Source organism: Ercella succinigenes (genome assembly GCF_900002895.1).
On the sequence record NZ_CDHP01000008.1, the window covers coordinates 115,344 to 173,014 of the forward strand.

Sequence of the window (57,671 nt, forward strand, 5' to 3'; positions counted from 1 at the left end):
GGCTGTCCACTAAAGTGAACAGCCTTTCCGGTAACTTGTTATGTATTAAGTGAACTGATTATTTGATATCTCTGCGGTTAAAAGAATCAAGTGCAGTATATATCAAACAGATAAAAAGAACAGTCAGATAAATTAAGGAAAAAGTCAAGGTTGGTACATTTTGACTTGTCATGCCATAAAGGTTATAACCAAGGTTGGCGACCTGATTCTTGAATGGGAAAAATTGATCAATTAAACCAAGGTTGCCAAATGGCAGGAATTTTATCCACTCTGCAGGTGGTAAAAACATAATTATTTGTTTGGCGATGCTGTGTCCAAAGTAGGAAGCCATTGAAATTCCTACAGCTGCGGCAGTGTTACGTGTTATTACTGATAGCATCAGTGCAAAGGCCATAAAAATAACTATATCTATAAATCTTACGAATAGCTCTGCCAGAAGGAAAATTGGAAAAGATATTGAAGAAGCAAGACCATTATTGGCAAAAACATAATTTTGGGCACTGCTAAAACCAAAAAACACTCCATGACCTATCAATGTTGTAAAATAGATGATTAATACTGATAGTAAACCGACTGTGAGTAGTGATAATACTTTTGCTGTAAAAATTTTCCAACGTCTTACAGGCGAAATTATAAGAGATTTAATAGATCCTGTAGCTATTTCTTGAGAAATAGATCCGCCGGCAAGAATCAACATCATCATGATGACCATGAAACTGCCAAAACTTATCATTGAATCAATAGCAGAGCTGCTATAAGAGTTTGAGTCTTCAAAAACAAGCATATTGTTTTCGATTTTATAAAGTAAAACTGCCAACTGATTTTCCATCTCGTCATAGCTGTCGGGAGTAAGCGGTTTTATCCCCTCGTAGCTTGTATAATCGACACCTTCATTTAGGGAACGTTCCATATTCTCGAACTGGGAAAGAACGTTATTTACTTGATAACCGATTGTTGGATCATCGATACCTCCTGAAGAGTCAATAACATACCAAAGATTTAATTTTTTTATTCCTGCTTCTTTATCAGAGGGGCTCAAAGTAGGATCATCTGATAGTAATTTTTTTTCTAGATTTATATAGGCGGTGAAATCTTTTGTCTTAATTATTTCTCTATAATCAGAAATAATATTATTAAGACGTTGGTTTTCTTCCGAAATCGAAGTGCTATCAGCAGATTGATCGGCTGATACCTTTAGATTTGCCAGTTGATACTGTAAGTTGCTGATGCTATAGAGCGTATCGATTAAAAAGTTATCACTTGAAAAAAGCATTATATTTTCGTCGATTGCTGTTTGATACATCTCTATTTGACTCTCGAAGTCTGCCAGATCAAGGCTTAATGTATTATAATGCAGAGGATCGGTTTCTTTATCAATAGCAGCAAGTTCGGCTTTGATTTTCTCAGCTTCGCTGATAGATTCCTCTTTTGCTCTATTCATTTCTTCAAGAACCCACTCTTTGTCAGCTTCATACCAATTATTCTGAGAAATAAATGTTTCCTGAAATCTCATTAAGCCGCCCAATGCGATTATTCCTACGATCATTATTATTAACATTATGAGAATGCTTGGCTTTTTGGAAATTTTAATAATCTCATTTACATACAATGCTTTTATCTTACTCAATTGTCATTCCTCCACCTGTAACCTGAAGGAATGCGTCCTCCAGAGATGATTCCAGCTTGCTTATACCGTATAATTCGATTCCTTTTAGTGCAAGTAACCGAATCACAGCCGGGATTTTGCTTTCTTCAATAACAAAATCAATACTTGAATTAGTGTTTGACTTGATATTTTCCGTATAAACCGGAGTTAGAATCTCAATAGCCTGTGCAATTTGATTTGTCAAAATTCTATAATTAGTTGAAGAACCACTTATTCCAGTTAACTCAGCAACTGTTTTCACATCCAGAATGCGTCCCTTGTGAATTATGGCGGCGCGATCGCATAAAAGCTGCATTTCGCTTAATAAATGACTGGACACAACAACCGCTACATTGTCTTCATAAGCCAAGCGCTTTAATATATCCCGCAGTTCCCGAATTCCTGCCGGATCCAATCCGTTTGTTGGTTCATCCAGAATGAGCAATTGAGGTTTATGAAGCAGAGATTGTGCTAGTCCGATTCTCTGTTTCATTCCTAAGGAATATTTCTTTACTTTTTCGTTCAGTCTGTCTTGCATTCCTACCATTGTGGCTACTTCTTCAATTCTGCCTTTGTTTATATTATTATGAAGTCTGGCATACATTTGCAAATTTATTTTGCCCGATAAATCTTGATATAGTTCAGGATTTTCAACAATTCCTCCAAGAGATGACATTGCTTTTTCATAGTCTTTTTTTAGATTAAAGCCGTTTATTATAATATCGCCGCTGTCTATACTCAAAAACCCCATAATCATCTTTAGTGTCGTTGTTTTGCCTGCTCCGTTAGGGCCAAGAAATCCAAATACTTCGCCCGGTTTAACGTCAAAACTTATATCATCAATAATTTTTTTTCTACCAAATGATTTTTCCAGATTATTAATCTGTAGTACTGATTCCATAATATACCTCTTTTTGTGTTCAGGTTTTACTGACGCTTTTGACCTTTATTTAATATGTTTTAAAGTATATAAATTAAAAAGTTGCGTAGTTTGATTCATATGGCTCATGAAGACTAGCATAAACTACTTTCCAGGTTCCATTACTTTTTTGTAATACCATAGTATCTTGTGTTTGATTAACTATTCTGCTGTCTCCGCTTGCTGAACCTGTATCGGCTTTTCGTTCTACTACTGACTGCGTATTAAAAACAACAGTGACCTCATTGCCGCTAAAACTGAAAGATTCGAATTTGCTGATTTGTTTTTCATACTCTTTGATTCTATACCAACCTTCTGTTTGAGATAGAATGGTAGATTTTATTCTATCTGTGGCAAGTGTTCGTATTCTTTCGTTATCGATGTAGTATGGACTTATTTTTTCCATCATTTGAGAAATGAAATCTTCAGCTTCAGTTTCTGGCATGATCTCACTATTGCTTCTGTAAGGCTCTGGCAATACAGAGTATTTGATTTCTTGTTCCACATAATTTTGGCATATTTCTTTGATTATAGGTTTTTCTCTTGCGTGAATTGCAGAGGTTGTAACTAAATAAATAATTACAGCAATGATAACTACGGATGTAAGAATTGCCCCCCTGTTTAGTTTTTTGAGAAATTTCTTCATACTAACTTTTGCAGGATCTTAATTATTGTCATATCCTGCCGCCTCCTTGTCTTTAGTGCTGATAATTTTTTTTATCTGTTTTTGAAACAGGGAATTTACCCATTGTATATAAGGATATCATAACAGCATTATTATAAATGTATGGTTACAGTAAAATGTTATAATTTCGAGCATTAAAGGATTTTTGTTTGAAATGAAGGAAATACACGTGTTTACTTTCAAAAAAACACAGTCTGGAGAGGTGGTTGTCCTTCTTTTAAGCCTTTTGTTGGATTTGTTCAAAAAAAGACTTGGCACAAAATGAAATTTGTACAAATAAAACTTGCAAAAAGGTATTGACGATAATCATGATATAAATTACAATGTTACCAAGCTTAGAGTGATTGCTGAAGCGAAGAAGCAAAGCTGATGTATCTGAACAACAAGGAGGTTATGGTATGAAGAAATTAGAGATTATCATCAAGCCGGAAAAGCTTGAAGAGGTCAAGTCTATTTTGCACCAGTGTGGTGTTACCGGACTTATGATTACTCATATTATGGGATATGGTAATCAGAGAGGGTTTACTCAAATGTACAGAGGTACTGAGTTCGAAGTAAATCTTTTGCCTAAAATGAAAGTTGAGACAGTAGTATCGGATGATAAGGTTTCCTGTATCATTGATAATGTTCGCGGTGTAGTAGCGAGTGGTGCTCCTGGAGATGGTAAGATTTTTGTTTATGCGGTAGAGGATGCTATCAGACTCAGAACAGGTGAATCTGGAGGCGGAGCTCTGTAAATTAAGTTAAAACTTTAAATGTTTAGAAGTTTATGAGGGCAGTTTTGCCGGTTTTGAGAATTTCTTTTGTTTATTTGGTTTTTTGTTATCGAAGGTGATGACTTGGTGCATCTCCTTTTTTTGTATTTAAAAAGAGGTGAAAGTTATGGAATTATCTCAGTATTTAAACATTGTCTGGGTCATGTTGGGATCTGTTTTGGTCTTCTTTATGCAGGCTGGATTTGCTATGGTTGAGACGGGTTTCACCCGTGCTAAAAACGCTAGTAATATTATCATGAAAAATGTTATGGACTTTACACTTGGTTCGATCGCTTTTTATCTGATTGGTTTCAGTATAATGTTTGGTGATTCAATTGGTGGTTTGTTTGGCGGAACAGGTTTTTTTAGTCCTGAAAAATTAGGTTTAACTGTTTTTGCGGAACTTACCCCGCCGGTATTTATTTTCTTTCAGACCGTTTTTTGTGCTACGGCAGCCACAATAGTTTCTGGTGCAGTTGCAGAAAGAACGAAATTCTTCCCTTACTTGATTTTCAGTGCTGTTATAAGCATGGTTATATACCCTGTTGTTGGTCACTGGATATGGGGAGACGGTTGGCTCGGAGAAATGGGATTTGTTGATTTTGCCGGATCTACAGTTGTTCACTCAGTAGGTGGCTGGGCTGCTCTGGTAGGGGCATTTATGGTTGGACCTCGTATAGGCAAATATGTTAAAGGCAAAGTAAATGCTTTACCGGGTCATAATATTACACTTGGTGCTCTGGGCGTATTTATCCTCTGGTTGTGCTGGTTTGGCTTCAATGCAGGTAGCACTCTGGAAGCAAACGGAGAACTTGGTCATATTGCTATGACAACCAATCTTGCTGCTTGTGCAGCTGCATTTACTACAATGGCAATAACCTGGATTCGTTATGGTAAACCTGATGTAAGTATGACTTTGAATGGAGTTCTAGCAGGGTTGGTTGCAATCACAGCTGGCTGTCAGGTAGTTACTATTAAAGGTTCACTGGCAATTGGTGTGGTAGCAGGATTCCTGATTGTATTTGGAATTGAGTTTATTGATAAAGTTCTGAAAGTTGATGATCCTGTTGGTGCAGTTGGTGTTCACTGTCTTAATGGTGTAGCCGGTACCCTGATGGTTGGTTTGTTTGCTAACTATATGCCAGGAACAGAAGATGCTGTTATAGGGTTGTTCTACGGTGGCGGAGCTTCCCTGCTGGGAATACAGGCGATTGGTGTTGTTGCAGTAGCAGCATGGACAATGGCCGCATCATTTGTACTCTTTGGTGTACTCAAAAAGACAATCGGTCTTCGTGTCAGCGAACAGGAAGAAACAGTCGGTTTGGATTTACATGAACATAATACACAGGCATATGCAGACTTCATGGTCAAATAAGAAAAAATCAGGTATAGCTTGATGAATGATCACTCTTCTTATATTGACCAGTCTAAATAGTCTATAGAACTGCGATCCCTCACGGTGCTATGGACAACATACCAGAAAAGAAAGCTTCTCGAGATGGTCCCCCATTAAGGAAGCTTTCTTTTTGGTTTAAATGCCGGCAAGCAATAGATTTTGAGTTTTTATGTCTGAAAATAATGTTGCTTGATTATTTTTTAGAATGCTAACTTGGATTATATTTTCCCATTTGCTCCATTCAGGCAGCAGTCTGGCAAGTTGATTATCCATGCTGCAAAAAAAGTCTGGGTGATAATATGTGTCATTAAGGTGAGACATAACTGCCATATAAAAAATGTCCGCTTCTATCAGATCAAGAAAAAAATGACTGCCAAAGGAAATCTCAGGCATCATTCCTGCTGTTTCAAAGGCGATTTCAGCCAAAGCGCTAATATGGTTGATTTCTGAAAATTTAACTGGTATTCCCAATGAAGGCGTTGTTGTACCCCATCGTCCAGGACCCATCAAAAGGATGGACGAATTGTAATCTGTTGATAATTTTTGATTAAGATATCCTATTATACGGGCTACCTGATGTCTTTCCTGCTCGTTTAAATTTACATATTCTTCTGGTTTTATATAAATAATCGTATTCAGATTAATGCATACATTTCCACCCATGAAATGTCCTTTGCTTTTTAGTATAATATTTTTCTTTTCGATATTTTCAGGGAATTCTACTGCCGGGCCGATTCTTCTTGTCTGAAGCGGACGGCATTGCAGAAGATTGATAAGATTATGTCCCTCGGAAGTTTGATTAACTGTAAATTCTATATCTACAGGGTAGGAATAAGCTTTTTCCAAAGCTCGCATAATTTTTTGTAAAGCTCCAGGAATAATTCCGGAAACCAATATTTTGCGGAAATTTATTATCCACTGTGGTTTGCTTTTTATTCTTAATTCCCTTAGCTGTCTTGTTGTATCCCAGTCAATATCGCCTACCGAGTTAAGATTTATATCTGGGTTCTGATCGATTAGTTCCGGCAGGTACCTGGTTCTTAAGGAATTTGTTGAAAGATCAAGTAGATCAATATAGTGCTGTGAATAAGTTTTTTCCTCTTCTCTACTATCGTGGACAGAAAGCAGGGGATGATCTAAAGCAATCATTTTTGGGTAGTCTCCTTCAACACGATCTACCGCACGTGTTCCCAAGCCGTAAACAAGTCTTATCATACCAGCTTCGGGATCTAATCTTTCGTCCCATACATAAAGATTATCGGAATGACCTACTCCGGCAAGCCAAGGATAAAAATTGTTATTATGGTAACTTCCTGATACACGCTGTACCAGTAATCCCATTTGTTCATCTTTATGATCAAGACCTCTTTGTCTGCGATATGTAAGGGCATTCTCATCCATCATGCTTGCATATACCTGTCTCACGGCCTGCTCAAAAGCTTCAAATCTATCATCAGGAGAGCCTTGGTTGGCACAGAACACACTTTCGTACTTGCCGGCAAATGCATTACCAAAGTCATCTTCAAGCAAACTGCTAGATCTGACAATAATGGGAGATTGACCAAAGTATTCCAGCATTTGCTGGAATTTTTCTCGTATGGCTGCAGGGAATTGCCCCGTGAGCAAAAAATCTTTCAAGGCTGCAGCTTTGCTGAAATATCCTTCGGCAGATTTTTGCTGCATTCGCAATTTCCACCAGCCATTGTGAACAATGTATGTATAAAAAAGGTCTGATCCTAAAAAATAGGAGTCATGGGGCTCGATGCTTGTTGATTGATCACTGCTGAAGATGTTGTTTGTGATTTTGCGTGCTAAAAGCATTCCTACTGCCTTGCCGCCTATTTTACCTGTTCCGATTTGTCTCCTGGAAATATCGATAAGATCTGAAAGATCGAACCAGTTTTGCGCCATTTCGCTGATCCGGCCCTCGTCGCCGATTAATAAACCACACAATCTGTTAAAAATTCTTCTGCAGTGTGAATCATCTTTAGGATTTTCCTTGCATAATTTCCAGGACTGCTCTGCTGTAAGAAATAGTCTGTCCCAGAAATCGATTTGTCTTTCTGCCTGTTGCTGTCTTGTTTGAACAGAGGAGAACAAAACAGAAGCCTCTGCGCTGCTGATTATTGGCTCACAGGATTGTGATGTAAGCTTATGGGGAAGAAACATTGTAGGCGCATACCTCTGCCACACTTTTAATGGGTGAATATAATCCTGGTTTTCTATATTGTATAAATCAAGCAGGAGCTGTGTTGTCTCGCGAATACGTGCTATTGTGTCGAAAGAGTGATGGCCTCTGAGTAATGCGAAATATGCGATTGTGTCAAGCTCAAACAAATAAGGGCAGGTAATACGGAAAAAATTTCCTATCATTAAGTCAGAAGACCACTGCTCCAGAAGATCGGATAAGCAATCGAAAACATAAAAAGCACCTTTGCCGGCATTTTTTATTATATTGTGCACTTCGCCGGCAAAATGTTCGAAGCCTTCGTCTGCTTTTGGTTTATGTACTTTGATTAGATCTTGGTTATCTGAATAGTCGATTACAGGAGAATGTAAGCCAAAACGAATGTAAATAATCTGCCTTTTATCATTGATTGCCTGTTGAATATAAGCAGCAGTGTATTTTCTGTATTGTTCAATACTGTCTACCTGCCATACTACATTGTCACCAAGGCGAAGACTGTCCAGTACTTTGTCCAGTTCAATCATTCCTGTGCTTATTCTTTCAATCATTGATGAACATCCCCCTGTTTTTTATGGTTGGTGTAAAAAAAACAGGCCAAAAGAGCGGGTGCCTCATTGACCTTTTAATTGGTATAATTATATCAGATACAACAAAAAGCGAGGTATTGTTATATGAAAAATAATAAGAAAGATATTTATAAAATTCTCGAAAACTTGGGAATTATTTTGCCTGATGCACCTTCGCCTGCCGGACTTTATGCTCCAGCCAGATTTTTTGCAGATAATAAATTGGTTTACTTGTCCGGTTGCCTGCCTGCAAGAGATGATACCCTGATTCTTGGTAAGCTTGGTCGAGAGCTCACAACAGAACAAGGTCAGCTTATGGCAAGAAGTGCTATGATAAATGCTCTTTCTGTTCTCCAAAGAGAAGTACAAGATCTTAATAAGATAAAAGCAATAATAAAAGTGACAACCTTTATTGCCAGTACAGATGATTTTTATGAACAGCCTCAAGTAGCAAATGGCGGCAGCCAGCTGCTTGCAGATGTTTTTGGTGCTGATAATGTGCCTGCAAGGTCAGCTGTGGGAGTAAATGTATTGCCGCTAAACATGCCTGTTGAAACAGAATTGCTGGCTGAATTAAGGTGAAATAGTTTTATTTGCATTTCCACCATATACTTCAGGGACAAATGTTTGCTCATTAAAGGGAGGCCGAATATATCCTGTTTCTTTCTGGCGTGGAGGCAAAGTGAGAGATTCAGGGGTAAGATCCTGATAATCTATTTGGTTTAGCAAGTGAGATATACAATTAAGTCGAGCATGTTTCTTGATGTCAGCATTAACAACATACCATGGTGATTGCTTGGTGTCGGTATGAGCAAACATTTCATCTTTGGCTTTAGAATACTCAACCCATCTGCTGCGTGATTCCAGATCCATTTTACTTAATTTCCATCTTTTGGTGGGATCTTTCATTCTGTCTTGAAATCTTTTTTCCTGTTCTTCATCAGACACTGAAAACCAGTATTTGATAAGTATGATACCTGATCTTATTAGCATACGTTCGAATTCCGGACATGATCTTAAGAATTCCCGATACTCTTCTTCTGTGCAGAAATTCATTACCCGCTCAACTCCTGCACGATTGTACCAGCTGCGATCGAATAAAACTATTTCTCCTCCTGCCGGCAATCTTGCCACATAGCGTTGGAAAAACCATTGTGATTCTTCTTTAGGTGTTGGTGCTGGTAAAGCTTCAACTCTACAGACTCTTGGATTGAGAGCTTCTGTAATTCTCTTGATAACTCCTCCTTTGCCTGCTGCGTCACGTCCCTCGAAAATAACTACGACTTTGAGTTTTTTATATTTCACCCATTCTTGTAGTTTTACCAGCTCTATTTGCAATTTTTCCAGTTCTTTATCGTAATAGCTGTTTTTAATAACAGCTACTTTTTTCCCGTTTATTTCTTTTGTTTTGTAGTTTTTATTAGCATCCAGCATAACATCTTCCATGTGTCATTCACTCCCTTGTTTTGTGAAAATACATATATTTGCATCTCGTCTGTTATCTTCATTCTAGCATAATATATGATTACTGCAGAACTTATTTGCAAATGACTTTTTTTGAGTACAATGCTGTATAATTATTAATAATTATTTCTAATTAAGGAGGAACATTTTATGTCTTATGACAGCATATCTGATCTGCGTCCTCTTATTGCCGTTCCAATAGGAGATCCGGCAGGTGTTGGGCCTGAAATAGTAGTAAAGGCTTTGGCTGGACATGCACTCTCTGATATAGCAAAATGTGTTGTTGTTGGGGATTTACAGGTAATACAAAGAGCTATTACCATCACGCAGTCTGATATAACTATAAATGTCGTAAAAAAACCAGATGAGAGTATTTTTGACAAAGATATTATTAATCTTATTGATATGGATAATATTTCTTTAGATATGTTTAAGCTAGGAAAAGTATCAGCTGTTTGCGGTGTGGCTTCTTTTCAATACATAAAAAAAAGTATAGAACTTGCAATGGCTGAAGAGGTTGATGCAGTGGCTACAACACCTATAAATAAAGAGAGTTTGCGGGCTGGCAATATTCCGTACATAGGTCATACAGAAATTTTTGCTGATCTGACGAATTCGAAAAACCCTCTGACAATGTTTGAAGTTTCTGGTCTTCGTGTGTTTTTTCTTTCTCGTCATGTTTCTCTTAGAAAATCTTGTGATTTGGTTACCAGAGAAAGAATTGTGGAAACTGCGGTTAAATGCTTTTCTGCTCTTGAAAAGCTTGGTATAAAAGAAGGTAAGATGGCAATTGCAGGGTTGAATCCACATAGTGGAGAACATGGTCTTTTTGGCAATGAGGAAGTCGAGCATGTTATTCCCGCTGTTGAAGAGCTTCGACAGAAAGGTTATAACGTTGATGGTCCTATTGGTGCAGATTCTGTATTTAATCTTGCGCTTGAAGGTTTTTATCATTCTGTCCTTTCTCTTTATCATGATCAAGGACACATTGCTACAAAGACATATGATTTTTACAAAACCATTGCCATAACAAACGGTCTTCCTTTTTTACGTACTTCGGTTGATCATGGTACTGCTTTTAACCTTGCAGGACACGGATCAGCAAGTGAGGTTAGTATGGTTGAAGCAATAAGACTGGCTGCCGGATATGCTCTTAATTACAAAGATAAAGGGAAATAATAGATTGTGAAATTTCATGATATGAAGTTAAGAAATGCAAATGATCAAAAAATCAGCCTGAGAAAAATTATTTTAAAAGTTTTTCCGCACACTGTTCCAGTATTAACTGGTTATCTGGTTCTTGGAGCTGCTTATGGCATGCTGATGAATAGTATTGGCTATAGCTGGATCTGGACACTGGTTGCAAGTCTTACAACTTATGCCGGTTCAATGCAATTTGTAGCTGTTAGTCTTTTAGCTGCTGGTTTTAATCCTCTTAATACTGCGCTCATGACCTTGATGGTTAACGCAAGACATATCTTTTATGGGCTGGCTATGTTAAAAAAATTTGATAATACAGGCAAATTTAAGCCCTATCTGATTTTTGGTTTAACAGACGAAACTTTTTCAGTTTTGAGTGCCAATGAACCTCCGACAGGAGTGAGTGATAAACATTATGCTTTTGCTGTAACTTTGCTAAATCATATATATTGGGTAGGTGGTTCTGTAGCCGGTAATCTGCTTGCTGGAGTTTTGCCTGTTAGCACAAATGGTCTTGATTTTGCTTTAACTGCTTTGTTTACTGTTATATTTATTGATCAATGGAGAGCAGCAGCTAGAAAAATTCCTGCTTTGTTAGGCATAATTGCCTCTGTAACTGCTTTGCTGATTTTTGGTTCTGATCACTTTGTGATTCCTGCACTGTTTATAATCCTTGTAATGGTTTCGCTGGGTCGTCACCGGCTTGATCCGGAGGGGAGGGAATTACAATGACTATTTGGCAGAATGTTTTATTTTTCTCGATCATGTCTCTATTGACTATTTTCACAAGAGCCTTGCCTTTTGTTCTTTTTCCCGACCAAAGTAAAACTCCTGATTTTGTTCGTTACCTTGGTCAGATATTGCCTTATCCTGTGATTGCCATGCTGGTGGTATATTGTCTGAAGGAAGTGCAACTAACAGTATACCCTAATGGATTGCCGGAAGCTGTAGCTATCATGATAATTGTTTTGGTTCATTTTTGGAAAAAGAATTCACTTTTGAGTATTGGTGTAGGCACTATTTCATATATGTTAATGATAAACATGGTTTTTGTATAATGTTCTGCTGTTTAAGTAATTAAGTGCAGACTATTTTGACAGGAGGAATACGATGCTGACTGAAAGAGGATACATAAAAAGGGCAGTTATCAGTAAAAGACTTTCCCGGATAATAGATATTTTAAAAACAACAGAGAACTCTTTTGATACAGCATTAATAATTGATAGAGTTAATCAATATTATTTTACCGGCACTATGCAGGACGCTGTTCTCATAATCAGAAAAGATGGTTTTGTCGGGTATTTTGTCCGTAAAAGTTATGAAAGAGCTAAAAATGAATCTGCTATAGAAAATATATATCCTATAAAATCATATAAGGATATACTTGATTATATTCCTTCTGATTTGGGTAATGTTTATTTGGAAACCTCGGTAGTTCCGCTTGTTATTCTGCAACGTTTAGAAAAAGTATTTGAAATAAAAAATATATTTCCAATTGAAAGAGCAGTAATGAATCTGCGGATGATAAAAGAAAAAGATGAACTTGATATTATAAGAGAATCTGGAAGATTACATAGCGATTTGTTAAAAAAACAGGTGCCTGAACTGCTGAGTCCAGGCATTTCTGAAGTTGAACTGATGGCTGATATACATTCTGTTATGCTTAAATCGGGATATCATGGTTTTTCGCGTTTTGGGATGTTTCAGATGGAGATGCTTGCAGGGCAGATAGGTTTTGGCGAGAATTCTCTTTATCCAACTTCCTTTAATGGCCCCGGAGGAATGCTTGGTATGAGTCCGGCTGTTCCAGGGGTAGGAAATCATAAAAGAAAGCTGAAAAAAGGAGATCTGGTTTTTGTAGATATCGGTTTTGGCGTAGATGGATATCACAGTGACAAAACACAAATTTACTCTTTGGGAGAATCTCCTTCTGAAATTGTGCTCACAAGGCACAGCGATTGTCTTGCTGTGTTGGAGTATGCAGTTTCAATGCTTAAACCAGGTCAGAAACCTTCTGAAATATATAATCAGGTAAAAAAACATCTTCCCGAATCCCTCAAAGAAAATTTTATGGGTTATGGTTCCGGTCAGGTGAATTTTTTAGGACATGGTGTTGGCTTGCAAATTGATGAGTTTCCGGTTATTGCTGCTGGTTTTGATGATCCGCTTGTTGAAAATATGGTTATTGCACTGGAACCTAAAAGTGGGATTGAAGGGTTTGGGATGGTTGGAGCTGAAGAAACCTATATAATAACTTCGGAAGGCGCAGATTGTATTACAGGCGGAGCAGGAGATATTATTGTTGTATGATAGATTTGATTTGGTATTTTTATCTGTATTCGTTTCTAGGTTGGTGTATAGAAGTAATTTTTGCCGCTGTTAAAGGTGGAGGTTTTGTTAACAGAGGGTTTTTAAATGGCCCCTATTGTCCGATATATGGTATAGGAGTTATATTTGTTATCAATATCCTTAAGCCTGTTCAGGATAACCTTCTATTTTTGTTTTTGGGAGCTGTTTTGATAACAAGCATTATTGAATACATCGTCGGACTGGTGCTTGAAAGGATTTTTCATCAAAGATGGTGGGACTACTCTGATATGCCTTTTAATGCAGGCGGGTATATATGTTTGATGTTCTCGCTAATATGGGGTATTGCCTGTTTGATTATAGTTGATCGAATTCATCCTTTGCTTCAGAGTATGACAAGTTTAATTCCGGTATTTGCTATAAAAATTTTTCTGATAGTGATAACTGGCTTTTTTGTATTTGATGTGATTTCGACAGTAAAAGCAGTATTGAAGTTGAACAAGAAGCTCGAATTAATAGATGGGGTGTCGAAGAAAATGCGGGAGGTTTCAGATAATATTGGAGAAATTCTTGCTTCCGGTACGATTACAATAGTACAAAAATCAGATAATATAAAAGAAGAGTATGAGACAAAAAAAGAGCTTTTCGAAGACGATCTTGCTGAATTTGTGCAATCACAGCAAAAAAATCTTGAGAAACAAAAGAGAAAACTTGAAGAGCTAAAGATATCCGGCAAAGAAATTATGCGCTCAGTAAATAGTCAGCACAAGAGATTACTTAAAGCATTTCCTAGTCTGAAATCTTTACAATATAAGAGTGCTCTCGAAAAGCTAAAGGCAAAAGTTCTTAAAGGAATACATGAATTTGAAGATGAGAATAAAAAATGATGGTTTTGGTGATCCCGAGAGGATTCGAACCTCCGACCTGCGGTTTAGGAAACCGACGCTCTATCCTGCTGAGCTACGGGACCATCTGCCAACATATTTTATGGTATCTTTTGTCAACTGTCAATTAAATGAGTAAGTGATTACTGTTGCTTCTATTTAAAAGAATTCACGATCGGAGAAGATGCATGAAAATATCTGATAAAAGAAAGTGGTATCAGTACCTCAGAATAGGTGATCTGATTATATATATAGTAGTTATCCTTGCAGGAATAATCATGCTTTATTCTGCACCTTCTCGACTAATGGGCGGGTCTGAAAACGGTCAACTCCCTCTAAAAGCTTATATATCGGTAAACAACCAAGTAGTTCATATAATAGAGGAAGAGCAATTAATTGCTGGTGGTCAATACTTGTTTGAAGCTGATGGTTATCATTATGAGGTTGTTTATGGTAATGGTAGAGTGAGAATAAACAATGCTGACTGTCCGGATCAGGTTTGTGTTTTAACAGGATGGTTAACTAGAAATGGACAAATAAGTGCCTGTGTTCCCGGGCGTGTTCTTATAAGAATTGAGGGACATCTTTCGACTGATAACGAGGCCGGAGGGCAAGACGATTTGGATGTGATATTAAAGTGAAATTAGAAAAAAAAGTAAAAAGATTAACCTATGACTCGGTTTTGCTTGCGCTTGCACTTATTCTGGCAATAGTAGAAAGATGGATACCTATGACGATAATAGTGCCTGTTCCAGGTGTCAAGCTTGGACTTGCTAATATTGTCACACTGTTTGCGCTTTTAAAGTTAAAACCGGCAGATGCACTGATTATTCTGGTTTTGCGCTGTTTGATAGTAGGAAGCATTTCCGGACCTGTTTCTCTCATGTTTTCTTTGACAGGCGGCCTTTTAGCTTTTATCCTTATGTGGTTATTAACAAGATGGTACGATACTGTGTTTTCAATTATAGGCATTAGTGTAGCCGGTGCTGCTGCTCATAATATTGGACAAGTAGGTGTAGCTGTATTCTTGCTGTCAGAGTCCATGTTGATATGGACATATTTGCCGGTTCTTCTCCTTGTAGGAACCATTAGTGGAACACTCACAGCAATTGCGGCTTTGCCATTGATTCAACGGTCTCAAATCAATATAAATGATAATGCCAAACCCTTTAGCTAAAAGGCTGACGGCAAGGCAGTGTCTCATGTTATACTTATAATTGGATTGCACATAAGTTTTTAGGGGGAGTTTTTGGATGCAAATAAAAGAATGGGTTTTGTTCGGTGTTCTGGTTTTTTTGTACCTGGCACTTGCAGTTATTAACCCAATTCTATTGAGGCTTAATATGTTTGTAAGACAATATATTTTGTTGAGCAGACCTTTAGCCTTAAGGCCGCTGATGGTAATAACACATAAGTACAATGATGTTCTTGCATTATCGCTTCAGATAATAGCTTTATCTCTTTTGATTGGACTGCACTGGGGAAATTGGAGAAGATCAATGGTTTTAACATCGGCAATGTTTATACAAACTACTGCTGTGACTGCGACCAAGCAACTTGCAGCAGTTACCAGACCGCCTCAGGATATTGCTCATGTTAAGATGAGATCAGGATCATATCCCAGTGGACATAGTGCTGCCAGTATGACTTTTGCTTTGTTGGTTCCAATGGTACTTGCACCTTATTTGCCCTTGGCGGTTTTGATAATAACAGGTGTTTATCTGTTTGCTGTTGCAATAATAACTGCCTACGGAAGATTGTTTCTGGATGTTCATTGGTTAAGTGATATTATTGGTGCCTGGCTCATTTCTCCGGCAACTTTTTTGCTGGCCAGAGCCTTTTTGCGTGTTTGAGTAAAGGTAATTGAAAGGATGTAATTTTGATAATGAATTATAACGTAATTGCTACCACCCTTTTGGGTGTAGAGTCTGTAACTGCCGGTGAAATAGAGCGACTGGGATATGAGAGGCAATTAATAAAAATTAGTGATGGGCAGGTTGTTTTGCAGTTGAATAATCATGAAGATCTGAAAACTGCTGTTGCCAGATTAAATATCGGATTGAGAACGGCAGAAAGAGTTCTTGTTGAACTAGCTTCTTTTACTGCAAAAGACTTTGATAGTCTATACAATAGTTCTTATTCGCTTTCATGGCATAAATGGATAGAAAAAGGAATAGAGTTTCATGTTAATGGATATTCACGTAAATCTGTTCTTTATGGAATACCATCTTGCCAGAGAATAATTAAAAAAGCTATTGTTTCTCAGCTAAGTAAATATTATGGTTTGGCTGATGGACAGGCCTTACCAGAGGACAGAAATCTGGGTTTGCTCAGAATGTATTTCAGCATTGTTTCTGATAAAGTAACAATTATGGTTGATACTTCTGGTGATGGTTTACATAAAAGAGGTTACAGGCCACTTAGACATGAAGCACCAATAAAGGAAACTCTTGCTGCAGCAATGCTTATCTTATCCAGATATGAAATGGCAGGTGCACAAGAAGCCATATATGATCCATTTTGCGGATCCGGCACAATACCTATTGAAGCTGCTCTTATTTCTTCCGACACTGCACCTGGACTGAACCGTTCATTTGCTGCCGAACAGTGGAATTATATTGGCAGAAATTGTTTTGATATGGCACGTAAAGAAGCTCTGGGAAAAATTAACAAAAGCAGCCCTGAAAAAATCAGAATATTTGGTTCGGACATTGATGCAAAAGCTGTATCCTTGGCTGTCGATAATGCTAAACGTGCAGGGGTAAGTGAATGGATTAAATTCAGACAGCAAGATATAAATAATTTAGCAAATGAGAATGTATCGCAATGGACAAATTATCCCTATCATCTGATTGTTTGTAACCCGCCGTATGGAGAAAGATTGTTAGATGACGAACAGGCAGAGAATTTGTATAGGGCCTTGGCTGAGTTCACTCTTGATGAAAATGGTAATGCCAGAAAAGGAATAAGATTATCTGTTATTACTCCTGAAGAGCAATTTGAGAACATTGCCGGAGGCAAAGCAGATAAAAGACGTAAGTTGTATAATGGAATGATAAAGTGCACTATGTATCATTATTTTAAGCAAACAGTAATGAAGAAAAATCCTGATTCGAATGGCCGGATCGGATGAAAATTTGTATTATTATTTTTATGGGGAGGTATATTAATGAAAGGGATATTACTGGTAGCAGGCTACGCTACAAGACTATTTCCGTTAACGAAGGACAAACCCAAAGCCCTTTTGCCTGTCAAAGGAAGACCTATTTTAGATTATATTGTAGATGAAATGAATACAATACCTGAGCTTGATCAGATAATTGTGATAAGTAACAGTAAATTTGCAGAACAGTTCCGGATTTGGTCGGATAAAAGAAATATTGAACAGTCCGATGACAAAAAGATACTAGTTCTGGATGACGGAACTTCTTCTGATGCAGATAAGCTTGGAGCTATTGGGGATATTCATTTTTGTCTTGAATCATTGGATATAAAGGATGACATTCTTATAGTAGCAGGTGATAATTTATTTACATATAAATTATATGATGCCTGGAAAATTTTTTCAAAAGAAAAAAAAGATATGATTTTAGTTAAAGAGCTTCCGGATAATGAAGATCCTGGAAGATTTGCCATTGTTTCTGTCGATGATAATAATATAGTTACAGATATGGTAGAAAAACCTACTTCGCCAAAAAGCAGAGTAGCGGCTTTTGCCACATATTTTTATAAGCAGGAGACATTGCCGCTTTTTTCAGTTTATTTGAAAGAAGGCAATAAGGCCGATTCTCCCGGCAATTTTCCTGCCTGGCTTTACAAGAAAAAAGAAGTCTATGCATATGAATTTGATGGAATCTGTATTGACATAGGTACTCCTGAATCATATTCAGATGTCATGACAACATTCCCTGATGTCCGTGTATGAAAGACAGTGAAGCTTATTCTTGAAAGATAAAACATGCTTAAAATGCTGATAAATAAAGAGTTTTCTGGTGTTGTTAAATTTTTAGGTGTTTTAGCTAATTGTTAAATCGATTATCGTAATCCTTTGATTTCAACGGTTTTCAGCGAAAGAAAAGCGAAAAACATTGTCCTGTGGTTATCCACAGAGTTATCCACATTATCCACATTGTCAAAAGATATTTCCGCAAAGAAAATGTGGAAAAACACCCTACAAATAAGGAGAAAAAAATGGAAGCTTCAATTATGGCAAAAAATGCAAGACTTGCATCTCGTAAAATGGCAGGTATTGATGCTGAGCAAAAAAATAAAGCTCTGCAGGAGATTATAAAAGGACTAAGAAAATATCAAGAAAAAATTATTTCTGCTAATCGTTTGGATATGGAAAGAAGTAAAAAAGAAAAACTTGCTGCTCCTTTGTTAAAACGTCTTAAATTTGAAACTGATAAAATACAAGAGGTAACGGCTGGTCTTGAAAGTCTTATTAAACTGACTGATCCGGTTGGTAAAACTTTGCTAATGAATCAGCTTGATCAAGATCTTGAATTATATCGTATAAGCTGTCCTATTGGAGTTATTGGCGTTATTTTTGAATCTCGACCGGATGCACTGGTTCAGATTGCGGGACTTTGTTTGAAAAGTGGAAATGCATTGCTGTTAAAAGGTGGTTCTGAAGCAAAATTGACAAATAGAGTTCTTGCGGACATTATTTCTGAGGCAGGTATTATTGCAGGGTTGCCTGGGGGTTGGATTAATCTTCTGGAAACCAGGGAAGAAGTATCGGAAATGCTTGCTATGGATAATGATGTAGATTTACTTATACCTAGAGGATCGAATGAGTTTGTAAAGTATATTATGGATAATTCCAGAATACCTGTTCTTGGACATGCAGATGGTGTTTGTCACATGTTTATTGATCAATTTGCAAAGCAAGATATGGCAGTCAAGCTTGCCGTTGATAGTAAAACTCAATATACTGCAGTCTGCAATGCTCTGGAAACTTTGATTGTTCATTCTTCGCATCAACAAGATTTGCTCTTTAAGATTTCCAAGGCATTGACCTCTGCAGGTGTTAGCCTCTATGGCTGTGAAAGGGCTTGTGAAATTCTTGGTTGTAAGCCGGTTTTGGATTGGCATACCGAATATCTAGATCTTCAATTATCCATCAAAATTGTCGATTCATTGGATGAGGCGATTGATCATATAAATGAATATGGATCAGGACATACAGAAGCTATTATCACTGAAGATAAAGTAGCAGCAGGTAGATTTATGACTCTGGTAGATGCTGGTAATGTTTTCTGGAATTGTTCTACAAGGTTTAGCGACGGGTTCAGATATGGTTTTGGCGCAGAAGTTGGTGTCAGTACAAGTAAATTACATGCAAGAGGTCCGGTAGGGCTTGACGGTCTTTTAACATATAAATATAAACTGCTGGGGAAGGGACAGAGTGTTGGTGAATATGTATCGGGTGAAAAAAGCTTTGAGCATATTAGCAAACATAAGGTATGTCCTCTTTAGAACATCTGCATGCTTGCTCGTGAATGCGGTGCGTGTTACAATTCTGGGTAGAAAATGTACAGGGGGTACTTGTTTTGAAAATTGCACTGGGAAGTGATCATGCTGGTTATCAGCTAAAGAGACATATCATTGAGCATCTTAAAAAAAATGGTCATGAATGTGAAGATTATGGAGCAGTTAATGGAGTAGATGCTGCCAGTTATGTTCCGTATGGTCAGGCTGTATCACAGGCTGTAATAGGTAATAAATGTGATTTAGGTATTGTTATTTGTGGAACCGGGCTTGGAATATCAATTACAACCAATAAATTCAGGGGAATAAGATCTGCTTTATGTACAAATGAATATATGGCAAAAATGGCAAGGCAGCATAATAATGCTAATATTCTTGCTTTGGGAGCCCGTGTTGTAGGATCTTCTCTGGCAACTTCAATTGTAGATGCTTTTTTGAGTGAGCCGTTCGAAAGTGGAGGAAGACACCAGGCAAGAGTTGATGAGATAGCAGAAACTGAAACAGCCAACTTCAAATAATTTTATTAATGCCGATTTTTATTCTATTAGGAATAGTTGTAGTGGAAAAAGGCAAAAGCTAAAACGAATTAGATTATTATCTATTTAACTAAGGGAGGCCATAACAGATGGACAATGTATTCGTATTTGATCACCCGCTGATTCAGCATAAGATTTCTTTGATGCGTGACAAAAGAACCACAACTAAGGAATTTAGAGAGCTGGTTAATGAGGTTGCCATGCTTATGGCTTATGAGGTTACTCGTGATCTTCCGTTAAAAGAAGTAGAAATCGAAACCCCTGTAGCAATAGCAAAAACAAAGGTTCTTGCAGGTAAAAAACTTGCGTTGGTTCCGATCCTTCGTGCCGGTCTGGGCATGGTTGATGGAATGCTCAGTTTAATCCCAATGGCCAAGGTTGGCCATATAGGTTTATATCGTGATCCGAAAACTCTTGATCCCGTAGAATACTATTGTAAACTTCCTGATGATGTTAATGAAAGAGAAATAGTTGTTCTTGACCCTATGTTGGCAACTGGTGGTTCGGCTTCGGCAGCAGTTTCCTTTCTTAAACAAAAAGGAATAAAAAGCATAAGGTTTATGTGCCTGATTGCTGCTCCTGAAGGTATTGAGCGTTTACATAATGATCACCCGGATGTGCCGATTTTCTGTGCAGCCAAAGATACAAAATTAAATGATCATGCATATATTGTGCCTGGTCTGGGAGATGCAGGAGATCGTCTTTTCGGTACGAAATGATAAAAGAATTGCTGGAGATATTCCTTTTATTTTGTTGATCATATAAATAAAGATATATCATTTTCAGGAATATTTAGCTAATCGTAACAATCAGTTGCGATATAGTAATGGCAATCCCTGTCATAAGGTATAAGATTAAATAATTAAGATTAATCCCCTTGTATTTTATCTGCAAGGGGAGTATGATTTACAACTGATGATGAAGTCCGAAGTTTTTTCGGACTTTGTATATTTTTCTAAGATTCCCCGACCACTGCCGATTTCTTTAACCGACAGTTCTCGGTAAAATTTATTAAAGGCAGGTGTATAAGGATCGTTTTAGCGGTCTGAAACAATATGTTATCTGTTATGAGTTATCTTAGTGAATTTTGGCATGCTTTTGTTCAGGAATTAATCGCTGAAGTGAAAATAGGCGATATAGGAGAAGAAATAAGTCATGCTATTTCTCCTCATATAATTTTTTCAACAACATTGGCCGGGCGTAATTTTCTGATTTCTGATGCAGTTGTTGCCACTTGGGGAGTAATGCTGTTTCTATGCGTTCTCGTTTGGTATCTAACCAGAAAACTTGAATTAGTTCCCAATACCAAAAGACAGCAGATCACCGAAAGTCTGGTTAATCTGTTGATGAAACTTTGCCAGAATTCAGGAATGACGTACGATCAAGCGGAAAAAGTAGTTCCTTATGTTGGAAGTATAGGTATTTTTATTGCTTTTACAAATCTTGTTACTTTGATAAGAATTCCTTCTCCTTCAAAAAACCCGGCTTTCCCTATTACTTTAGCTGTAATTAATATTGGATATGTTATTTTTATGTCTATACGTCTAGCTGGGCTAAAAGGCTTCTGGGCTTCACTTACATATCCCAAAGCTGCCTTGGTTCCATTTAAAATTCTGGACTATCTGATAAAACCTATCTCGCTTTCCTTACGTCTGTTTGGAAACGTCTTTGGTGCATATATTCTAATGGAATTCATTTATATAATTGTGCCTATAATCATCCCAGGGGTAGTAGGTCTGTGGTTTGATCTTGTTGATGGTATTCTGCAAGGTGTTATTTTTACATACTTGTCTGTAACCTATATTGGTGAGGTGCTGGAAGGTGCCCATCTTGCTCGTGAAGCAGCACATTCATAAGGAGGAATAATAAAATGGAACGTGGATTAATCGCTTTAGGCGCTGCTATAGCAATAGCTATTGCTGCAGGTGCAGCTGCTATCGCAATCGGTCTTGCTTCAGGGAAAGCTTTTGAAGCATCTGCCAGACAGCCGGAAGTATCTGGAAAAATTCAGGCTCTTTTAATGACTGCCATCGTTTTTATTGAGGCCACAGCTATTTATGCTTTGGTTGTCAGTCTGTTGCTTATATTTGCTTTTTAATACTTTTCAAGTAAAAGAGAAGGAAAGGTGCCGATATGTTTACTCCTGAAGCAATGGCAAGCTATGCTGTACTTGCAATTGTAACTGTTTTCAATCTATTTATTTCATATATTATTTTGAAAAAATTTCTGTTTAAGCCAATTCTGAAATTATTACGCAAACGTAAACAGGCTGTTGAACAGGATCTTGGTGAGGCTGAAAATAAAATGAACGATGCCAGAGAAAAGCTTGCCACAGCAGAGCTGCGTCTGGATAAATCATCACAAGAAGCCGCTGAAATAATTCAGATTGCCAGGAATCAGGCAGAAGTTCAAAGCGAAGCTCTTTTGTCAGAAGCAAAAAAAGAGGCTGCCAATAGATTAGCCAGAGCAGACGGAGAAATCGAAAGAATGAGACTGTCTATGCTTAATGAAATCAGGGACGAAGTTGCTGATTTATCTGTTGCCATCGCTTCAAAGGTTATTGGCAAGGCAATGGATGAGAAGCATCAGAAAGAACTGGTAGATAAATATCTGGAAGAAGAAATCGAAAAACGTCAGTCTGCTCAAGGCGGAGGTGAGTTCTGATGCCGGATTCTGGATTTAAGATAATCCGCATAGTTGCTTCAATCAAAATGGATGAGTCAAAAGGTGCGCTTATTGCTAGCCGTTTTGCTGAACATTTCGGGATAAGTGATTATGATTATAAACTTGAAACAGATTCTTCCTTAATAGGAGGAATGATTATATATGCCGGTGGTTTTAGATATGATTATAGTGTCAAAGGACAGCTGGCTAGAATTTCAAATAAGTTAAAATCTCAAAAATCAATTGAAACTGAAGGTGATTCGGAAGTAGATGCCAATGATCTGATTCGTGATAATCTTGCAGAGGCATTGAATCTTTTTGATGAAGTACCTGTCGCTCCAGACGGTCAGGATCTTTTCTGGGAAAGCGAGTCCTTATCAAATCAGGATGATCCGAATTTATCAAACAAACAAATGACTGATCAGCTGAGAGAATCACTCGAAGCGATGACTACCAGTTCAAATGTTGATGAGATTGGTCAGGTTCTCAGTATTAGTGATGATGTTGCTTATGTAAGCGGGATGCAGAATTGCTGCAGCAGCGAACTGATAATGTTCTCAAAAGATACATATGGTATAGCTATGAATCTGGAAGAGGATAGGATCGGAGTCATTGTTCTTAATGAAGACTTTAATATAAAAGAGGGTTCAATCTGCAAACGAACCGGCAAAACTGCCAGTGTTCCCGTGGGGAAATCTTTATTAGGACGAGTTGTTGATCCTTTGGGTGTTCCGGTTGATGGTCTGGGACATCTGCCTGCAGATAAAAGAAGACCGATAGAGTTTGAAGCTGCTCCGATTATAGATAGACAGCCTGTAAATCAATCGTTACATACAGGAATTACAGCGATAGATGCAATGACCCCAATAGGCAGAGGCCAGAGAGAATTGATTATCGGGGATCGTCAGACCGGTAAAACAACGATTGCAATAGATACTATTCTTAATCAAAAAGGCAAAAACGTATATTGCATATATGTTGCGATAGGTCAGAATATGTCTACGGTCGCCTCTATTGCCAGTAATCTGCGCACCCATGGGGCTATGGATTATACAACAGTAGTTGTAGCAAGTGCTTCTGCATCTGCAGCGATGCAGTATATGGCTCCTTTTTCCGGCTGTGCAATGGCAGAAGAATTGATGTACAATGAGCATTCTGATGTGCTTATTGTTTATGATGATTTGACCAAGCATGCTCAGGCATATAGAGCTATTTCACTATTGCTTCGCAGACCACCTGGCAGAGAAGCTTTCCCCGGAGATGTATTTTATTTACATTCAAGACTGCTTGAACGTGCTGCCAGGCTTAATGATAAACTTGGTGGTGGTTCTATAACTGCTTTGCCAATTATAGAAACACAAAGCGGAGATATATCAGCATATATTCCAACCAATGTAATATCAATAACAGATGGACAGATATATCTCGAGGCAGAATTGTTTTTTGCAGGGCAAAGACCTGCTGTTAACGTAGGGCTTTCTGTTTCTCGTGTTGGTGGTGCAGCACAAACTTCTGCAATGAAACATGTTGCAGGACCATTGAGAATAAACCTTGCTCAATATAGAGAATTAGAAGCTTTTTCTCAATTTGGTTCAGAACTTGATGCTTCAACCTTGCATCAGCTGAGCGTTGGGGAAAGATTGGTTGAAGTGCTTAAACAACCACCTTTTTCTCCTTTGCATATGGAAGAGCAGATCGTAATGCTTTATCTTGCTAACAAAGGGGTACTTACAAACTTAGACAGAGAAGATGTAAGAGTTTTTCTAACATCTTATATTACTTTTATGAAAGATAGACATCCTGTATTGCTTGAAGAACTTGCTGAAAGTCAGATTTTTACTGATACGATTGCAGCTACAATAGACAGTACTATTCAGGAGTATTTAAAATTGTGGCAGATAGAGAATGAGGAAAATGGAACAGATATCTGATATTAAAAAACGGATGAAGAGTGTCCGTGATATAAAGCAGACAACAAGAGCAACGCAGTTGATAAGCGCCGTGAAGATGAGGCGTGCCAGAAATCAACTGGAGAAGACACGTCCGTTTTTTATTATTTGTGCCGATACTATGATAGAAATGTATGATACCGGTGTAGTTCAGGACAATCGCTTTTTTCAGCTAAGGCAAAAAAACAAAGGTGAAACCTGGAAAATAGGCTACTTTATTTTAACAGGTGATCAAGGGCTGGCAGGTGCATATAACTCAAATGTTATTTCAACAACGGAAGAGCATGTTCATGTAAAAACTATTGATAATGTGAACAAAGGTTTGAACACAACAGCAAGGCTTTATGTCGCCGGCAGTATTGGAAAAGAACGTTTTATTAAAGACGGCTTTGATGTTGTTGAAGATTTCAGATATCCGATAAGTGAACCTACATATTACAGAGCAAGAGATATTTCGGATTATATCCATCATTTGTACACCACAGGTGAACTGGATCTTGTTTACTTTATTTATACTAAAATAGAGTCTGCAGTATCAATGGAGCCTGTTGTTGCACGTGTTCTACCGGTGGATCCCTATTCTCTAAAAAAGACTATACCGGAAAATCATCCGTATAATCAATACGGTCTTATTGCCGGAAGTGATATCGATTATTATCCGTCTGCAGATGAAGTTATGGGTTATCTGATAAATACTTACTTAAATGGTATGGTTTATGGTGCTTTGGCAGAGGCATACGCGAGTGAGCAAACAGCACGTATGACTGCAATGGATAATGCAACCGATAATGCAAACGAGATGCTTGATAAGCTGAGATTAAAAAGTAATCAGGCGCGCCAAGGCCGAATAACAAATGAGATAAGTGAAATTATAGGCGGAGCTGAAATTATATCAAGAAAGTAAATTTTTAGATCAGTCTTTTGTACGGAAGGTGAATTATATGTCAACTGGATATGTTACACAGATAATCGGTCCTGTAGTGGATATAAGATTTCAAGTTGAAGATCTCCCAGGCATTCGGGAGGCTGTTATAATCAACGATGCGAAAAGAGATATTACTGTCGAGGTAATGCAGCATAGGGGAGATGGCATTGTTAGATGTGTTTCTTTTGCAGCGACCGAGGGTTTGACCAGAGGTACTCCGGCACAATCAACCGGTAAACCGGTGACCGTTCCTGTTGGTGAAAAGATTACAGGAAGATTGTTTAATGTTTTGGGGCAGGCAATAGATAATGGCGGTCCCGTGATTGCATCTGATTATTGGCCGATACATCGTTCTGCTCCATCCTATCTGGATGTGCACCCTGAATCGAGGATGCTTGAAACCGGTATAAAAGTTATTGACCTGATGGTTCCTTTCAACCGTGGTGGCAAAATAGGCCTTTTTGGTGGCGCAGGTGTTGGTAAAACTGTTCTTATTCTGGAATTAATCAGGAATATCGCTAAAGAACATGGTGGATATTCTGTTTTTACCGGTGTTGGAGAAAGATCCAGAGAGGGTAATGATCTCTGGAATGAAATGAAAGAGTCTGGAGTAATAGACAAAACCGTTATGGTTTTTGGACAGATGAATGAGACTTCCGGTGCAAGAATGAGAGCTCCTTTAACCGGTCTTACAATGGCTGAATATTATCGCGATATCATGAACAAAGACGTACTTCTTTTTGTTGATAACATTTTTCGTTTTGTTCAGGCCGGTTCGGAAATATCGGCTTTGATGGGCAGGATTCCTTCTGCTGTTGGTTATCAGCCTACGCTGGCCAACGAAGTAGGTGCGTTCCAGGAACGAATTACTTCTACCAGAAAAGGTGCGATAACATCTATACAAGCTGTATATGTGCCGGCAGATGATTTGACTGATCCTGCTCCGGCCACAACATTTTCGCATCTTGATGCTATTACTGTATTATCCAGAGCAGTCGTAGAACAGGGAATATATCCGGCAGTAGATCCTCTTGAGTCTTCTTCTGCCGTATTGTCGGAGGCTATTGTAGGTACTCAGCATTATAGAGTTGCAAGAAAAGTTCAGGAAACATTGCAAAGATATAAGGAACTGCTTGATATAATAGCGATTTTGGGTATGGAAGAATTGAGTGATGATGATAAGCTGGTTGTTAACCGGGCTAGAAAAGTGCAGCGTTTCTTGTCTCAGCCTTTTTTCGTTGCATCCGGATCTACAGGATATGAAGGCAAATATGTTTCTGTGGAACAAACTGTAAAAGGATTTGGAGAAATTGTATCTGGAGGAACTGATCATATTCCGGAAAGTTTGTTTTTTATGAAAGGATCCTTAGATGATGTGTACAAAGCATATAAGGAAATAAAATAAATGAATATTTTAACTCATTTATGGAGGTTCTTTAATGGTAGATCCTAAAATTCATGTAGAAATTGTTACACCATATGAAGTGTTTTTTGATGATGTAGTTGATATGGTTATTATTTCTTCAAAAAAAGGTGAAATAGGAATACAACCTGGTCATGCGCCCTTGCTTGCAGCATTGACTCCTGGTGAAATTCGTTTAAAAACTGGTGATGATGTAAAAATTGCCGTCGGTACAAATGGTTATGCTGAAGTAGGACATGATCTTGCAATTATTGTTGTTAATGCAGCTGAGTGGGCTGAAGATATAGATGTTCCGAGAGCTGAACGAGCCTTAAAAAGAGCCGAAGAACGATATAGAGATCCCGCTACACCATCTCAGGAAAAAAATCATGCAAGACATGGGATGGAAAGAGCAAAAGCACGCATCAAAACTGGCAATAAAGTTCAAAATGAAAAATACAAAGGGACATCATTTTAATAATTAATTGATTTGAAAATAAAAAGATCTATCGGCAAACTGAATTCTACATCTGTCTGGAAGTTGAATTGTTTCATTTTTGCGAAGTTTTTTCCCGTCCACAGATGTTCCGTTTTTTGAGCCGAAATCTGTTAAATAATAATACCCGTTTATTTTATTAATTTTGGCATGCCGTCTTCCAATTGTATTTTTATTTATGCATAAATCTGATAAGTTTTGATCGCGACCGATAACAAATTCATCAACTAATATAAAAGCTCTTTGCCCTTCTTTTTCCTCAGGTGTTCCAGGAAGTCCTTCTGAAATAATAGCTAGAGAATAATCTTCAAATTTTTGACTTATAAGGACAGTCTGGTTATTATTTGAAGCCGATATTTGTCTTGACTTGTTTCTACTAGTGGAGAGTAACCTCTTTTTTAGGGGTTTTGATTTTGGAGAATTTATTTTGTTTGATTTGTATGACACTAATAACAACAATAATCCCGCAGCAATAAAAACTAATAGTAAGGATTGCCTGATTTCAATGGAAAAACCAAATAGATTTAATCTATACTCAATAGCAACAAGTATTGCAAATAGAAGCCATATTGTACGGTAACATATAAATAACAGTTTTTTGAACACAGATTGAACGTGTTTGGTTTCTTTTTTATCGGATTTTTGATTATCGCTATATTCTACTTTGTCATTAGAATTGCTATGGTTTTCATTTTGTAAATTTGTTATCCAAGCATGAAACATTTTATAGCTTTTCTTTTCATGATTATCCAGCAAGTCTTGCTTAAGTCTTTCATCAAAATAGTAAAAATCTGAAAATTGTTTAATTAAATTTCTAAAATTATCTATAACCGTATCATCAGGCAGAAAAGGTAAAAATATAAGATTCATTTGCTCTTTGTCGGATTTTTCCTTCACTTCAGTTAATCGTATTGTTTCCAGGTTGAGAATACTTTGATGTGGATTGAGCATGTAGTCTTCTGCTTTCAGAATGATATCAAGAATTTGCTTGAGTCGAAGCAATCCTTGTTTTGAATTTCTATCTTTTCTTTGATCGGCTTGTCCAATAGATATAGAATCTGCCATGTCGACAGCAAATTTTATTTCCTGATTTTCTCTGGCAAGTGATAGGTTAAAAATTCCTGGAATTTTTTTTGAGTTGATGATCTCCCAGTGAAAATCAATTATATCTATATTTGCTTGTGTAAGAAAAACAAACTGGCTAAAAGAATCATAGTTATTTATTTTCCACTTCATTTTTATACCACCTGAATTATTGGAGTTGATAATCTCCCATATTGTTAATTATTGACTGATCAAAAACAGCTGAAATAAGATTAGAAGCGTACTCCCCTAATGTTTTCCGAAAAATTAAAGCTATGGTAAGAAGGATAGCAATTATTATTACAACTTCTAAGGTTCCGAATCCTGATTTGTTTTTCATAATATTCTCCTGTTATTCTTTGATTGCACATTTAAGCGCAGTCTTTTTAGTTATATCTAATAAATTTGAAGAGTAGCTATTGCTGGTAAAATAGCAATGCCAAGTATAGCTATAAGGTCAATTCCCATAGGTATCAAGTATAAATTGCTTTTGGCCTGCATATTTTTTTTGATTTGATTTTTATATATCTGCCAGCATGCATTGCTTTGGAGTCGTATAATATGCAAAAGCTCTCTGCCACCATCTTTGTTGTATCTCATAATAAGATGTAGTGCAGTTTTTGATTGTAATAACGTACTGCAATCAGAAAGCTTTTCAAGAATGCTTGTTTCTGAGCATCCGTTTTCTATGTGTCTGCAGGCACCTGCTATTTCTTCTCGAAAATAATCATATTGTCTGTTACTGGATTCACCTCCTTGAGAGTTGTTTGGCTCGGTAAAACTGTTGCATGAGGCAATAAATGATTTTTGCAGAGTTAAACCGCTGGAAAGAAGAACAGATAGTAAATTAATCCATGCTGGAAATTGAATATTTTCTTGCATTTTTCTGATTTTATATCTATTTAAAACGAACAAATCATGCCATATTAATGAGAAAAAAAGAATAAAAGGCAAAATTTTAAGTGCTTCAGATAGTAAAAATAAAACTGGCAAAAAAATAGTAAAGATAATAGCAAACAATCTTATTTTAGCACTTATAAAACAATCTACAGCTTTATTTTCATCAATATTTGCAAGTATAGCCTCCTTTGAAATCTGCTGATAAATTTTTAATCTGATTGCTGCAGGCATAATTTTGCAATGCAATGATTTTACTTTGGAAATAAATTCCCCCCTTATTTTTTCTTTCTGCTTTTTGCATGTATATTTAAAAGGTGAAAATAGTATAAAGTCATCCAATTTAGAGCTCTTGATCGCTTTCGATTCAATATTGCTACTACTATAAATAGCTAATGATATAAATACCGCGGATACAGAAAGTAAAAATAAAAGCAGTTGCATACCTGTTCCCCATGAGGCATTAACCAGATCATTTTTATAATGATTACCGGTAAAATTCAAAACATAAGCCAGAGCAAAGGGAGTAATGCACAGGATAAACATTTCAGTGACTTTAGCGCTTTGCTCTGCTATAACTTCTTTTTTTATTGTTATTTTTTGATGAAGCATCTGATAACTGTCCTGTATATATATATCAAGCTGACCTCCATATATTCTTAAATCAGGAATAATCCTAAGAATTTGATCAGCACTGCAGCTTTTGAACTGTTCTCTAAAAAGAAATAGAGCTTTATCAAGGTCGATATGTGCTAGCAGGCAATTTTTTAATTTGGTCAAAGCTTTGTAAAGATGCCTATGCATTCCTGGGGTTTTTTCCAGCTCGTCTTTAGCCTTTATCAAGGATTCTTCTAAAGTGTTGCCTGCATTTAAATCCGCAGAAATCACTTCAAGCAGCCATAATAATTGAAGATCAAAACTGCTTCTTTTTTTGTTTTGCAAAAAGACTCTTAACCTAAAACTGCAAATTACAGCAGTAATAGCAGAAATTATCAAAAATAAAAGAGGACTATTGCCTAAAAAAGGAAAAGCTGCCAAAAAAACTAGAGACAGAACTATTATAAAAAACAAAATTAGTCTACCAAGATTATTTGTCGATTTTTTGCAAAAACTAAGCTTAACCATTTATATCAATCTCCTGCTTTGTGCGAAAAAATAATTCGATAAGTGAATTCTCCCGATTCATAGCCAGAAATTTCAATTATTTCTTCAATTTTTCTTTCACCGTTTTTGTTTCTGCTTAACTGTATTAATATGTTTACTGCACTTGATACAAGCCTGCGGCAAGCTTCCCATGGTAAATGTGAATGCATAATAATCATTAGTGAAAGTCTTTCCAGCATGTCAAGACAACTATTTCCATGTCCTGTACTCATTGATCCGGGATGCCCCGTATTCATTGCCTGTATCATGTCATAGGTTTCCTGACCGCGAACTTCACCGACAATTATTCTGTCAGGTCTAAGACGAAGGGCAGCTTTAATTAGCGCCGATAATGTTATTTGACCGCTGCCGTCAGGAGTAGCCTGTCTTGCTTCAAGCCTTACAAGATCTGTAATTCCCTGAAGATCAAGTTCTGCGGCATCTTCAATCGTAATAACTCTTTCGTCTGGTGGAATGAAAGCTGACATTGCATTTAGAAATGTAGTTTTGCCAGTACCTGTTCCCCCTGAGATAAAAATATTTTTTTTGTTAATGACAGCATTTTTTATATACTCTGCAATTTCTGAAGAGATAAAACCTGAATTGATCAATGCTTGTATTTCAGGCTTAATGCCTTTGAATCTTCTTATACAAAGATATGGTCCATTTACAGCAACAGGATTTAATACTGCCTGGACGCGCGACCCATCATTAAGTTTCATACCAGAAAGAGGGTTTTGCTCATTTATTAATTTGTTAGCTCTTCCAAAACAACGGCAAATAAAACTTTTTAGATGATCCTGGTCTTCAAAATTAAGAGCAGCTTTTGAAATTTTACCTTTTTTTTCATAGAAAATATTATTTGGACCATTAACCATAATTTCGGTAATATCATCGTCATCAATTAATTTTTGCAGAATATCAAAGCCTCGCATATCTGCAAAAATTTGATTAGCGATTGTTTTTTTTTCGTTAAGATCAAAACGCGAAAAATCTTCACTTTCTGCTACTGTTCTTAAAATTGCCTGACGTATATTATTATCTGATGTAAAAGAGCGATTCCCGACAAAACTAACTGTTTTTTCGATCAATTGTTGTCTTTGTGTTCTATTTGGCATCATTTTTCAATACCTCTGCCTTAATCACAATTTTTACATTCTGTAACTATTGTATGAGCTGATAAATCATGCAAAACATTTCCTAATTCCCTTCTTGCCTCCTGACAGTAAAAGAAATTTTGATCAGATATATCAAGAAAAAGATAATCGCTAAAGACAACTATTTTGGCAGCCATGTTTATGGGAATATATCTGCAATCTACCCAGAGAATGCTTTTTTCAGCTGAATTATCAAGTTTTTGTTTTGCTAAATCTATTACATTTTTTATTATTTCTGGGTTGCAACTGATGATATCATCTGATCTTTTTGGTGGCCTGAACTGGAGATAACCTGCGGGATGCATTTGCGTAAAAATACCGATTTTATCTGGATCCGGTGAACAATTCTGATGAATTGATAGAAGCAGCTCAGATAGATCAGGTCCCGAATTGTCGGGAGTACATATAAGCTTCATCAGATATGAAGGCATTAAAGGTAAATAATAAACCAGTAATCCTTCCGATAATTGTTCCAACATTTTTTCCTTAACAAAATCACTCGATTCACCATTAAGGTTTAGATACATGTAAATAAGGTTTTTTGTTTTCGACGCACCATTAATCAGATTTGCTTTGTTTGGGAGAAGAGGTTTGTGGTTAATTGTATAATTCTTGTGCTTGGATAAATATTGCTTGATAATATTTGCAATTGTACTTATTGATGCCGGCCAGGTTATATTTTTATCTTCAGAAGATGTTGTAATACTGTTAGTGCAGAAAAAGTAAAAAACAGTATTTTTGTCAATATATGAATTCAAATTTTCAATTTGATTAGGACTGATAAAACATAAATCAAATACCATTGGCGATAACTGATCAATAGTTTCTTTTGCAGGTGTTTTAATTGTGCAAATATCGCCGAAAATATTATTTAATGCCTCAGCGAGCTGCAAATCATATTTGCTTCTGTTGCTTGCTATAAGAATCTTAAATAGCTGCATAATAATCACCTCTGTTGAAAGTATACAATTGATGAAAATATTTAAAAGGTCTATTATTTCGACAAAAACAGACAAAGCTGGACAAAAACAGACGAAACTGGAGCAAAATAAATTTTATCAGCATTATTAAAGTAGTTTTGTTTTTGGTAATCATTGTTACTTGCAAGCAAATATTTTACATGATAATATAACTCTAGTTTAACGAAAAGCTTATTGCTTAGTTATATAACTTAATATTAGATCATCTTATCAAGAGTGGTGGAGGGACTGGCCCTTTGAAGCCCGGCAACCGCGGTAATGCGGCGGTGCCAATTCCAGCAGGTTTTACCTGACAGATGAGGAAAAGTGTTTTTTAGCCTCTTCTGTTTTCGGAAGAGGTTTTTTGCATTGTTAATTGAAAGGAAAGATTATTATGAAAAAAGAAGGTAAATGGCTATTTTCTTCAGAATCAGTTACTGAGGGACATCCAGACAAAGTTTGTGATCAGATATCTGATGCTATCCTGGATGCAGTTCTATCTGAAGATCCTATGGCAAGGGTAGCTTGTGAAACAGCAACTACAACCGGTATGGTTATGGTAATGGGCGAAATGACTACTACTGCATATGTAGATATACCTAAAATTGTCAGAGACACAGTACGTGATATAGGTTATATAGACCATAACAGTGGATTTAATGCCGATACATGTGCTGTTATGACATCTATTGATGAGCAATCCCCGGATATAGCAATGGGCGTAAATAAGTCTCTAGAAGCGCGTGAAGGTACGGAAGTTGACGATCTTGAAACTGGTGCTGGGGATCAGGGGATGATGTTTGGTTATGCCAATAAAGATACAGATGAATTGATGCCTTTACCAATTTTTTTGGCACATGCTCTTTCAAGAAGGCTTGCGGAAACACGCAAATCAAATGTTGTTGACTATCTTCGTCCTGATGGAAAATCTCAAGTAACAATTGCCTATAAAGGTGACAAACCGATACATATAGATACAGTAGTTATTTCTACACAGCATGATGAAAATGTTGATAGAGAAACAATTAAAAAGGATGTTCTCAAATATGTTATAAAACCTGTTTTGCCTGCGGAAATATTTGATGAAAAAACTAGAATTCTTATTAATCCTACAGGTAGATTTGTTGTTGGTGGGCCTCAGGGTGATGCCGGACTTACGGGTAGAAAAATAATTGTTGATACTTATGGTGGATATGCACGACATGGCGGTGGTGCCTTTTCTGGCAAGGATCCGACAAAAGTTGATAGATCAGCTGCATATGCGGCGAGATACGTTGCTAAAAATATTGTTGCGGCTGATTTGGCGGATTCATGTGAGATCCAATTGGCATATGCAATAGGTGTTTCTCATCCTGTTTCGGTTGCAGTTGATACTTTTGGCACAGGAAAAATATCAGATGAAATATTATCGGATATTGTTAATAAAGTTTTTGATTTGCGTCCGGCTGCTATTATAAAAAATCTTGATTTGCGCAGACCAATATATAAGCAAACTGCTTCTTATGGGCATTTTGGACGTTCAGATCTAAACTTGCCTTGGGAAAAAACAGATAAAGTAGATTTGTTGAGGAAATATGCCCAGTTATGATGACAGAAATTTATATGATGAGGGGTTAAGCCGATCCGAGATAAATCAAACCGGAATAGTGGAAGGCATTTTATTTCAAAACGAAGGAAATGGCTTTACTGTTTGTGCAATAGTTGGTGAGACTGATTATATTGCAGCAGGGGATATGCCTGGTTTAAGAGAAGGTGATTCTGTCCGTTTGTATGGTTTATGGACAGAGCATCCTGAATATGGAAAACAGTTTAAAGTCATTAGGTATGAACCATATATACCGGAAACAGAACAGGGAATTGTTGACTGGCTTTCTTCAGGATTTATAAGAGGTATCGGTCTGGCAACTGCTCGTAAATTAGTTCGTCGTTACAAAGACAATACTTTGACTATTTTACTCGAAAACCCTGAAGAGGTTGCTAAGTTGAAGGGGATGTCTCTTAATAAGGCAAGAGACATATCTTTACAATTAAGAGAAAAAAAGAATTATCAGGATCTGGTTATGCTCCTATCACCTGCGGGAATAGGAGCAGACCGGATTTTGTCTATTTACAAGGAGTTTGGCAATTCAGCAGTTTCAACTATTCTAACAAATCCCTATATGTTAATTGATAAAATAGCGGGTATTGGTTTTGTAGCGGCAGATAAAATTGCTTCTGCCGCCGGATTTTCTTTTTCCGATGACCGAAGAGTAGAGTCGGCAATAATTTTCTGGCTGCGGCAAAATTTGATGTCGGGTAATACATGGTGCTATAAAAAAGAAATTATTTCAGGAACTTTTAAATTGTTGAGATCTGTTGAAATAACAGTAATAGAAAAAGCATTAGATAATTTGGTTAAACAACAAAAAGTTGTTTTACTAAATTTTATGAATAAGAATGAAAATGTAAATAAAGACAGGGTTAAGACAGAATTAGCATTGACACAAATTTATGAGCTTGAAAATGAAATTGCACAAAAAATAATAACTTTATCAAAATCAGAGCCGCAAAAATTTTCGGAGTGGCAAAATAAAAAAAATATCACAGATGCAATAAATTATTTGCGATCCTGCGGTTCTGGTCAAAGTGTTTTTGATATTCTATCGGAAGAGCAAAAAGATGCACTTGCTGTTTGTCTTTCTTCACAGGTTAGTGTTCTAACCGGCGGTCCTGGAACCGGTAAAACAACAATGATAAAAGCTGTTTGCAGTTTTGCTGAAAATGAGGGCGGAAGGATAATTCTTGCTGCTCCTACAGGTCGTGCTGCAAGAAGATTAAGTGAAGCTACTGGTTTAGAAGCAAAAACTCTTCATAAATTATTGGCAATGTCTAAAGAATCAGTTGATGAGAGCTCAAAGATAATTAAAGAAAAAAACCAAGTACACCTAAATGCAGATATAATTGTGATTGATGAAACCTCAATGCTTGACTGTTTTTTGTTGTACAACCTTTTGTCTGCGATACCTGTTGGAACCAGGCTGATTCTGATTGGCGATTCTGATCAGTTGCCTTCGGTAGGCCCTGGACAAGTTTTGAAAGATATGATTAACAGCGGAATTTTTCCTGTAGCAAAACTTACAAAATTATTTAGGCAGGCTGAGCAGAGTTTGATTGTCAGAAATGCACATAGAATAAAATCAGGAATATGGTTTGAGCTGGACCAGTCATTTGAAAGTTCTTTTATCTGGATATCTAAAGATTCTTCTGAAGATATGGCTGATGCTGTGGTAAGTTTATGTAAAAATATTATTCCCGGACAATATGGTTTTGATATCAAACGTGATGTTCAGATTTTAACACCAATACGTAAAGGATCTGCTGGAGTAAAAGAATTAAATTTTAGACTGCAACAGATTGTTAATCAAAATCAAAGTGATTATATCATCGTAGAAGACACGAAATTCATGGTTGATGACAAAGTAATGCAATTAAAAAATCAATATGATATTCCGTGGGAGTCTTTGCTAACAGGAGAAAACGGGCAAGGCATAATGAACGGCGAAACGGGCAGGATAATCGAAGTGTGCCAAAAAGAAAAGCGGATAAAAATTTTGTTTGAAGATGATAAAATAACTGAATATGATGAATTTAATTTGAGAAATATCGATTTGGCCTATGCTGCGACTATACATAAAAGTCAGGGAAGCGAGTATCCTGTTGTTGTACTTGTAATGCCCCCATCAGCACCGCTTTTACAAAACAGGTATTTACTATATACTGCTGTAACAAGAGCAAAAAAGAAAATATTTTTGATTAGTAGTCGTTCAGTATTAAAAAGAACTATGGAAAATAAACAAACCATCCAACGAAAAACTTCTCTTGAAAATTTATTGAGGCTTTATAAATGATCATATCAGATTTGTTTGCTCCAGATATATGCATTATCTGTAAAAGACCTGCTGCCAGATTAAAAGACTTCTCTGGATTTTGCCGTTTTTGTCTAAGTCAAATTCCTTGGAGGACGTCTAATTTGCTTTTGTCTGATGAAGAAATATTTTTTTCGCATGAATATAACAATAGATTTCCAATATATTATAATCAAACCAGAAATCTTAAAATTTATGCCGCTTGTGACTACAGTAGGCAATTAAGACATTGTTTGCTGCAATTTAAATTTCATAATAAATCTGGTCTGGCCAAATCTTTTGCATGTATTATTACGAGTGCTCTTCGCTCACAGAATGTTTTTTTTGATACTGTTGCGGCCGTTCCTCTTCATCAAAAAAGATTGTCTGATCGCGGCTATAATCAGGCTGGTCTTTTAGCAACAGAAATTGCTGAAATCCATAAATGTTCGGATCTTTCATATCTTCTTGTCAGAAATAAATATACGCAGCGCCAAAGTGAGCAAATTAATAAAATACAGCGATATTTAAATCTGGAAAATGCTTTCTCTCTCAATAGAAATATATGCTCTGAAGATACCAAAGTTATTTTGAAAAACCGCAAGGTGCTGCTTATTGATGATGTTATTACCACAGGTGCGACAATCAGAGCTGCTGCTATTCCTTTGCTAGCGGCAGGTGCAGATGTGACAGCAATTGCTGTAGCTTCGGACCATTCTTGATATTAAGGCAAAAGTTAAAATAATGGTAACAAGCTTACTTTACAAATTGCTCCAGTTCACAAATTAGTCGAAACAAGTTATACTTAAGTTGCCTGAAGTGTTAGTTACTCTCTGTTTTGAACCTTCATGACATAAACGGGAGCTCGGGTCATTGTGGAATAAGATCAGGTCTCCAGATGTGTTTCTGTAGAGAAAGATCGAAGACCGCAGCAGGGCACCCACCTGGCGAATCGCTGGGTGTCAAAAAGAGAGGACGGCATTTCGGGTTTTTTGCTGCAATTTTTTTCGGTATGTTTGTTACAGGTATTACTGTTATTCGCTATAATTTTGATATAATAACCTTTTGTGTAGATTATGTATTAATTATATAAATAGGTAGTTTGAGGGGTTTTATAATGGGTTTATATTCTGATGCAAAGTCCATAGCGGGGCGTGACCCTGCTGCTAGAAATGTTTTTCAGGTGATTTTTTTGTATCCTGGTTTTCATATTCTTATTTTTCATAAATTTGCAAACTGGTTTTATCGTCACCGCCGATTTATTTTTGCTAGATGGATTTCACAGACTGGAAGGTTTTGGACAGGAATAGAAATTCATCCTGGGGCTAAAATAGGTAAAGGTCTTTTTATAGATCACGGCAGTTGTGTCGTTATAGGTGAAACTGCAGTTGTTGGTAATGATTGCACAATATATCACGGAGTTACTTTAGGCGGAACAGGTAAAGAAAAGGGAAGAAAACGTCATCCTACTATAGGGGATAATGTTCTTATTGGTGCCGGTGCTAAAATTTTAGGTCCTATTAAAATAGGTAAAAGTGTATTGGTCGGTGCTAATTCAGTTGTCTTACATGATGTACCTGACGATGCTACTATAGTTGGTGTCCCTGGGCACGTTGTCAAACATCAGGGTAAAAAACATATTAATCATAATACTGAACTTGATCATGCAAGTGCACCAGATCCGCTAGAACAAGAGATATGCAGACTTATGCGCAGAATATCAATATTAGAGAGAGAAATGAAGTTAAAGACTGGTGCAGATTGTGAAGTTTCCTCAGGCAATATTGTCAAAAATCCAGAAAAGAACAATAATATAGATATGAAAAAATAATTTATTTACTCGGGAGGCCTTTTTAAGTGAAAGTTTTTAATACACAGACCAGGAAAAAAGAAGAATTGATTCCTCAAGAGCCAGGACATTATAAAGTATATGTATGTGGCCCTACTGTATATAACTTTTTCCATCTTGGTAATGCCAGACCTTTTATAACATATGATACTTTGCGCAGATATCTTGAATACAGAGGAAATAAAGTATCATATGTTCAGAATTTCACTGACATTGATGATAAAATGATCAACCGTGCTTTGCAGGAAAATATAACTGTGCGAGAGCTTGCAGACAGATTTATTGAGGAATATTTTAGGGATGCCGATGGCTTAGGAATAAAAAGAGCAACAGTGCATCCGAGGGCGACTGACTGTATTGATGAGATGATCAGCATGATAGAAGAATTAATGGAAAAGGATTATGCATATGTAGCTGATGATGGCGTTTACTTTAATATGGTGAAGTTTAAGGATTATGGTAAACTTTCCCATTTTAATCTTGAAGAGTTGGAAGCAGGTGCAAGTGAAAGACTTCAGGGCGATAGCAACAAAAAAAATCCTATGGATTTTGCCTTGTGGAAATTCAAAAAACCTGATGAACCTTTTTGGCAAAGTCCCTGGGGTGAGGGCAGACCTGGCTGGCATATTGAATGTTCTGCGATGGTACGTAAATATCTTGGTGAAACCATTGACATACACGGAGGAGGCCAAGATCTTATTTTTCCACATCATGAAAATGAAATTGCTCAAAGTGAAGCTGCGAATGAAAAGCCATTTGCAAGATACTGGCTTCATAATGGTTTTATAAATGTAGATCAGGAAAAAATGTCAAAATCCACCGGTAATTTTTTCACCGTTAGAGATCTTGTACAGAAATTTGATTATACGGTATTACGGTTTTTTATGCTTAGTGGACATTATAGAATGCCGATAAATTTTTCTGCAGAATTGCTTACTTCAGCCCAAAATGGCTGGGAAAGAATTTGTACTTGTGTTGAGAATCTTGATTTCGTTGCCCAAAGCGCTCCAAGCAAAGCGGTTAATGAAAACGCCATAAAAACCCAACAAGATATAAAAGCGGCTATTTCACAATATCAGGATGAGTTTTTAAGTGCGATGGAAGATGACTTGAATACTGCTGACGCTATATCTGCAATATTTGAAATGGTAAGAGCTGCGAATAGTGCAGCATCTGTACAAGGAGTAAGTGCCAAAGTTCTTAAAGAAGCTGCGCAGAAAATTCGTGAGTGGCTCGATGTGCTGGGGTTAAATCCTGATAATGAAAAAACCGAGATTCCTCAGGATATATTAGATTTAGTAGAAGAAAGAGCAGAAGCCAAAAAAGCAAGAGATTTTGCCAGAGCTGATCAAATTCGCCAGATTGTGGCTGATAAAGGTTATCAGATTGCAGATACGCCCCAAGGTGCCAAGGTTTCAAAATTATGATGGACTTTGAAGATAAAATTACTTCAAGCGAAATGCCTGTTTCTGTTATGGCATACATAGGAGATGCAGTTTATGAGCTTTATATACGTGAAGCTTTAGCAGATAAATTCAAAGGTAAATCCGGGGAGCTTCATAGAAGATGTGTACGTCTTGTAAAAGCATCGGCGCAGGCAGACATTGCTAGAAGATTACTAACAGATATGACCGAAGATGAAGAAGCAATTTTTAGAAGGGGACGTAATAATGCTCCCTGTAGTCAGGCAAAACACGCTGCACCTATTGATTATAGAATTGCAACAGGGTTTGAAGCGTTGATAGGATATTTACACTTGAATAAACGTAAACAAAGAATAAATCAGATTATGGAACGTATTTTGGAGGATTATGCATATGGTGAAGATAGAGGAAAGTCAGGACAGACTTGAAGGGCGTAATCCTGTTCTGGAAGCTTTGCGTGCAGGAAGAACTATAAATAAACTTTGGGTTCAGAAAAGGCAAGGACGTCCTGATCCCACAATGTCTAAAATTATTAACAAGGCTAAAGAGCTTGGTGTGGTTATTGTGGAAACAGATAAAGCTGTGCTGGATCAAATTTCACAATCGCATGGACACCAGGGTGTAATTGCACAGGTAGCTGCTCATGATTATGTTGATCTCGATCAATGTTTATCTGATTTGGAGAGTAAAGGAAAAACGCCTTTTATAATAATTCTTGATTCGATACAGGAAAGTTATAATTTAGGATCAGTACTTAGAATAGCTGATGCTGCTGGCGTGGATGCGGTAATTATACCAGAACGACGCTCTGTAGCTCTTGATGCTGCTGTTGCTAAAGCCTCTGCCGGTGCGATTGAATATGTTCCGGTTGCAAGAGTTGTTAATCTTGCCCAAACGATAATGAAGCTCAAAGAAAAAGGATTCTGGATTGCCGGAACGGATGCTGATGCCTCGCAAAAATATTATCAGGCTGACTGGAAAGGCCCATTGGCTATTGTTACAGGCAGTGAAGGTAAAGGTATAAGTGCCGGTTTGATAAAACATTGTGATTTTTTGGTTTCAATACCTATGTCAGGTAATGTTAATTCCTTAAATGCAGCGGTAGCCACAGGAATAATCGTTTTTGAGGCTTGCCGTCAACGCAATATTAATTGATTTTCAGGGTGAAAAAATAATTACTGAAGGTTAATTAGGATTATATGCTGTTATACAGGGGGCATAATGTGAATGCTGATACAAGTGATAATCAACAAAGAGATCTTGATCTTATAAAAAAAATAAATTCGGGAGATTCTGAAGCAATAGAAATATTACTTGGCCTTTACAAAGGATTAGTCAGATATAAAGCATCATCTATGTTTATGGCAGGTGCAGACGTAGATGATGTAATTCAAGAAGGAATGATAGGCTTATTTAAGGCTATTAGAGATTACAAACCGGAATATGGACTTAATTTTGCTTCCTTTGCCGGATATTGTATAGCATCACAAATTACTGATGCAGTAAGAGGGGCTTCTAGACAAAAACACAGGCCCCTTAATGAGTCAATTTCTTTTCAAAGTAGTGTTGGTAAAAATAGTGAACAAGACTTACAGTTGCAGGATTTGATTTATGCTTATAATCAGCCGGATCCTGAGCAACAGCTACTCAATAGTGAGCAACAGATTGAATTACAGGAATTTATAAAAACCCATCTTAGTAAATTTGAGTATAAAGTAGTATTATTGTATTTAGAGGCATTACCTTATCAGCAGATTTCAGAATTTCTCGATTGCTCAGTAAAAAGCGTGGATAATGCTTTGGGAAGAGTAAGGAGAAAATTGAAAAACTATCAAGGTGATAAATAAACTAAGGAAGGAGAATTTTCATGAATAAAAAAATAAATAAAATTATGATTGTCATAATTATTTTTTTGATTATGGTTCTTCCTTCATCTGGTTGCGTTAGATTTAATAATGCATGGTATGACCTCACCGCTCGTTTTAGTGGTGAACAGGTTGAAATACATAATACAGGACAAAGATTGTCGGAAGTAGAATTAATAAAGCTTATTACTTCTGCTATTAGAGGAGACAGTGAACTTTCTTCATATTATCTTAGTATTCCTTCTAAGCAACTTAATGGAATTTCCTTGGATGAGTTTCAGCAATATATACGCTTTTTGCGAAAAGGTATCAGTGGAGATGTACATTCTTTTTTAATTATGTCGGATGAGGATCTTTTACAAAAACAGGAAGAAATGCGTATTGCTTTGCCGCAATATAGTGAATTAATTGACAATAGTATTGCCTATTGGATAATTTTTCGTCAATCCGGTAAAAATGATGAACAATTTGCAGTATACCTTCAGAAGGACGAAAACGGATTTGTGTATTTGTCTTCTGAGTGGGTACAGCAGCTTTTATATCTATCAAATTATGCCACCCTCTATTTTGATGCTATTGATACAAAAAATACGGAAGCTCTGGCTTTTTTGATTGATCAAACAAGTGAGAAAGATTCAATACTGATGGCTAGGTCTGCTTTTATTATTGATTTTTATCAAAACAATATATCCTCCAGAACGAATGAGTTCAGTTTAAGTTCAGCACAAATTGATAGTATAGAATTTGAACAATTTGGAATCAGAAATCTTGATAATACACAAGCAGTAAGCAGACGCGTGCAGTTTCGAATTGATTCCAGAGACGTTCTTTCGGCGGATGATGTTATTTTTGATGTTCTTAATCAAAATGATTTAATGGTGTATCATCAGAATGAACCTTTGTTTGAGCTGGCAAAAATTGAAGATTCTGATTTGTCAAAGGTCTGGTCTTACAGATTTGAACAAATCACAGGATCTCCTTTTTCACATACTGATGAAAATTGTAAAATATATGGTGATGGCAGCTCTCTTCTTAATTTGTCATATAATGGAATAAGTGTAAGTATTCAAGGTGACTGCCAAAACCATGAATCATGGAATGGCGTTGTCAGGTCAGTAATTTTAAGCAATTCCATGTATCGTCTAGGCAGTGGATTGCGTCCAGGAGATAGCGTGGATCAGATTTTGATCAGATATCCTTTTGCTGATGAAATGAATTATAATATTCAAGGTAAATTTGATGGAGGAACCGTCACAATGAAATTTGATATCGATCAAGATATTATAGATAAGATAGAGCTGTCGTTTGTTCCAGGAGAAATCAGTTGAAGGAAAATACTTTTCAATGAATTTTAAGAGGTAATATGGATTTAAAAGATATTAAAACGAACAACAACCATAACAGTTTTCAGGTTTTGGTAGACGCAGATGCTTGTCCCCAAAAAGTGAAAAGTATTGTAGAAAACCGGTGCAAAAAACACATGTGTAAATTAATTTTTTTTACCGATATTAATCATGAGATAAAAACAGCTTATGGAGATGTTGTTATAGTCGATCAGGGTCACGATTCAGTTGATCTGGCAATTATTAACCGAATTAGAACGGGAGATATTGTTGTTACACAAGATTATGGCTTGGCGGCGCTCGTTTTGTCGAAGAAAGCCTTTGCTATACATCCTTCTGGTAAAGCTTTTACAGATGCAAATATTGATTTCCTTTTGATGGATAGACATCTTTCTGCACAATCAAGAAGAGCAGGAGAAAGAGTGCAAAGACATAAAAAACGAAACAACAACGATAATGATAATTTCGCTGTATCTTTTGAAAAATATTTTTCAAAAGATGCTTGACAAAATCATTATACAAGATTACAATAACCTACGCTGCACATGCGCCCGTAGCTCAATTGGATAGAGCGTCTGACTACGGATCAGAAGGTTATGGATTCGATTTCTGTCGGGCGCGCCATAAGCAGGAAAGAGATGATCTGTTAAGAGTTTTTACTCAAAAGATCGTCTCTTTTTATATGTTTTGAATATAAAATATAAAAACTGTTGAAAAACCCACATAAAATGGAATAAAAAGTTCAGGTTTCAAACTAAATCTTGTGGTTTTATTTGTTTTACTAGTGATAATGAAAGCAAGGTACAGTATTATAATAAGAGCAATTATGATAAACCAAGGGATAATCATAGCTGATATTATAAGCACAACTGTTTCCCCTTTAAGACTTTGTATAATTGAAGGAAACTTTTCAAATAAGAGAATAAAAATAGAAAGTATAGTGATAATTACTATTTTTATTATTAACGGTAAAAATTGATTTAACTGCAAATTTGCCAGAATAAAAGCAGGAATCAAAAGCCAGATATAAATGCCATAAGGTGGATTTTTCTGATCATAACGTATCATTACCCATACAAGAAGCGAAGATGAATAGGCTGTAAAAAGCAAAGCTTTGGCAAAATCTGAATTTATAGTATGCGGAGAGAACAGTAGTGCCGATCCACTGAATAAAAGCATGGTAAGTATTTCAATTACCGCATATCTTGGAGAAATTTTTTTTTGGCAATATCTGCATTGTCTTTTCAAAAAAAGATAGCTGAAGACGGGTATAAGATCTTTGGGGGCAAGAATATGATCACAATTTGGACAGTGTGAACGATCTGTAGTAATATTCTTTTTTTCAGGTAATCTATAAATGCAAACATTTAAAAAGCTGCCTATCATAAGACCGTAGACCCCAAACAGGCAAATAAAGAAATAATCCATGAAGATCTCCTCTGTAGTTTTTTGTTAAGCCCCTAAGCAAGAAGTCTTGGGCTATCCTTTACATTTTACCATGCTTATGCTAAAATCTTGTAGCTATTGTCAATTTGGCACTTAGGTGCATTTTAGGAGGAATATATTATGGCTTCTGTGATGGAGAAGAAAGAAAAAAATGTGGTTACTTTGACCATTGATGTCACCCCCGAAGCTTTTGCAGACGCTTTACAGCGTGCATTTGCCAAAAACCGCAAGAATTTCAATGTGCCTGGATTCCGTAAAGGGAAGGCTCCAATGCAAATTGTGACAAAATATTATGGTGAAGGAATTCTTTATGATGATGCAATTGATTTTGCAGCAACTCCTGCTTATACAGCAGCACTTGAGGAACATGATATAGAACCTGTATCACGTCCAGAGATGGATATTATTGAGATTGGTAAAGATGTTGGACTCAAGTTTTCTGTAGATGTGACAGTAAAGCCTGAAGTTACTCTTGGAGCATACAAAGGTGTAGAGGCAGTAATGCCTGAAGTTTCTGTCAGTGATGAAGATGTTGAACGTGACCTTAAGGGTGTTCAAGAACGTAATGCCCGCCAGATAAACATAGAAGATAGAGCTGTCGAAGATGGCGATATTGCTAATATTGACTATGAAGGATTCCTTGATGGTGTTCCTTTCGAGGGTGGTAAAGGTGCAGATTATGATCTTACTATTGGATCAAAAACTTTCATTCCGGGATTTGAAGAGCAATTAATTGGAAAATCAATTGATGATGAGTTTGATATAGATGTTACTTTCCCTGAGGATTATGGTAGTGAAGAATTAAAAGGTAAAGCCGTTGTTTTCAAAGTTAAAATAAATGGAATCAAAGTAAGGGAATTGCCTGAACTTGACGATGAATTTGCAAAAGATGTGAGTGAATTTGATACTCTTCAGGAATATAAAGAAAGCCTGCGTCAGAAACTTCTGGATAATGCGCAAAAGAGAGCTGACGGAACTTTTGAAGATAATGTAGTACAAGCAGTTGCTGCTAATGCTACTGTTGATATTCCGGAAGTGATGATAGACCGTGAAGTTGAGCAGATGATACAAGAACAAAGCCAACAAATGCGCTATCAAGGTATAGAACTAGAGCAATATCTTGGATATATCGGACAAACTATGGATACTTTTAAAGAACAGATGAGGGATTCTGCTCAGAAAAGAATATTGATGAGTCTGGTCATTGAAACTGTTGCAAAAGTTGAAAACATTGAAGCAAGCGAAGAAGAAATTGAAGCAGAGATCGAAAGACTTGCTGCAATGTATCAGATGAAGGCCGAGGATCTAAAGTCAAGAATGCTTGGAGATGACAGTAATTTCGTTAAAGAAAATGTCATTCGTCAAAAATCCGTTGAACTTCTAAAGTCAGAAGCTGTGAAAATAGCTCCTCCGGAAGCTGAAGAAAAAGAAGAAGACGAAGATGTTTCAGATAAGGCTGAAAAATAATATTTTTTCAGATTATAGAAAAAATATTGAAACCAGTGAAACGAAAAATGCATACTGATTACAAAAAGATCGATAATGTAAAACAGGTATGCTAAAATGAATAAAAAAATGAGTGTAGGGGAGCTTTTATAAGTTCCCCATCGCCATATGGAAGGAGAACAAAAACAATGAGTCTTGTACCTGTTGTTATTGAACAAACAAATCGTGGAGAACGCTCTTATGATATTTATTCAAGATTACTTAAAGAGCGGATTATTATTTTAAGTGATGAGGTTAACTCTGTAACTGCAAGTCTTATAACAGCACAGTTGCTGTTTTTAGAGGCGGAGGATCCTGATAAAGACATTCAGTTATATATTAATAGTCCAGGGGGAGAGGTGACTTCCGGTCTCATGATTTATGACACTATGCAATACATTAAAGCGGATGTGCAGACTATATGTATGGGTATGGCAGCAAGTATGGGAGCTTTTCTTCTTGCTGCGGGGACTCCTGGTAAGAGATTTGCTCTCCCGAATGCGGAAGTAATGATCCATCAGCCTTCTGGTGGTGCACAAGGACAAGCTACAGATATACACATAGCTGCGGAACATATTCTTAAAATGAAAAAAAGATTGAATACTATTTTGGCTGAGCGTTGTAATCAGCCGATTGAAAAAATAGCACTTGATACAGAAAGAGACAGATGGATGGATGCTGAGCAGGCAAAAGATTATGGTATTATAGATCATATTATGGAGAAGAGGGCTTAATAAAATGTCAGATAGTGGAAACAAAGGAAAAGGTGGCGGACAACCGCCGCGCGGTGGAAGCAAAAAAGGTAATGGATCATCACAGGATATATATACTCCTGTTGCCTGTTCTTTTTGCGGAAAATCCGAAGGGCAGGTTAGTAGATTAATTGCCGGTCCTGGTGTGTTTATTTGCAATGAATGCGTTCAGTTATGTGAAGAGATTCTTGATGAAGAATTAGACGCTCTGGAAGCTGAAGCAAAAGAATATCCTGCTTTTACAGAATTAATGTCTCCACTGAAAATAAAAGAAGCCCTTGATCAGTATGTAATAGGTCAGGATAGGGCAAAAAAAGCATTGTCAGTAGCTGTTTATAATCACTATAAAAGGGTTTATTCGCAAAATAGTAAACAGATTGAAACAGGGAATAAAAAAAATGCGAAAAAAAACTCGGAAGAAAACAAATCTCAGACTGAAGATAAAAGTGTTCTGGAAGATGTGGAACTTGCAAAAAGTAATATTATGCTTTTAGGGCCTACAGGAAGCGGAAAGACTTTACTTGCACAGACCCTGGCAAGAATTCTTGATGTGCCTTTTGCAATTGCAGATGCAACCGCTCTGACAGAAGCCGGATATGTTGGTGAAGATGTTGAAAATATCTTACTTAAACTTATTCAAAATGCAGATTTTGATATTGAAAAAGCTCAAAGAGGCATAATATATATCGATGAAATAGATAAAATAACCAGAAAGTCCGATAACCCTTCAATTACGCGTGATGTAAGTGGTGAAGGTGTACAGCAGGCTTTGCTCAAAATACTTGAAAGTACTGTAGCTAATGTTCCTCCTCAAGGTGGAAGAAAACATCCGCATCAAGAATTTATTCAAATAGATACAACTAATATTCTTTTTATTTGCGGAGGTGCGTTTGACGGTATGGATAAAATTATCCAGGACCGAACAGGCAAAAAGTCTATTGGTTTTGGTGCTAAGATTGAAACTAAACAGGAAAAAGAGTCTGTAGACATTCTTAGTAAAATTATGCCGCAGGATCTCTTGAAATATGGTCTTATACCTGAATTTATAGGAAGAGTTCCGGTTATAGTTTCTTTGGAAGGATTAAATAAAGAGTCTCTTGTAAGGATACTCAAAGAACCTAGAAATGCTCTTGTAAAACAGTATCAAAAGCTGTTTGAGTTTGATGGTGTTGATTTGATTTTTGATGATGCAGCCATCGATGAAATAGCCAGCCAGGCATTGGACAGAAAGACAGGAGCCAGAGGCCTTAGAGCTATTTTGGAAGAAATCATGCTTGATATAATGTTTGATATACCATCAAGAGATGATGTTGAATCCTGCACAATAACCAAGGAAAGTGTTTTGAAAAAATCAAGCCCTCTCCTTATTTTGAAAGAAGAAAAAAGCGCCTGATTTTATTAGTTATATAAATTTTATCAACTGATAAATCATTTTAAATCTTTTTTGTAATTTTTTGACTAAAAATGTCTTGTTTTGTCGAAGAACAGATGTCCTTGTGGACATCTGTTTTTTGTATGCTAAATACATATTTTAATACATAGTAATTCTAATTTTTTTATGCTGCAAAGCGGAAAGGGGAAAAATGCAAAAGGCTGATCGTAATATTTGTCAGAGTATAGCTGAATTAAATCAGGAATGCTTTATAGCGATAGGTGGTAAAAATCAGTCATGGATAATATATCCAGAAGCAGATATTCCTTTATATGTTGCAAAATCTACTGATTCGTTTATTGATAGTTCAGTTGCTGAAAAGTTAAGAGAGATATATCATCGTGGAATTCCTCATTGCTATGGCAAGGTTTTTTTGCCTGCTATAGGTGAGGTTTGCTACATCTTTGACTACATTGAAGGGGTTTGTTTGAATGAAAAAAAATCAGGCATAAGCAACGATAACTTAATTTTAATATTCATAAAACTGTTTGAGCTTTTGGTTTATTTGCAAAACATGTTTGAAAAAGAAATATGGCATCTGGATATAAAGCCGGAGAATATAGTTATAAGAGAAAATGAGCCAGTATTAATAGATTTTGGAGCTGCTTTTTTTAGTAAAACAAGCGAACACAAAGAAATTCTGGGAGAAGTTGATAATAGTTATACTCCTGCCTATGCAGCACCAGAACTTCTATGCAATAAACCGAATTCAAGAAGTGATGTATATTCTCTAGGTTTGACCTTAGCCTGCAAATTATCTGTTTTAGATGTAGAGTTGTTTAAAGAAAAAACAGCAGAAGAAATAACTAAACTTTTTCCTGATAGTATTTCTGATCTTATTCTAAAATGCTTGAACTCTGATTCAAGTTCAAGACCTCAACCAGATGAAGCGGCATTTTTGTTGAGAAAGTATTTTGCCAATAAAGAAGAGCAATTATCTGATCAGATTGCTAATCACAAAAATCAGGTAATCTGCGTATGGCAGTCTGCTGAACTTGCTTGCGAACTTGCGGCATCAATTAGTTGCCAGAATAACAAGGTTCTTTTGATTGATGCCGACTGGCTTGATACAAGAGCAGATATTCTTTTAGGGTTCAAAAAAATAAATAAAGACAATATAAAACCAATAGTGGCAAATTATCTGGACACAGCTTTGAATGCAGTAGAAAAAAAACAGTTGTCTACAAATCAATTGGAAAATCTTTCTCAGGAAACAATCATAGATAATCTTTTTCTGCTTGCTCCTTCGGGCAGATTTGAACCATTTGAAAAAGAGCAGCTGAAATCATTTTATGATCTGCTCACAGTTGCTAGGTCGAGTTACAATTACATAATTATTCTAGTTAATTCTTTGGTGTATGACGAACTTTCCTGTATTTCATTATCTTTGTCAGATCTTATTATTGTTGCAGTTGATGGACAAACTGATTCAATACGTGCACAGGGAAGGACTCTGAATTTTTTGAAATTTCGCCAGCTTATAGATGCAGCAAAAGTAAATTTTGTGATTTTCGATTATAACAGTTCTTTGGATTTGAGTAGAGGCATTATAAAGGAGCTTTGTCAAAATAGAATTTTAGGTTTTGTTACATACAATTCAATGCGCAGAAGTCGGAAAAATTCTTCTAAGCCATATGCTTCTGTTATTAGCAGAAAAAATAAAGCTGAGTACAAGGACATTCTAAAAAAAATTAATATTAAAATTGAAAGCAGGTAGTATTATGGCTATTATTCAATCCCATGCATTGCTGGCTGAGAAGATTGCAAAATATAGCGCTAATCCCGATAAAAAGCATATTCAGCGTACAAAAAGCAAGGAAAATATAAATGGGAATCAGCTAAGCGAACTTGTATCAAGTGTTTGCTCAAGAATTCTGTCAGATAATCCTCAGATTGTTGCCCAAACTACAACTGGACAGATTAGTGAATCTGTTTTACATGACTTGATTATCCAATATGCAGAAGAACAAAGTATTAGAGCAGGATATTACAGACAGCAAATAAAAAAGCAGGTGTTTGATTCTCTGTTTGGTTATGGTCCTCTTCAGTTTTTAATTGATGATCCGGATATAAGTGATATTGATGCAATAAGTCCATACGATATAACTATAAAAAAGCATGGAATCAGATCCAGAGTAAGCATAAATTTTGACAGTGCAAACAGTTACGAAATCTTTTGTCGCCTGATCATAATAAGACAAGGCGGTCTTATAAATGAAAATGACAGTCATTGCAGAGTAACTGATTTTAAAAACAGATTGAGAATAAATGTAACTGTTCCGCCAAGAAGTCTAAATTTCTCATGTCTAAGTATTAGAAAGCATTCTGTGAAATCACCAACAATCAAAGACTTGCAAAAAACAGGCATGTTCAGTCTGGATCTGATTCCTGTTCTGGAAGCACTTGCAAAAACAGATAAAAGTATTCTGATATGTGGTAGAGGTGGTTCCGGCAAAACCACATTACTAAGAGCGATCATTAATTCGATGGATCCACTTGAACGAATTCTTATAGCGGAAAGTGATTCAGAAATATATCCAGAAAAAAGCTGTTGTCTTTGTCATAGGATAAAACAAAAAAATGAAGGCGGCAAACCGGTAAGCCTCAGGGATTTGATAAGAGACGGTCTGACAATGTCATTGGATACATATTGTATAGGTGAAATAGTTGGCGATGAAGCATATGAATTTATCAGAGCTGCATATTCGGGACATAGATGTCTTGCTACAGTTCATGCCGTGAGTGCTGAGGAGGCTCTCGATAGAGTTGTTTCACTTGCCAGAGGCTGTACGGTAAGTGAGCCTAACGAAATTCTGAGAAATATGCTTGCAAAGAGCTTAGATATTGTTATATTTTTGAATGATTTTGCAATACAAAGAGTTATTGAAGTAACTAATTATGTGAAAGAAAGTGGTTTATATGAGCATTCAATTATTTGGTAAAAAGAAATTGAGGAGACAGCAGGTTCTGATCTTAACAAGCAGTCTTAATAGATGGTGTCAGGTTAAAGCTGATATATTATTTGCTTTTGAACAATCTCTATTTTCAAGTTTGGATGGTTGGTTAAAAGAAGAAATAAAAACACTGCTGATAAGAACAAAAGGCGGCATGTCAATTGATGCTGCATTATCTGATTTTGCAAAAATATCCGATCAGGAAAATTTTCAGGATCTAATTATTGCTTTAAGAACAAATATAAAAAAAAGAGGTAATTTACCCCTTCTGTTAGAAAATCTTGAATATCAGTTTTTTCAATTAGAAGAAGTATGTGAACAAAGAAAAATTCTAAACAAATCTGATTTTAAAGTAGTTTTTATAGGTTTAATTATTTCACCTGCTATATTTTTTGGAAGAATGATTTTTAACCAACATATTTTTCAGACTTTTTTGGAGCAAAGTATCGGATTGTTTCTCTTAACGATTTCGGCTTCTGGATATCTCCTAGGCATATTTCTTTTCTGCAAAGCCGTTAAAAAAATAAGCTTTTGAAGTTATATTAAAGGGAGTGTTGTTTTTGTTAATTGTTTTTATCGTTTTATGGATATTGGCAGCAATAATAATTTACCATCTCATCCCCTCCGTATTTTGCAGGATCAGTCCAAGACTGTTGCAAACTAAAATTTTTTCTCTCCAGGATTTTCACAAAAACATTTTTTTCGCGAGATATCAAAATTGTTCAGAAAAAATTACAAAAGTTTTTATCAAAGCTGGTTTTTATAAAAAAAGACAGTACTTAATGATCTCCTTATTTTATGTTTTGGTTCTTCTGAATTCCTTTTTTTTATATCTTGGTGGAGTAGACTTGCAAAGATCAATAGCAACTGCAATAGCTTTGATATGTTTTATGAATTATATAATTGCCGGCAGAATAAAAAAACGAAAAAAATTATTTGATGCTACTTTATATAAGATATACAGGTTTATTAATATGCAATTAGATACAGGTTTAATACTTAGTGATATCATTGCTTATTTACCGGCGGCAGTAAATGATGCCACCGTTAAGCCTGAACTTGAAAAAATGTCTGCAGTCTACAAATTAACTGGTGATATAGACAAAGCTATTATTGAGATAAGCTTGAGCTTTGAGAGTAGAGAGACTGAGTTGTTTGGCAATCATTTAAAACAATGCCTTGAAACAGGTGTAGCAGGAAAAGCTTTTTCACAAATGGAATCTTTGCTTTTTTCCAGATATATATCACATATAAAAGCACAGAATAATAAAGTGAAGAACTTGTTATTATTTAGTCTGATTTGTTCATCTATTCCAGTAATTATCGTTATGGTATTTCCGGTTATACAAGAAATGATTCAGGCTCTCAATAGTATTTGGGTTTAAGTGGTTGTAACGGCAAAAGCTGTATAACATAAAAAAGCAATATAAGAAAGGGAGAAGTAGAAATGAAAAAAATTTTTAATGAGTTTTATTGGAAGGTGACAATGGGTTTTAACAAAAGAATCGGTAAAATGATCTTAAATCGCAAAGGGTTTGGCATCAATGAGGTTATAGGATTAGCTGCAGGCATTATTGTGGCGGCCGTGGTTATCATTCCGGGATTAAAGAGTTTTGCGACTCTAATAATGGATAAACTTTCGGAGTGGTGGACTGATATGGCAGCAGGTATTTTTTCAACCTGAATGTGAATGATATGGATAAAGTTATTATAGCTATCATGAGTTCTATAATTATCGTGATTATGTCTGTTCAATTTGTCCTGTTTGGTATTCCTTTTATTAAACAGTTGCAATTTGAAAGGATTTGCCATGGTTTTGCTATGGATATGGATGCAACTGGTGGCATGGATTTTGATGCAGTTATCACTATGGATGAAATACTTAGTTCTAATGGATTTCATATAACTGAGGCTGATATACCTTTTAATTATCCATATGGAGAGGAGATGCATTTTTACATTAAAGCTGAAACAGATGGCTACAGAATCAATAAATATCTGCTTTTGGAGATTTTATCTATTGAAATGACTTATGAATTTGTACTTAAATCCAGGAATTCAGGAGGTGAAATAATTGGCTAAGGCAAGGCTGAAAAAAATCAAAAATTCAAAAGGATCCATAGCTCTCTGGCTCATTATTATATTTATTTTTGTAATGATTTTACTGCCATTTGCTGCAGGCATTATCAAATTGAGTTCTGCAAATAATAAAATAAGCAGGGCGAGACATGTTTTGCAAATTGTTTTACCTCAAGCATGGCATGGTTTTCAGGAGGTTTATATTTCCGATAATAAGGAACATGTAGAAATAAAAATTGATGAAATTGCTGTTAGAGAAATTCTAACGCAAACTGCAGTACAAAATTTGAATTTGAATTCTTTTTCGAATTTCAGTATTGAGCAAATTGATATCGAATATATTGATTTGTATTATTCAAATGAAAACGTATATTTACACACCCCCAGAATTATAATGCATTTAACTTTACAGGGCAGTGAAAAATATAAGCTTTCCCACACTTATGTTATGTCTTTGAAGGCTTTAAGAGATGTTCCTTATATAGAAATTAATTAGAAGGAGTTGATATATTTGACAAGAAAAAAGCAGATTTGCCTTTCTGTATTCCTTGCTGTGGTGATTATAGGTGCTATATGGGTATGCAGACCTGTTTCTGCTGAAAAGAACATAGTATCAATAATTATAGTTTCTCAAAATGTTTCTTCCGGAAGTATTATTGAAAAAGAATACCTGAGTGTTATTGAAATTTCTGAAGAGCTTGCGACGGGGGATTTCTGTACAGACGAGGAAGAAGCGATAGGAAAAATTGCAGCGGTCGATTTACATCAAGGAGAAATATTATACAAATCCAGACTGACAACAAAACCTTCAGGTATTTCATATGCTCTACAGGATCCGGATAGTAGACTAATGACAATAGCACTTTCTCCTGATCTGGCGAATGGCTTTTGGCTGGCTGCCGGTAACAAAGTAGATATTGACTTGATTTCCAGAGATCCAAAGACTGAAGATAAAATTATCAGTCTTGAAAATATAGAAATAGCTGCGGTTATAACAAAACAACTTTCAACAACAGATTACTATTATCAAAAAGAAATAAGTACCCCAATGATTTCATTATCTCTTAATAGGGAACAGGCAAAAATTCTTGCAGAAGGCATGGTTTATCGAGATGTTAGATTAAGTGTTGTCTGCGAATAAGTAAATTATTAAATTTATTAGTTTAAAATCTGTATACATTCACATAAACCTGCTTTTCTGTTATTATGGAGAGCAGGTGATTTTAATGTTTGAGAATCTTTTGCCAGCTGTTGAACGAGGAATACTGGATTCCACAGGTTCAATTCCTGTGGTATTCAAGGGAATAGAAAGATCCTTTGAAAAGGGATCGGTTTTGTCGAGCCCGAGCAGACATAACTATCATGAGCTAACATATATGAGAAGCGGTAAGGCTGTTTTTGAAATTGAGGGTAGAAAGATGACCTTAGAGAAGGGTGCTACCTTGGTCATTAGGCCTCATATGGCTCATACCATTGATGTTAAAGATAGTTTCGCAGATATGGTTGTTCTTTATTTTGGTTTTTCAAAACGTTTTTCAGATCCGGCTAACATGCCTTCTTCTTTGAGGGATATTGCACCGGAAACGCTTGAGCAATTTATAAACTTTGCCAGTGGTAAAGATGAGCAGTCTGATCAGGATGACAGACAAAAAGATCCTTATCTTCTTATCAGAGGTAAAAGTCGTCAGGATATAGCTACCCTTGTTGAAAGAATTTTGAAAGAGAATCGTCAGGATTCCTATGGTGGTGAATTAATGATGCAGCTTCTGGCAATGGAGCTTCTTGTAGCTTTAGCTAGGGGTTTGCGTGAAGAATGGGAAGAAAGCCTTAGAGTAAGGACGGGCAAAGCAAGGGAATTGGTAAGAATAGCGAGAGACTATATTATAAGGAATCATGATAGGGACATCTCTGTAGCTGAGGCTGCTTCTTATGTTTTTCTTAGTCAGGGATATTTTACAAGGGCTTTCAGAGATGAAACAGGAATAAGTCCAATGGCTTTTCTAATGCAAGTCAGGGTTGATCATGCCTGTAAGCTTCTTGAACAACAAGATATAAAAGTGAGTGGTGTTGCTTCTAAAGTAGGGTTTTCAAGTCCTCAGAGATTTAATGCTGCATTCAGAAAGCATATAGGAATGACTCCTATGGCGTATAGAAGGAAAATGCAAAAAGAGACAAACAGATAAATGTAAATTTATTTGTTTGGAAATGAGAGTAAGATTTAAGGTGGCGGATTGCTATGAATAATGATATTTTGCCCCAGCACACGCATAAATCTTCTGTAGATACTCAGAAGATCGAAAGGGCAGTCAGAGATATTCTGCAGGCTATTGGTGAGGATCCTGACAGAGAGGGACTAAAAGAAACACCAGAGCGTGTTGGCCGTATGTATCGAGAAATATTTGCAGGCTTACATGAAGATGTTGAAGATAGTATAAAAGTTTTTAATGAAGCAGATCATGATGAAATGATTCTGGTTGGAGATATACCATTTTATTCAATGTGTGAGCATCATCTCCTGCCATTTATTGGCAAAGCTCATGTTGTTTATATTCCCGACGGAGGGCGAATTCTTGGCCTTAGCAAAATTGCCAGAATTGTCGATATGATGTCCAGAAAGCCACAGCTGCAGGAGAGATTAACTTCACAGATTGCAGATACTATAGTTAAAGCTGTAGAGCCATTAGGTGTTGCGGTTGTTGTCGAAGCAGAGCATTTATGTATGACAATGCGCGGCATTAAAAAACCTGGTTCCATTACTGTGACATCTTCTTTGCGAGGACTGTGTAAAAAAGATGCCAGATCACGTTCAGAAGCTTTGGCTCTGATTCGAAGGGTGTGAGCAGTTATGCCTGTTTTTAAAGCTGGTAAGCATAGAATAAATTGGGGGGAAAAAACACTTGTAATCGGAATTTTGAATATAACACCAGATTCCTTTTCTGATGGTGGCGATTATTTTGATTTTTCAAGTGCAGCGGCACAAGCCGATGCACTAATTGCCGAAGGTGTTGATATTATTGATATTGGTGGCGAATCGTCCAGACCTGGAAGTCGTTTAATAAGCATAGAAGAAGAATTGAAACGTGTTTTGCCTCTTGTTAAATACATATCGGGTAAATATAGTGAAATCCCCATTTCTGTCGATACATGGAAACATGAAGTGGCTGAAGCAGTGTTAGAAAATGGAGCCGCTATAATAAATGATATCTATGGTTTATGGGCTGATGATAAGCTGGCTGATGTAGTCAGTAAGTACAAAGCAGGATTGATATTGATGCATAATGCCGTCATTTACAGACATAACCATCCTGCAGCAAAAATGTTTGATTCTGCTTGGAGAATGAATCCTGTTGAAGCAATTTTTTATGAAAAAATGTCTTTGGGTGATTCTGTTGAGGCTGTTTTCCAAGCTAGTATAGAAAAGGCTGTTAAATCAGGAATTGATTTAGAACAGATAATGCTTGACCCTGGAATAGGTTTTGGGATTTCAGGTGAAGAGTCTTTGGCATTAGTGCGCAATTTATCCAAATTGCAAAAATTTAATCTGCCTTTATTAATAGCACCGTCCAGAAAAAGGTTTATTGGCGATATTTTGAATCTTCCTGTACAGGAGAGGGATATCGGAACCGCCGCAGTTGTTTCTGTAAGTATTGCTGAAGGCGCTGCAGCTGTTAGAGTTCATAATGCATCTGTTGCAATGCAGACAGTTAAAATTTGCGATGCCATATTTGCTTCAGTGTCAGACAAATCATCTCACATTCACGATGGTAAACCAGATATTGTCAGATTAAAAGGCTTACAATTTTACGGCTATACAGGGGTAATGGAAGAAGAGAAAAAAATTGGGCAGAGATTTGTTGTTGATGTTACAATGGAACTTCAGAATAACAAAGCTTCAAAAACAGATGAACTTTCTGAGACTGTAAATTATGCCGAGGTGTATGAGCTGATAAAAGCTATAGTTTCATGTAAAAGTTTTGATTTAATAGAAAGACTTGCCGGATATATTGCAGATCAGATTATAAATCAATTTAAGATTATTTGTTCTGTTGAGGTAACTGTAGGAAAGCCGCAGGCTCCTGTTTCAGGTATATTTAATGTTTTTGAAGCTTCTGTAAAAAGATATGCATTAAAACAATGATAGCTGGAGTTTAGGTTTAAAAGACTTGATGTTAGACTGTGTTTACATAGTATGTGATTAATCTATAGGGAGGTGCCTGGAATGCTTTTAGAAAAGAATAGTTCGGACACAAAGTCTGATGATAAGACGATTTTTGAAGGTGGCCTTTTAAACCAGGCGGTCCTATCCTTGGGATCCAATATGGGAGACAGACTTTTGATGCTTAGAGAATCACTGCAGCATCTTGAGTATAATCCGGAAATAGAGATAAAGGCTGTATCGTCAATTTATGAAACTGATCCTGTTGGTTATATTGATCAACCTGCAT

Annotated in this window: 59 protein-coding genes, 2 tRNA genes, 1 other RNA gene and 1 riboswitch (1 of these 63 only partly in view); of the genes, 50 read left to right on the plus strand and 12 right to left on the minus strand. The window is 36.5% G+C overall.

Annotation, left to right across the window (positions count from 1 at the left end; translation table 11 throughout):
- Nucleotides 1-58: 58 nt before the first annotated feature.
- The 3 genes from AC0KSB_RS02380 to AC0KSB_RS02390 form a co-directional block, all read right to left on the minus strand.
- Complete coding sequence (locus AC0KSB_RS02380; RefSeq protein WP_472306348.1) at nt 59-1,627, minus strand: ABC transporter permease; 1,569 nt, start codon at nt 1,625-1,627, stop codon at nt 59-61.
- A complete protein-coding gene (locus AC0KSB_RS02385) occupies nt 1,620-2,546 on the minus strand; it encodes an ABC transporter ATP-binding protein (protein ID WP_472306350.1) in 927 nt (308 codons plus the stop codon). Before AC0KSB_RS02385 ends, AC0KSB_RS02380 begins: the two co-directional genes overlap by 8 nt.
- Nucleotides 2,547-2,619: 73 nt before the next feature.
- Nucleotides 2,620-3,210 carry a hypothetical protein gene (locus tag AC0KSB_RS02390; RefSeq protein ID WP_472306352.1) on the minus strand — a complete coding sequence of 197 codons (591 nt, stop codon included), beginning with the start codon at nt 3,208-3,210 and terminating at the stop codon, nt 2,620-2,622.
- A gap of 437 nt (nt 3,211-3,647) precedes the next feature.
- Between AC0KSB_RS02390 and AC0KSB_RS02395 the strand changes: the two genes are divergently transcribed.
- Entirely contained in the window at nt 3,648-3,986 is a 339-nt protein-coding gene (locus AC0KSB_RS02395; RefSeq protein WP_472306354.1) for a P-II family nitrogen regulator, read from the plus strand.
- Between the two features lie 145 nt (nt 3,987-4,131).
- Nucleotides 4,132-5,379 (plus strand): ammonium transporter, encoded by a 1,248-nt coding sequence (locus AC0KSB_RS02400; RefSeq protein WP_472306356.1) that lies wholly within the window; start codon nt 4,132-4,134, stop codon nt 5,377-5,379.
- A gap of 156 nt (nt 5,380-5,535) precedes the next feature.
- Here AC0KSB_RS02400 and AC0KSB_RS02405 read toward each other — a convergent pair whose 3' ends face one another.
- The gene (locus AC0KSB_RS02405; protein ID WP_472306358.1) at nt 5,536-8,136 is read right to left on the minus strand and encodes a PEP/pyruvate-binding domain-containing protein; all 2,601 of its coding nucleotides are present in this window, start codon (nt 8,134-8,136) and stop codon (nt 5,536-5,538) included.
- Nucleotides 8,137-8,259: 123 nt separating this feature from the next.
- Between AC0KSB_RS02405 and AC0KSB_RS02410 the strand changes: the two genes are divergently transcribed.
- Complete coding sequence (locus AC0KSB_RS02410) at nt 8,260-8,736, plus strand: RidA family protein (RefSeq protein WP_472306360.1); 477 nt, start codon at nt 8,260-8,262, stop codon at nt 8,734-8,736.
- Here AC0KSB_RS02410 and ppk2 read toward each other — a convergent pair.
- Nucleotides 8,728-9,600, minus strand: a complete 873-nt coding sequence (gene ppk2, locus AC0KSB_RS02415; RefSeq protein WP_472306362.1) for a polyphosphate kinase 2 — start codon at nt 9,598-9,600, stop codon at nt 8,728-8,730. The two genes, AC0KSB_RS02410 and ppk2, sit on opposite strands and share 9 nt — an antisense overlap.
- 183 nt (nt 9,601-9,783) lie before the next feature.
- Here ppk2 and pdxA point away from each other — a divergent pair, with 183 nt between their 5' ends.
- The 5 genes from pdxA to AC0KSB_RS02440 are packed head-to-tail and all read left to right on the plus strand — an operon-like array spanning nt 9,784 to nt 14,012.
- Nucleotides 9,784-10,797 carry a 4-hydroxythreonine-4-phosphate dehydrogenase PdxA gene (gene pdxA, locus AC0KSB_RS02420; RefSeq protein ID WP_472306576.1) on the plus strand — a complete coding sequence of 338 codons (1,014 nt, stop codon included), beginning with the start codon at nt 9,784-9,786 and terminating at the stop codon, nt 10,795-10,797.
- Nucleotides 10,798-10,803: 6 nt separating this feature from the next.
- Entirely contained in the window at nt 10,804-11,550 is a 747-nt protein-coding gene (locus AC0KSB_RS02425) for an AzlC family ABC transporter permease (RefSeq protein ID WP_472306364.1), read from the plus strand.
- Entirely contained in the window at nt 11,547-11,876 is a 330-nt protein-coding gene (locus AC0KSB_RS02430) for a branched-chain amino acid transporter permease (protein WP_472306366.1), read from the plus strand. The genes AC0KSB_RS02425 and AC0KSB_RS02430 overlap by 4 nt, the downstream gene beginning before the upstream one ends.
- 52 nt (nt 11,877-11,928) lie before the next feature.
- Nucleotides 11,929-13,128, plus strand: coding sequence for a M24 family metallopeptidase (locus AC0KSB_RS02435; protein ID WP_472306368.1), 1,200 nt, complete (start codon nt 11,929-11,931; stop codon nt 13,126-13,128).
- Complete coding sequence (locus AC0KSB_RS02440; RefSeq protein WP_472306370.1) at nt 13,125-14,012, plus strand: putative ABC transporter permease; 888 nt, start codon at nt 13,125-13,127, stop codon at nt 14,010-14,012. The genes AC0KSB_RS02435 and AC0KSB_RS02440 overlap by 4 nt, the downstream gene beginning before the upstream one ends.
- A gap of 6 nt (nt 14,013-14,018) precedes the next feature.
- On the opposite strand, the gene AC0KSB_RS02445 is transcribed toward AC0KSB_RS02440, so the two are convergent.
- Nucleotides 14,019-14,095 (minus strand) — tRNA-Arg (locus AC0KSB_RS02445).
- Nucleotides 14,096-14,197: 102 nt separating this feature from the next.
- Here AC0KSB_RS02445 and AC0KSB_RS02450 point away from each other — a divergent pair.
- The 15 genes from AC0KSB_RS02450 (at nt 14,198) to atpC (ending at nt 27,456) form a co-directional block, all read left to right on the plus strand.
- Nucleotides 14,198-14,650, plus strand: a complete 453-nt coding sequence (locus AC0KSB_RS02450; protein WP_472306372.1) for a NusG domain II-containing protein — start codon at nt 14,198-14,200, stop codon at nt 14,648-14,650.
- On the plus strand, nt 14,647-15,186 hold the full coding sequence (locus tag AC0KSB_RS02455; RefSeq protein ID WP_472306374.1) for a Gx transporter family protein: 540 nt from the start codon (nt 14,647-14,649) through the stop codon (nt 15,184-15,186). The genes AC0KSB_RS02450 and AC0KSB_RS02455 overlap by 4 nt, the downstream gene beginning before the upstream one ends.
- A gap of 76 nt (nt 15,187-15,262) precedes the next feature.
- The gene (locus AC0KSB_RS02460; protein WP_472306376.1) at nt 15,263-15,862 is read left to right on the plus strand and encodes a phosphatase PAP2 family protein; all 600 of its coding nucleotides are present in this window, start codon (nt 15,263-15,265) and stop codon (nt 15,860-15,862) included.
- 32 nt (nt 15,863-15,894) lie between these two features.
- Nucleotides 15,895-17,142, plus strand: a complete 1,248-nt coding sequence (locus tag AC0KSB_RS02465; protein ID WP_472306378.1) for a THUMP domain-containing class I SAM-dependent RNA methyltransferase — start codon at nt 15,895-15,897, stop codon at nt 17,140-17,142.
- Between the two features lie 36 nt (nt 17,143-17,178).
- Nucleotides 17,179-17,934, plus strand: coding sequence for a sugar phosphate nucleotidyltransferase (locus AC0KSB_RS02470; protein ID WP_472306380.1), 756 nt, complete (start codon nt 17,179-17,181; stop codon nt 17,932-17,934).
- Between the two features lie 266 nt (nt 17,935-18,200).
- Nucleotides 18,201-19,490, plus strand: a complete 1,290-nt coding sequence (locus AC0KSB_RS02475) for a glutamate-5-semialdehyde dehydrogenase (RefSeq protein WP_472306382.1) — start codon at nt 18,201-18,203, stop codon at nt 19,488-19,490.
- A 74-nt stretch (nt 19,491-19,564) separates the two neighbouring features.
- Nucleotides 19,565-20,020, plus strand: a complete 456-nt coding sequence (gene rpiB, locus AC0KSB_RS02480; RefSeq protein ID WP_472306384.1) for a ribose 5-phosphate isomerase B — start codon at nt 19,565-19,567, stop codon at nt 20,018-20,020.
- A 107-nt stretch (nt 20,021-20,127) separates the two neighbouring features.
- Nucleotides 20,128-20,757, plus strand: a complete 630-nt coding sequence (upp, locus tag AC0KSB_RS02485) for a uracil phosphoribosyltransferase (RefSeq protein ID WP_472306386.1) — start codon at nt 20,128-20,130, stop codon at nt 20,755-20,757.
- A gap of 336 nt (nt 20,758-21,093) precedes the next feature.
- Nucleotides 21,094-21,894: a F0F1 ATP synthase subunit A gene (locus AC0KSB_RS02490; RefSeq protein ID WP_472306388.1), complete on the plus strand. Its 801-nt coding sequence runs from the start codon at nt 21,094-21,096 to the stop codon at nt 21,892-21,894.
- A gap of 14 nt (nt 21,895-21,908) precedes the next feature.
- Nucleotides 21,909-22,136 carry an ATP synthase F0 subunit C gene (gene atpE / locus AC0KSB_RS02495; RefSeq protein WP_472306390.1) on the plus strand — a complete coding sequence of 76 codons (228 nt, stop codon included), beginning with the start codon at nt 21,909-21,911 and terminating at the stop codon, nt 22,134-22,136.
- 35 nt (nt 22,137-22,171) lie between these two features.
- Nucleotides 22,172-22,702 (plus strand): F0F1 ATP synthase subunit B, encoded by a 531-nt coding sequence (gene atpF, locus AC0KSB_RS02500; RefSeq protein ID WP_472306392.1) that lies wholly within the window; start codon nt 22,172-22,174, stop codon nt 22,700-22,702.
- A complete protein-coding gene (atpA, locus tag AC0KSB_RS02505) occupies nt 22,702-24,633 on the plus strand; it encodes a F0F1 ATP synthase subunit alpha (RefSeq protein WP_472306394.1) in 1,932 nt (643 codons plus the stop codon). The genes atpF and atpA overlap by 1 nt, the downstream gene beginning before the upstream one ends.
- Nucleotides 24,617-25,555: an ATP synthase F1 subunit gamma gene (atpG, locus tag AC0KSB_RS02510; protein WP_472306396.1), complete on the plus strand. Its 939-nt coding sequence runs from the start codon at nt 24,617-24,619 to the stop codon at nt 25,553-25,555. Before atpA ends, atpG begins: the two co-directional genes overlap by 17 nt.
- Nucleotides 25,556-25,592: 37 nt before the next feature.
- The gene (gene atpD / locus AC0KSB_RS02515; RefSeq protein WP_472306398.1) at nt 25,593-26,981 is read left to right on the plus strand and encodes a F0F1 ATP synthase subunit beta; all 1,389 of its coding nucleotides are present in this window, start codon (nt 25,593-25,595) and stop codon (nt 26,979-26,981) included.
- 34 nt (nt 26,982-27,015) lie between these two features.
- Nucleotides 27,016-27,456 carry an ATP synthase F1 subunit epsilon gene (gene atpC / locus AC0KSB_RS02520; RefSeq protein ID WP_472306400.1) on the plus strand — a complete coding sequence of 147 codons (441 nt, stop codon included), beginning with the start codon at nt 27,016-27,018 and terminating at the stop codon, nt 27,454-27,456.
- A 3-nt stretch (nt 27,457-27,459) separates the two neighbouring features.
- Here the strand turns inward: atpC and AC0KSB_RS02525 are convergent, their stop codons facing one another.
- The 5 genes from AC0KSB_RS02525 to AC0KSB_RS02545 are packed head-to-tail and all read right to left on the minus strand — an operon-like array spanning nt 27,460 to nt 32,695.
- Complete coding sequence (locus AC0KSB_RS02525) at nt 27,460-28,710, minus strand: FHA domain-containing protein (RefSeq protein WP_472306402.1); 1,251 nt, start codon at nt 28,708-28,710, stop codon at nt 27,460-27,462.
- A 16-nt stretch (nt 28,711-28,726) separates the two neighbouring features.
- On the minus strand, nt 28,727-28,897 hold the full coding sequence (locus AC0KSB_RS02530; RefSeq protein ID WP_472306404.1) for a Flp1 family type IVb pilin: 171 nt from the start codon (nt 28,895-28,897) through the stop codon (nt 28,727-28,729).
- A 56-nt stretch (nt 28,898-28,953) separates the two neighbouring features.
- Nucleotides 28,954-30,579 (minus strand): hypothetical protein, encoded by a 1,626-nt coding sequence (locus AC0KSB_RS02535; protein ID WP_472306406.1) that lies wholly within the window; start codon nt 30,577-30,579, stop codon nt 28,954-28,956.
- Between the two features lie 5 nt (nt 30,580-30,584).
- A complete protein-coding gene (locus AC0KSB_RS02540; protein ID WP_472306408.1) occupies nt 30,585-31,718 on the minus strand; it encodes a CpaF family protein in 1,134 nt (377 codons plus the stop codon).
- A gap of 17 nt (nt 31,719-31,735) precedes the next feature.
- The gene (locus AC0KSB_RS02545) at nt 31,736-32,695 is read right to left on the minus strand and encodes a hypothetical protein (protein WP_472306410.1); all 960 of its coding nucleotides are present in this window, start codon (nt 32,693-32,695) and stop codon (nt 31,736-31,738) included.
- 243 nt (nt 32,696-32,938) lie between these two features.
- A riboswitch (SAM riboswitch) is annotated at nt 32,939-33,037 on the plus strand.
- A gap of 70 nt (nt 33,038-33,107) precedes the next feature.
- Here AC0KSB_RS02545 and metK point away from each other — a divergent pair.
- The 12 genes from metK to AC0KSB_RS02605 all read left to right on the plus strand — a co-directional run bounded on the left by metK (nt 33,108) and on the right by AC0KSB_RS02605 (nt 43,702).
- Nucleotides 33,108-34,301 (plus strand): methionine adenosyltransferase, encoded by a 1,194-nt coding sequence (gene metK, locus AC0KSB_RS02550; RefSeq protein WP_472306412.1) that lies wholly within the window; start codon nt 33,108-33,110, stop codon nt 34,299-34,301.
- On the plus strand, nt 34,288-36,600 hold the full coding sequence (recD2, locus tag AC0KSB_RS02555) for an SF1B family DNA helicase RecD2 (protein WP_472306414.1): 2,313 nt from the start codon (nt 34,288-34,290) through the stop codon (nt 36,598-36,600). Before metK ends, recD2 begins: the two co-directional genes overlap by 14 nt.
- Entirely contained in the window at nt 36,597-37,319 is a 723-nt protein-coding gene (locus AC0KSB_RS02560; protein WP_472306416.1) for a ComF family protein, read from the plus strand. Before recD2 ends, AC0KSB_RS02560 begins: the two co-directional genes overlap by 4 nt.
- A gap of 86 nt (nt 37,320-37,405) precedes the next feature.
- Nucleotides 37,406-37,591, plus strand: a non-coding RNA gene (ssrS, locus tag AC0KSB_RS02565) — 6S RNA.
- Nucleotides 37,592-37,714: 123 nt separating this feature from the next.
- Entirely contained in the window at nt 37,715-38,428 is a 714-nt protein-coding gene (gene epsC, locus AC0KSB_RS02570) for a serine O-acetyltransferase EpsC (RefSeq protein ID WP_472306418.1), read from the plus strand.
- 26 nt (nt 38,429-38,454) lie between these two features.
- Complete coding sequence (cysS, locus tag AC0KSB_RS02575; RefSeq protein ID WP_472306420.1) at nt 38,455-39,873, plus strand: cysteine--tRNA ligase; 1,419 nt, start codon at nt 38,455-38,457, stop codon at nt 39,871-39,873.
- Nucleotides 39,870-40,298, plus strand: a complete 429-nt coding sequence (locus AC0KSB_RS02580; protein WP_472306422.1) for a Mini-ribonuclease 3 — start codon at nt 39,870-39,872, stop codon at nt 40,296-40,298. The genes cysS and AC0KSB_RS02580 overlap by 4 nt, the downstream gene beginning before the upstream one ends.
- Nucleotides 40,264-41,025 (plus strand): 23S rRNA (guanosine(2251)-2'-O)-methyltransferase RlmB, encoded by a 762-nt coding sequence (rlmB, locus tag AC0KSB_RS02585; RefSeq protein ID WP_472306424.1) that lies wholly within the window; start codon nt 40,264-40,266, stop codon nt 41,023-41,025. The genes AC0KSB_RS02580 and rlmB overlap by 35 nt, the downstream gene beginning before the upstream one ends.
- A gap of 68 nt (nt 41,026-41,093) precedes the next feature.
- Nucleotides 41,094-41,717 (plus strand): sigma-70 family RNA polymerase sigma factor, encoded by a 624-nt coding sequence (locus AC0KSB_RS02590; protein ID WP_472306426.1) that lies wholly within the window; start codon nt 41,094-41,096, stop codon nt 41,715-41,717.
- 20 nt (nt 41,718-41,737) lie between these two features.
- Nucleotides 41,738-43,063: a hypothetical protein gene (locus AC0KSB_RS02595; RefSeq protein ID WP_472306428.1), complete on the plus strand. Its 1,326-nt coding sequence runs from the start codon at nt 41,738-41,740 to the stop codon at nt 43,061-43,063.
- Between the two features lie 35 nt (nt 43,064-43,098).
- Nucleotides 43,099-43,584 carry a YaiI/YqxD family protein gene (locus AC0KSB_RS02600; RefSeq protein WP_472306430.1) on the plus strand — a complete coding sequence of 162 codons (486 nt, stop codon included), beginning with the start codon at nt 43,099-43,101 and terminating at the stop codon, nt 43,582-43,584.
- Nucleotides 43,585-43,625: 41 nt separating this feature from the next.
- Nucleotides 43,626-43,702 (plus strand) — tRNA-Arg (locus AC0KSB_RS02605).
- A gap of 54 nt (nt 43,703-43,756) precedes the next feature.
- Here the strand turns inward: AC0KSB_RS02605 and AC0KSB_RS02610 are convergent.
- The gene (locus tag AC0KSB_RS02610; RefSeq protein ID WP_472306432.1) at nt 43,757-44,506 is read right to left on the minus strand and encodes a prepilin peptidase; all 750 of its coding nucleotides are present in this window, start codon (nt 44,504-44,506) and stop codon (nt 43,757-43,759) included.
- A 138-nt stretch (nt 44,507-44,644) separates the two neighbouring features.
- On the opposite strand from AC0KSB_RS02610, the gene tig reads away from it, so the two are divergent.
- The 15 genes from tig to folK all read left to right on the plus strand — a co-directional run.
- The gene (gene tig / locus AC0KSB_RS02615; protein WP_472306434.1) at nt 44,645-45,991 is read left to right on the plus strand and encodes a trigger factor; all 1,347 of its coding nucleotides are present in this window, start codon (nt 44,645-44,647) and stop codon (nt 45,989-45,991) included.
- A gap of 167 nt (nt 45,992-46,158) precedes the next feature.
- Nucleotides 46,159-46,743: an ATP-dependent Clp endopeptidase proteolytic subunit ClpP gene (gene clpP / locus AC0KSB_RS02620; protein ID WP_472306436.1), complete on the plus strand. Its 585-nt coding sequence runs from the start codon at nt 46,159-46,161 to the stop codon at nt 46,741-46,743.
- A gap of 4 nt (nt 46,744-46,747) precedes the next feature.
- Nucleotides 46,748-48,154: an ATP-dependent Clp protease ATP-binding subunit ClpX gene (gene clpX, locus AC0KSB_RS02625; protein ID WP_472306438.1), complete on the plus strand. Its 1,407-nt coding sequence runs from the start codon at nt 46,748-46,750 to the stop codon at nt 48,152-48,154.
- Between the two features lie 190 nt (nt 48,155-48,344).
- A complete protein-coding gene (locus AC0KSB_RS02630) occupies nt 48,345-49,910 on the plus strand; it encodes a protein kinase domain-containing protein (protein ID WP_472306440.1) in 1,566 nt (521 codons plus the stop codon).
- A gap of 4 nt (nt 49,911-49,914) precedes the next feature.
- Nucleotides 49,915-51,135, plus strand: coding sequence for an ATPase, T2SS/T4P/T4SS family (locus tag AC0KSB_RS02635; RefSeq protein ID WP_472306442.1), 1,221 nt, complete (start codon nt 49,915-49,917; stop codon nt 51,133-51,135).
- Nucleotides 51,113-51,682: a type II secretion system F family protein gene (locus tag AC0KSB_RS02640; protein ID WP_472306444.1), complete on the plus strand. Its 570-nt coding sequence runs from the start codon at nt 51,113-51,115 to the stop codon at nt 51,680-51,682. The genes AC0KSB_RS02635 and AC0KSB_RS02640 overlap by 23 nt, the downstream gene beginning before the upstream one ends.
- A 313-nt stretch (nt 51,683-51,995) precedes the next feature.
- The gene (locus tag AC0KSB_RS02645) at nt 51,996-52,532 is read left to right on the plus strand and encodes a hypothetical protein (RefSeq protein WP_472306446.1); all 537 of its coding nucleotides are present in this window, start codon (nt 51,996-51,998) and stop codon (nt 52,530-52,532) included.
- Between the two features lie 62 nt (nt 52,533-52,594).
- Nucleotides 52,595-52,831 (plus strand): hypothetical protein, encoded by a 237-nt coding sequence (locus AC0KSB_RS02650; protein ID WP_472306447.1) that lies wholly within the window; start codon nt 52,595-52,597, stop codon nt 52,829-52,831.
- 11 nt (nt 52,832-52,842) lie between these two features.
- The gene (locus tag AC0KSB_RS02655; RefSeq protein ID WP_472306449.1) at nt 52,843-53,229 is read left to right on the plus strand and encodes a hypothetical protein; all 387 of its coding nucleotides are present in this window, start codon (nt 52,843-52,845) and stop codon (nt 53,227-53,229) included.
- Nucleotides 53,222-53,722, plus strand: coding sequence for a hypothetical protein (locus AC0KSB_RS02660; RefSeq protein WP_472306451.1), 501 nt, complete (start codon nt 53,222-53,224; stop codon nt 53,720-53,722). The genes AC0KSB_RS02655 and AC0KSB_RS02660 overlap by 8 nt, the downstream gene beginning before the upstream one ends.
- A 15-nt stretch (nt 53,723-53,737) precedes the next feature.
- Nucleotides 53,738-54,367, plus strand: coding sequence for an SAF domain-containing protein (locus AC0KSB_RS02665; RefSeq protein WP_472306453.1), 630 nt, complete (start codon nt 53,738-53,740; stop codon nt 54,365-54,367).
- Between the two features lie 85 nt (nt 54,368-54,452).
- Nucleotides 54,453-55,409, plus strand: a complete 957-nt coding sequence (locus AC0KSB_RS02670) for a helix-turn-helix domain-containing protein (RefSeq protein WP_472306455.1) — start codon at nt 54,453-54,455, stop codon at nt 55,407-55,409.
- A gap of 53 nt (nt 55,410-55,462) precedes the next feature.
- A complete protein-coding gene (folE, locus tag AC0KSB_RS02675; protein ID WP_472306457.1) occupies nt 55,463-56,065 on the plus strand; it encodes a GTP cyclohydrolase I FolE in 603 nt (200 codons plus the stop codon).
- Between the two features lie 6 nt (nt 56,066-56,071).
- Nucleotides 56,072-57,364 carry a dihydropteroate synthase gene (folP, locus tag AC0KSB_RS02680; RefSeq protein WP_472306459.1) on the plus strand — a complete coding sequence of 431 codons (1,293 nt, stop codon included), beginning with the start codon at nt 56,072-56,074 and terminating at the stop codon, nt 57,362-57,364.
- An 81-nt stretch (nt 57,365-57,445) separates the two neighbouring features.
- Nucleotides 57,446-57,671, plus strand: the 5' portion of a protein-coding gene (gene folK, locus AC0KSB_RS02685) for a 2-amino-4-hydroxy-6-hydroxymethyldihydropteridine diphosphokinase (protein ID WP_472306461.1). Its footprint extends 293 nt past the window's final position; 226 of the gene's 519 nt are visible here — the first part of the coding sequence; its start codon is at nt 57,446-57,448; its stop codon lies beyond the right edge, outside the window.

What these genes read in the sequence shown, in the direction of transcription:
- AC0KSB_RS02385 (WP_472306350.1), bottom strand. Translation starts at nt 2,546, where the DNA reads ATGGAATCAGTACTACAGATTAATAATCTGGAAAAATCATTTGGTAGA.
- AC0KSB_RS02390 (WP_472306352.1), bottom strand. Translation starts at nt 3,210, where the DNA reads ATGAAGAAATTTCTCAAAAAACTAAACAGGGGGGCAATTCTTACATCC.
- AC0KSB_RS02395 (WP_472306354.1), top strand. Translation starts at nt 3,648, where the DNA reads ATGAAGAAATTAGAGATTATCATCAAGCCGGAAAAGCTTGAAGAGGTC.
- AC0KSB_RS02400 (WP_472306356.1), top strand. Translation starts at nt 4,132, where the DNA reads ATGGAATTATCTCAGTATTTAAACATTGTCTGGGTCATGTTGGGATCT.
- AC0KSB_RS02405 (WP_472306358.1), bottom strand. Translation starts at nt 8,136, where the DNA reads ATGATTGAAAGAATAAGCACAGGAATGATTGAACTGGACAAAGTACTG.
- AC0KSB_RS02410 (WP_472306360.1), top strand. Translation starts at nt 8,260, where the DNA reads ATGAAAAATAATAAGAAAGATATTTATAAAATTCTCGAAAACTTGGGA.
- ppk2 (WP_472306362.1), bottom strand. Translation starts at nt 9,600, where the DNA reads ATGGAAGATGTTATGCTGGATGCTAATAAAAACTACAAAACAAAAGAA.
- AC0KSB_RS02430 (WP_472306366.1), top strand. Translation starts at nt 11,547, where the DNA reads ATGACTATTTGGCAGAATGTTTTATTTTTCTCGATCATGTCTCTATTG.
- AC0KSB_RS02435 (WP_472306368.1), top strand. Translation starts at nt 11,929, where the DNA reads ATGCTGACTGAAAGAGGATACATAAAAAGGGCAGTTATCAGTAAAAGA.
- AC0KSB_RS02440 (WP_472306370.1), top strand. Translation starts at nt 13,125, where the DNA reads ATGATAGATTTGATTTGGTATTTTTATCTGTATTCGTTTCTAGGTTGG.
- AC0KSB_RS02450 (WP_472306372.1), top strand. Translation starts at nt 14,198, where the DNA reads ATGAAAATATCTGATAAAAGAAAGTGGTATCAGTACCTCAGAATAGGT.
- AC0KSB_RS02460 (WP_472306376.1), top strand. Translation starts at nt 15,263, where the DNA reads ATGCAAATAAAAGAATGGGTTTTGTTCGGTGTTCTGGTTTTTTTGTAC.
- AC0KSB_RS02465 (WP_472306378.1), top strand. Translation starts at nt 15,895, where the DNA reads ATGAATTATAACGTAATTGCTACCACCCTTTTGGGTGTAGAGTCTGTA.
- AC0KSB_RS02470 (WP_472306380.1), top strand. Translation starts at nt 17,179, where the DNA reads ATGAAAGGGATATTACTGGTAGCAGGCTACGCTACAAGACTATTTCCG.
- AC0KSB_RS02475 (WP_472306382.1), top strand. Translation starts at nt 18,201, where the DNA reads ATGGAAGCTTCAATTATGGCAAAAAATGCAAGACTTGCATCTCGTAAA.
- upp (WP_472306386.1), top strand. Translation starts at nt 20,128, where the DNA reads ATGGACAATGTATTCGTATTTGATCACCCGCTGATTCAGCATAAGATT.
- AC0KSB_RS02490 (WP_472306388.1), top strand. Translation starts at nt 21,094, where the DNA reads ATGTTATCTGTTATGAGTTATCTTAGTGAATTTTGGCATGCTTTTGTT.
- atpE (WP_472306390.1), top strand. Translation starts at nt 21,909, where the DNA reads ATGGAACGTGGATTAATCGCTTTAGGCGCTGCTATAGCAATAGCTATT.
- atpF (WP_472306392.1), top strand. Translation starts at nt 22,172, where the DNA reads ATGTTTACTCCTGAAGCAATGGCAAGCTATGCTGTACTTGCAATTGTA.
- atpA (WP_472306394.1), top strand. Translation starts at nt 22,702, where the DNA reads ATGCCGGATTCTGGATTTAAGATAATCCGCATAGTTGCTTCAATCAAA.
- atpG (WP_472306396.1), top strand. Translation starts at nt 24,617, where the DNA reads ATGGAACAGATATCTGATATTAAAAAACGGATGAAGAGTGTCCGTGAT.
- atpD (WP_472306398.1), top strand. Translation starts at nt 25,593, where the DNA reads ATGTCAACTGGATATGTTACACAGATAATCGGTCCTGTAGTGGATATA.
- atpC (WP_472306400.1), top strand. Translation starts at nt 27,016, where the DNA reads ATGGTAGATCCTAAAATTCATGTAGAAATTGTTACACCATATGAAGTG.
- AC0KSB_RS02525 (WP_472306402.1), bottom strand. Translation starts at nt 28,710, where the DNA reads ATGAAGTGGAAAATAAATAACTATGATTCTTTTAGCCAGTTTGTTTTT.
- AC0KSB_RS02530 (WP_472306404.1), bottom strand. Translation starts at nt 28,897, where the DNA reads ATGAAAAACAAATCAGGATTCGGAACCTTAGAAGTTGTAATAATAATT.
- AC0KSB_RS02535 (WP_472306406.1), bottom strand. Translation starts at nt 30,579, where the DNA reads ATGGTTAAGCTTAGTTTTTGCAAAAAATCGACAAATAATCTTGGTAGA.
- AC0KSB_RS02540 (WP_472306408.1), bottom strand. Translation starts at nt 31,718, where the DNA reads ATGATGCCAAATAGAACACAAAGACAACAATTGATCGAAAAAACAGTT.
- AC0KSB_RS02545 (WP_472306410.1), bottom strand. Translation starts at nt 32,695, where the DNA reads ATGCAGCTATTTAAGATTCTTATAGCAAGCAACAGAAGCAAATATGAT.
- metK (WP_472306412.1), top strand. Translation starts at nt 33,108, where the DNA reads ATGAAAAAAGAAGGTAAATGGCTATTTTCTTCAGAATCAGTTACTGAG.
- recD2 (WP_472306414.1), top strand. Translation starts at nt 34,288, where the DNA reads ATGCCCAGTTATGATGACAGAAATTTATATGATGAGGGGTTAAGCCGA.
- AC0KSB_RS02560 (WP_472306416.1), top strand. Translation starts at nt 36,597, where the DNA reads ATGATCATATCAGATTTGTTTGCTCCAGATATATGCATTATCTGTAAA.
- epsC (WP_472306418.1), top strand. Translation starts at nt 37,715, where the DNA reads ATGGGTTTATATTCTGATGCAAAGTCCATAGCGGGGCGTGACCCTGCT.
- AC0KSB_RS02580 (WP_472306422.1), top strand. Translation starts at nt 39,870, where the DNA reads ATGATGGACTTTGAAGATAAAATTACTTCAAGCGAAATGCCTGTTTCT.
- rlmB (WP_472306424.1), top strand. Translation starts at nt 40,264, where the DNA reads ATGGTGAAGATAGAGGAAAGTCAGGACAGACTTGAAGGGCGTAATCCT.
- AC0KSB_RS02595 (WP_472306428.1), top strand. Translation starts at nt 41,738, where the DNA reads ATGAATAAAAAAATAAATAAAATTATGATTGTCATAATTATTTTTTTG.
- AC0KSB_RS02600 (WP_472306430.1), top strand. Translation starts at nt 43,099, where the DNA reads ATGGATTTAAAAGATATTAAAACGAACAACAACCATAACAGTTTTCAG.
- AC0KSB_RS02610 (WP_472306432.1), bottom strand. Translation starts at nt 44,506, where the DNA reads ATGGATTATTTCTTTATTTGCCTGTTTGGGGTCTACGGTCTTATGATA.
- tig (WP_472306434.1), top strand. Translation starts at nt 44,645, where the DNA reads ATGGCTTCTGTGATGGAGAAGAAAGAAAAAAATGTGGTTACTTTGACC.
- clpP (WP_472306436.1), top strand. Translation starts at nt 46,159, where the DNA reads ATGAGTCTTGTACCTGTTGTTATTGAACAAACAAATCGTGGAGAACGC.
- clpX (WP_472306438.1), top strand. Translation starts at nt 46,748, where the DNA reads ATGTCAGATAGTGGAAACAAAGGAAAAGGTGGCGGACAACCGCCGCGC.
- AC0KSB_RS02630 (WP_472306440.1), top strand. Translation starts at nt 48,345, where the DNA reads ATGCAAAAGGCTGATCGTAATATTTGTCAGAGTATAGCTGAATTAAAT.
- AC0KSB_RS02635 (WP_472306442.1), top strand. Translation starts at nt 49,915, where the DNA reads ATGGCTATTATTCAATCCCATGCATTGCTGGCTGAGAAGATTGCAAAA.
- AC0KSB_RS02640 (WP_472306444.1), top strand. Translation starts at nt 51,113, where the DNA reads ATGAGCATTCAATTATTTGGTAAAAAGAAATTGAGGAGACAGCAGGTT.
- AC0KSB_RS02650 (WP_472306447.1), top strand. Translation starts at nt 52,595, where the DNA reads ATGAAAAAAATTTTTAATGAGTTTTATTGGAAGGTGACAATGGGTTTT.
- AC0KSB_RS02655 (WP_472306449.1), top strand. Translation starts at nt 52,843, where the DNA reads ATGGATAAAGTTATTATAGCTATCATGAGTTCTATAATTATCGTGATT.
- AC0KSB_RS02670 (WP_472306455.1), top strand. Translation starts at nt 54,453, where the DNA reads ATGTTTGAGAATCTTTTGCCAGCTGTTGAACGAGGAATACTGGATTCC.
- folE (WP_472306457.1), top strand. Translation starts at nt 55,463, where the DNA reads ATGAATAATGATATTTTGCCCCAGCACACGCATAAATCTTCTGTAGAT.
- folP (WP_472306459.1), top strand. Translation starts at nt 56,072, where the DNA reads ATGCCTGTTTTTAAAGCTGGTAAGCATAGAATAAATTGGGGGGAAAAA.